General features: G+C 61.4%; 45 protein-coding genes and 2 pseudogenes (2 of these 47 cut by a window edge). 35 read left to right on the plus strand and 12 right to left on the minus strand.

Annotated elements, in window-relative coordinates; all coding sequences use genetic code 11:
* Window positions 1-914 carry the final stretch of a bifunctional acetate--CoA ligase family protein/GNAT family N-acetyltransferase gene (locus tag AC57B6_RS22370; RefSeq protein ID WP_281664048.1) on the plus strand. 1,444 nt of this gene lie to the left of the window's left edge, so 914 of the gene's 2,358 nt are visible here — the last part of the coding sequence; the start codon falls outside the window, past its left edge; it ends in the stop codon at window positions 912-914.
* 43 nt (window positions 915-957) lie between these two features.
* Here the strand turns inward: AC57B6_RS22370 and AC57B6_RS22375 are convergent, their stop codons facing one another.
* A complete protein-coding gene (locus tag AC57B6_RS22375) occupies window positions 958-1,503 on the minus strand; it encodes a hypothetical protein (protein ID WP_025496037.1) in 546 nt (181 codons plus the stop codon).
* Between the two features lie 102 nt (window positions 1,504-1,605).
* Window positions 1,606-2,394 carry an IclR family transcriptional regulator gene (locus AC57B6_RS22380; RefSeq protein ID WP_046572041.1) on the minus strand — a complete coding sequence of 263 codons (789 nt, stop codon included), beginning with the start codon at window positions 2,392-2,394 and terminating at the stop codon, window positions 1,606-1,608.
* A 315-nt stretch (window positions 2,395-2,709) separates the two neighbouring features.
* On the opposite strand from AC57B6_RS22380, the gene AC57B6_RS22385 reads away from it, so the two are divergent.
* The 9 genes from AC57B6_RS22385 to AC57B6_RS22425 all read left to right on the plus strand — a co-directional run bounded on the left by AC57B6_RS22385 (window position 2,710) and on the right by AC57B6_RS22425 (window position 11,804).
* Window positions 2,710-3,759 carry a sugar ABC transporter substrate-binding protein gene (locus tag AC57B6_RS22385; protein WP_028196056.1) on the plus strand — a complete coding sequence of 350 codons (1,050 nt, stop codon included), beginning with the start codon at window positions 2,710-2,712 and terminating at the stop codon, window positions 3,757-3,759.
* Window positions 3,756-5,276 carry a sugar ABC transporter ATP-binding protein gene (locus tag AC57B6_RS22390; protein ID WP_496422132.1) on the plus strand — a complete coding sequence of 507 codons (1,521 nt, stop codon included), beginning with the start codon at window positions 3,756-3,758 and terminating at the stop codon, window positions 5,274-5,276. The genes AC57B6_RS22385 and AC57B6_RS22390 overlap by 4 nt, the downstream gene beginning before the upstream one ends.
* The gene (locus AC57B6_RS22395) at window positions 5,266-6,318 is read left to right on the plus strand and encodes an ABC transporter permease (protein ID WP_144194185.1); all 1,053 of its coding nucleotides are present in this window, start codon (window positions 5,266-5,268) and stop codon (window positions 6,316-6,318) included. Before AC57B6_RS22390 ends, AC57B6_RS22395 begins: the two co-directional genes overlap by 11 nt.
* A gap of 25 nt (window positions 6,319-6,343) precedes the next feature.
* Window positions 6,344-6,706 carry a UxaA family hydrolase gene (locus AC57B6_RS22400; protein WP_198793731.1) on the plus strand — a complete coding sequence of 121 codons (363 nt, stop codon included), beginning with the start codon at window positions 6,344-6,346 and terminating at the stop codon, window positions 6,704-6,706.
* 42 nt (window positions 6,707-6,748) lie between these two features.
* Window positions 6,749-8,062 (plus strand): UxaA family hydrolase, encoded by a 1,314-nt coding sequence (locus AC57B6_RS22405; protein ID WP_496422133.1) that lies wholly within the window; start codon window positions 6,749-6,751, stop codon window positions 8,060-8,062.
* 120 nt (window positions 8,063-8,182) lie between these two features.
* Entirely contained in the window at window positions 8,183-9,223 is a 1,041-nt protein-coding gene (locus AC57B6_RS22410) for an aldo/keto reductase (RefSeq protein WP_496422134.1), read from the plus strand.
* A gap of 7 nt (window positions 9,224-9,230) precedes the next feature.
* A complete protein-coding gene (locus AC57B6_RS22415) occupies window positions 9,231-10,061 on the plus strand; it encodes an amidohydrolase family protein (protein WP_144194187.1) in 831 nt (276 codons plus the stop codon).
* Window positions 10,062-10,128: 67 nt separating this feature from the next.
* Window positions 10,129-10,872, plus strand: a complete 744-nt coding sequence (locus AC57B6_RS22420) for an SDR family oxidoreductase (protein WP_028196061.1) — start codon at window positions 10,129-10,131, stop codon at window positions 10,870-10,872.
* An 83-nt stretch (window positions 10,873-10,955) separates the two neighbouring features.
* On the plus strand, window positions 10,956-11,804 hold the full coding sequence (locus tag AC57B6_RS22425; RefSeq protein WP_028196062.1) for an ureidoglycolate lyase: 849 nt from the start codon (window positions 10,956-10,958) through the stop codon (window positions 11,802-11,804).
* Window positions 11,805-11,921: 117 nt separating this feature from the next.
* On the opposite strand, the gene AC57B6_RS22430 is transcribed toward AC57B6_RS22425, so the two are convergent.
* On the minus strand, window positions 11,922-12,356 hold the full coding sequence (locus AC57B6_RS22430) for a PaaI family thioesterase (protein ID WP_028196063.1): 435 nt from the start codon (window positions 12,354-12,356) through the stop codon (window positions 11,922-11,924).
* Between the two features lie 267 nt (window positions 12,357-12,623).
* Between AC57B6_RS22430 and AC57B6_RS22435 the strand changes: the two genes are divergently transcribed.
* Window positions 12,624-14,246 carry a methyl-accepting chemotaxis protein gene (locus AC57B6_RS22435; RefSeq protein WP_183797055.1) on the plus strand — a complete coding sequence of 541 codons (1,623 nt, stop codon included), beginning with the start codon at window positions 12,624-12,626 and terminating at the stop codon, window positions 14,244-14,246.
* 133 nt (window positions 14,247-14,379) lie between these two features.
* On the opposite strand, the gene AC57B6_RS22440 is transcribed toward AC57B6_RS22435, so the two are convergent.
* Complete coding sequence (locus tag AC57B6_RS22440) at window positions 14,380-14,583, minus strand: cold-shock protein (RefSeq protein WP_007178724.1); 204 nt, start codon at window positions 14,581-14,583, stop codon at window positions 14,380-14,382.
* Window positions 14,584-14,801: 218 nt separating this feature from the next.
* Between AC57B6_RS22440 and AC57B6_RS22445 the strand changes: the two genes are divergently transcribed.
* The gene (locus AC57B6_RS22445; RefSeq protein WP_028196065.1) at window positions 14,802-15,077 is read left to right on the plus strand and encodes a hypothetical protein; all 276 of its coding nucleotides are present in this window, start codon (window positions 14,802-14,804) and stop codon (window positions 15,075-15,077) included.
* A 53-nt stretch (window positions 15,078-15,130) separates the two neighbouring features.
* On the opposite strand, the gene AC57B6_RS22450 is transcribed toward AC57B6_RS22445, so the two are convergent.
* On the minus strand, window positions 15,131-16,237 hold the full coding sequence (locus AC57B6_RS22450) for an AGE family epimerase/isomerase (protein ID WP_496422197.1): 1,107 nt from the start codon (window positions 16,235-16,237) through the stop codon (window positions 15,131-15,133).
* A 161-nt stretch (window positions 16,238-16,398) separates the two neighbouring features.
* On the opposite strand from AC57B6_RS22450, the gene AC57B6_RS22455 reads away from it, so the two are divergent.
* The 12 genes from AC57B6_RS22455 (at window position 16,399) to AC57B6_RS22510 (ending at window position 39,307) form a co-directional block, all read left to right on the plus strand.
* Window positions 16,399-17,082, plus strand: a complete 684-nt coding sequence (locus tag AC57B6_RS22455; RefSeq protein WP_406869021.1) for an MgtC/SapB family protein — start codon at window positions 16,399-16,401, stop codon at window positions 17,080-17,082.
* 132 nt (window positions 17,083-17,214) lie between these two features.
* Entirely contained in the window at window positions 17,215-18,630 is a 1,416-nt protein-coding gene (locus AC57B6_RS22460) for a hypothetical protein (RefSeq protein ID WP_496422135.1), read from the plus strand.
* 323 nt (window positions 18,631-18,953) lie between these two features.
* Window positions 18,954-19,112 (plus strand): hypothetical protein, encoded by a 159-nt coding sequence (locus AC57B6_RS22465; protein WP_167346801.1) that lies wholly within the window; start codon window positions 18,954-18,956, stop codon window positions 19,110-19,112.
* Window positions 19,113-19,543: 431 nt separating this feature from the next.
* Window positions 19,544-19,846 (plus strand): hypothetical protein, encoded by a 303-nt coding sequence (locus AC57B6_RS22470; RefSeq protein ID WP_028196068.1) that lies wholly within the window; start codon window positions 19,544-19,546, stop codon window positions 19,844-19,846.
* Between the two features lie 187 nt (window positions 19,847-20,033).
* The gene (locus AC57B6_RS22475) at window positions 20,034-20,909 is read left to right on the plus strand and encodes a 3-hydroxyacyl-CoA dehydrogenase family protein (RefSeq protein WP_496422198.1); all 876 of its coding nucleotides are present in this window, start codon (window positions 20,034-20,036) and stop codon (window positions 20,907-20,909) included.
* Window positions 20,910-21,177: 268 nt separating this feature from the next.
* Complete coding sequence (locus AC57B6_RS22480) at window positions 21,178-23,367, plus strand: two-partner secretion domain-containing protein (protein WP_496422199.1); 2,190 nt, start codon at window positions 21,178-21,180, stop codon at window positions 23,365-23,367.
* An 8-nt stretch (window positions 23,368-23,375) separates the two neighbouring features.
* On the plus strand, window positions 23,376-25,217 hold the full coding sequence (locus AC57B6_RS22485) for a ShlB/FhaC/HecB family hemolysin secretion/activation protein (RefSeq protein ID WP_496422136.1): 1,842 nt from the start codon (window positions 23,376-23,378) through the stop codon (window positions 25,215-25,217).
* A 10-nt stretch (window positions 25,218-25,227) separates the two neighbouring features.
* The gene (locus AC57B6_RS22490; RefSeq protein WP_178370537.1) at window positions 25,228-26,136 is read left to right on the plus strand and encodes a peptidylprolyl isomerase; all 909 of its coding nucleotides are present in this window, start codon (window positions 25,228-25,230) and stop codon (window positions 26,134-26,136) included.
* A gap of 130 nt (window positions 26,137-26,266) precedes the next feature.
* A complete protein-coding gene (locus AC57B6_RS22495) occupies window positions 26,267-37,798 on the plus strand; it encodes a two-partner secretion domain-containing protein (RefSeq protein WP_496422137.1) in 11,532 nt (3,843 codons plus the stop codon).
* 15 nt (window positions 37,799-37,813) lie between these two features.
* The gene (locus AC57B6_RS22500; protein ID WP_028196073.1) at window positions 37,814-38,401 is read left to right on the plus strand and encodes a hypothetical protein; all 588 of its coding nucleotides are present in this window, start codon (window positions 37,814-37,816) and stop codon (window positions 38,399-38,401) included.
* A gap of 226 nt (window positions 38,402-38,627) precedes the next feature.
* Entirely contained in the window at window positions 38,628-38,915 is a 288-nt protein-coding gene (locus AC57B6_RS22505) for a hypothetical protein (protein ID WP_106352237.1), read from the plus strand.
* Window positions 38,916-38,926: 11 nt separating this feature from the next.
* Window positions 38,927-39,307 carry a hypothetical protein gene (locus tag AC57B6_RS22510; RefSeq protein WP_106352236.1) on the plus strand — a complete coding sequence of 127 codons (381 nt, stop codon included), beginning with the start codon at window positions 38,927-38,929 and terminating at the stop codon, window positions 39,305-39,307.
* A gap of 962 nt (window positions 39,308-40,269) precedes the next feature.
* Here AC57B6_RS22510 and AC57B6_RS22515 read toward each other — a convergent pair.
* Window positions 40,270-40,425 carry a hypothetical protein gene (locus AC57B6_RS22515; protein WP_244207437.1) on the minus strand — a complete coding sequence of 52 codons (156 nt, stop codon included), beginning with the start codon at window positions 40,423-40,425 and terminating at the stop codon, window positions 40,270-40,272.
* A gap of 32 nt (window positions 40,426-40,457) precedes the next feature.
* Here AC57B6_RS22515 and AC57B6_RS22520 point away from each other — a divergent pair.
* The 7 genes and pseudogenes from AC57B6_RS22520 to AC57B6_RS22550 form a co-directional block, all read left to right on the plus strand.
* Window positions 40,458-40,700: pseudogene (locus tag AC57B6_RS22520) on the plus strand (IS5/IS1182 family transposase); the annotation flags it as partial.
* A 1,322-nt stretch (window positions 40,701-42,022) separates the two neighbouring features.
* Window positions 42,023-42,454 carry a hypothetical protein gene (locus AC57B6_RS22525; RefSeq protein ID WP_144196321.1) on the plus strand — a complete coding sequence of 144 codons (432 nt, stop codon included), beginning with the start codon at window positions 42,023-42,025 and terminating at the stop codon, window positions 42,452-42,454.
* Window positions 42,455-42,504: 50 nt separating this feature from the next.
* Window positions 42,505-43,038 carry a hypothetical protein gene (locus AC57B6_RS22530; RefSeq protein WP_144196319.1) on the plus strand — a complete coding sequence of 178 codons (534 nt, stop codon included), beginning with the start codon at window positions 42,505-42,507 and terminating at the stop codon, window positions 43,036-43,038.
* 547 nt (window positions 43,039-43,585) lie between these two features.
* Entirely contained in the window at window positions 43,586-44,101 is a 516-nt protein-coding gene (locus AC57B6_RS22535) for a hypothetical protein (protein ID WP_030102237.1), read from the plus strand.
* Between the two features lie 111 nt (window positions 44,102-44,212).
* Entirely contained in the window at window positions 44,213-44,560 is a 348-nt protein-coding gene (locus tag AC57B6_RS22540; RefSeq protein WP_244207436.1) for a hypothetical protein, read from the plus strand.
* Between the two features lie 385 nt (window positions 44,561-44,945).
* Complete coding sequence (locus AC57B6_RS22545; RefSeq protein WP_046572031.1) at window positions 44,946-45,257, plus strand: VENN motif pre-toxin domain-containing protein; 312 nt, start codon at window positions 44,946-44,948, stop codon at window positions 45,255-45,257.
* 166 nt (window positions 45,258-45,423) lie between these two features.
* Entirely contained in the window at window positions 45,424-46,233 is an 810-nt protein-coding gene (locus AC57B6_RS22550; protein ID WP_496422138.1) for an Imm49 family immunity protein, read from the plus strand.
* A gap of 305 nt (window positions 46,234-46,538) precedes the next feature.
* Here the strand turns inward: AC57B6_RS22550 and AC57B6_RS22555 are convergent.
* Window positions 46,539-47,037, minus strand: a pseudogene (locus AC57B6_RS22555) (type II toxin-antitoxin system HipA family toxin); the annotation flags it as partial.
* A gap of 2 nt (window positions 47,038-47,039) precedes the next feature.
* Window positions 47,040-47,435 (minus strand): helix-turn-helix transcriptional regulator, encoded by a 396-nt coding sequence (locus AC57B6_RS22560; protein WP_063607684.1) that lies wholly within the window; start codon window positions 47,433-47,435, stop codon window positions 47,040-47,042.
* A 262-nt stretch (window positions 47,436-47,697) separates the two neighbouring features.
* Between AC57B6_RS22560 and AC57B6_RS22565 the strand changes: the two genes are divergently transcribed.
* Entirely contained in the window at window positions 47,698-48,309 is a 612-nt protein-coding gene (locus tag AC57B6_RS22565; RefSeq protein WP_028196083.1) for a flavin reductase family protein, read from the plus strand.
* A 182-nt stretch (window positions 48,310-48,491) separates the two neighbouring features.
* Entirely contained in the window at window positions 48,492-48,926 is a 435-nt protein-coding gene (locus tag AC57B6_RS22570; protein WP_406869018.1) for a cupin domain-containing protein, read from the plus strand.
* 1 nt (window position 48,927) lies between these two features.
* Here the strand turns inward: AC57B6_RS22570 and AC57B6_RS22575 are convergent, their stop codons facing one another.
* Window positions 48,928-50,385, minus strand: a complete 1,458-nt coding sequence (locus AC57B6_RS22575) for a polyhydroxyalkanoate depolymerase (RefSeq protein WP_496422139.1) — start codon at window positions 50,383-50,385, stop codon at window positions 48,928-48,930.
* 218 nt (window positions 50,386-50,603) lie between these two features.
* Between AC57B6_RS22575 and AC57B6_RS22580 the strand changes: the two genes are divergently transcribed.
* A complete protein-coding gene (locus AC57B6_RS22580) occupies window positions 50,604-51,257 on the plus strand; it encodes a glutathione S-transferase family protein (RefSeq protein WP_496422140.1) in 654 nt (217 codons plus the stop codon).
* 82 nt (window positions 51,258-51,339) lie between these two features.
* Here AC57B6_RS22580 and AC57B6_RS22585 read toward each other — a convergent pair whose 3' ends face one another.
* The 3 genes from AC57B6_RS22585 to AC57B6_RS22595 all read right to left on the minus strand — a co-directional run bounded on the left by AC57B6_RS22585 (window position 51,340) and on the right by AC57B6_RS22595 (window position 56,808).
* Complete coding sequence (locus tag AC57B6_RS22585) at window positions 51,340-53,322, minus strand: methyl-accepting chemotaxis protein (RefSeq protein ID WP_178370533.1); 1,983 nt, start codon at window positions 53,320-53,322, stop codon at window positions 51,340-51,342.
* Between the two features lie 140 nt (window positions 53,323-53,462).
* Window positions 53,463-56,018, minus strand: coding sequence for a heavy metal translocating P-type ATPase (locus AC57B6_RS22590; protein ID WP_496422141.1), 2,556 nt, complete (start codon window positions 56,016-56,018; stop codon window positions 53,463-53,465).
* A gap of 121 nt (window positions 56,019-56,139) precedes the next feature.
* The gene (locus AC57B6_RS22595) at window positions 56,140-56,808 is read right to left on the minus strand and encodes an FMN-binding negative transcriptional regulator (RefSeq protein ID WP_496422142.1); all 669 of its coding nucleotides are present in this window, start codon (window positions 56,806-56,808) and stop codon (window positions 56,140-56,142) included.
* A gap of 296 nt (window positions 56,809-57,104) precedes the next feature.
* On the opposite strand from AC57B6_RS22595, the gene AC57B6_RS22600 reads away from it, so the two are divergent.
* On the plus strand, window positions 57,105-57,671 hold the 5' portion of the coding sequence (locus tag AC57B6_RS22600; RefSeq protein WP_216750946.1) for a DUF1254 domain-containing protein. It continues 852 nt past the right edge of the window; only the first 567 of its 1,419 coding nucleotides appear in the window; its start codon is at window positions 57,105-57,107; the stop codon falls past the right edge of the window.

Consider the following 57,671-nt stretch of genomic DNA (forward strand, 5'->3'; position numbering starts at 1 on the left):
GTTTTGGACTGCGGGTCGAGGCGCAGGCCGCCAAACCGGTCGTCGACATCGCCGTCGAGCTTCATGACGACGACAACTTCGGCCCGGTCTTCCGCTTCACCGCGCCATCGGTGGATGGTGTGTCGGAGCCGATGAGCGTCTACGGTCTGCCACCGTTCAATCCGATGCTGGCGCGCGATATGGTCACGCACTCCCGCTACGCGCGCCTGATCGATCCCGAGCCGGCACTGAGCGCCTTGACGGCGCTTTCGCAAGCGGTCTGCGACGTCAAGGAGATCGTCGGCCTCTCGCTGACGCTGCGGGTCTTCAAGGACTACGTGGTGGTCGTCGAGCCGACCCTGAGTCTCGCGCCGAAGCGCAGCCGGCTCGCGATCGTGCCCTATCCGCGCCGCTTCGAAGAGACGCTCGATTGGCAAGGCATGCGGGTAACGGTGCGGCCGATCCGCCCGGAAGACGAAGCGGCGCATCGCGATTTCGTGGAAGCGATGACGCCCGAAGATTTACGCCTGCGGTTTTTCGGAGCTGTGGGCAGTTTCGACCATTCGCAACTCGCCCGCATGACGCAGATCGACTACGACCGCGAAATGGCGCTGATTGCCACAGTGACGAACGAAGACGGTTCGACGCGCACGCTCGGCGTCGTACGTGCCGTCGCCGATCCCGACAACGAGACAGCGGAATTCGCCGTTGCGGTGCGCTCCGACCAAAAGGGGCGGCACCTCGGGCAATTGCTGATGGATCGGATCATCAAATACGCGCGGGCGCGCGGCACGCATTGGCTGGTCGGCGAGGCGTTGCGGGAGAATACGCCGATGATCGCGCTGGCCAGAGCGTGTGGCTTCACCATCACGCCGACAGAGGATCCGGGCGTGGTCGGCTTCAGGATGGCGCTGGATGAACCCGCGCAGGGCTGAACGGCGGCTCGGTGCCGCGTTCAGCCCCCGCGGGTAACGAACTTCAAGCCGGCAGCTTCGCCGCGGCTTCGTCCACCTGCGTGCGGGTTACCGACAACTCTTCGAGCAACGCGTCGGCGTAAACCGCGCCGGTTTCGCGTTCCAGACGCGCGATCGTCGCCGCGCAACGGTTCGTGTCCTTCAGCGTCGCGATGAACGACTTCACCGACTCGCCCGCCTTGAAGGCGTCGAACAGCGGAATGCGAATGTCGTCCGGCAGCGGACGCGCGGTCCATTGATAAGGCTTGCCGTTGTAAGTGAACGACGGCGGCAGCACGCGCTCTTTCTTTGCAGCCGGAATCAGGCCGAAAGTACGCGCGGCTTCGCCGATCTGTTCGGCCGAAAACAGCTCGTCCGGGCTGATGTCGAATTGCTGGATGAAAGTCTCGATGCTTTGCATCGCCGCGGCACGATCGTCGCGGCGCTTTTGCGCGTGAGCGACGATGTCGCGCAGTTCGTCGGCTTCTTCAGGCGTGATCGTGAAGCTCGACTGCTTCTGCTGAAGTTCGGAAAAACGCTGGAATTCGGAATCGGTCAGAAGTTTCGCCATTGCTTGATCGAGGGCGCGCATGAGGGGACCCATGCGGCGTCATTTTTGAGAGGGTCGCCATTCTAAACCATGTGCGCAAGCGGACGATTTTGCGGCGGCTCGCTAGAGTGCTTCTTCCCGAAACATCGATAACGCCTGCACGGTCTCGCGCAGCAAGGCCGTGGCCGCTTCCAGTGTGGGTGCGACGTATTCGTCGATGCGTCGCAAGTACGGGCAGGTCAGCGCCGCGATGGCCTGGCCAGACGGCCCCTGGACCGGAAATGTGACGTCGGTCACGCCGAACGTCTGCTGGCTATCCTTCTGCGAAAAACCCGCCGCGCGAATCCGCTCGCAGGCCTGTTCCAGCGCATCGCGATCGATCGTGACTTCGCCCTTCACCTTGGTGTGCTCGGCCAGCATCTGCGCGCGCTGCTCGATGCTTTGAAACGCGAGCATCACGCGGCCCGAGCCTGTGTCGATCAGGCCGACCCGCGAACCGAGCCGCACCGACATGCCCCACGTGCCCGGTCCGTCCACCTGTGCGATCACCAGCAGATTGCCGCGGTCGTAGACCGCCAGATGACAGGATTGCTCGGCAGCATCGGCAAAGCGCTGCATCAGCGGCAGCGCTTCGGAAATCAGCCGGTTCATCGGCGGATGACGATGCGCGAGCGCATACAGCTTCAGGCTCAACGAATAACGGTCGCCGCCTGCCGAGCGCACCACGTATTGCCGCGCGACCAACCGCTCGAGCATCCGGTAAATCTCGCTCGCGTTGCGTCCCAGCAGCTTGGTGATTTCGGCGCGCGTCAGTCCCTCTTTCTGCTCGGCGAGCAGTTCGAGAATGTCGAGACCCTTGTCCAGCGCGGGGGCGCGGTAACGCTCGGCATCGTCTTTATCTTCTGCGTCCATGGTGGGCGAGGTTCCGTGAGGTGCTCTCATTATCTGGCGCGTGAGTGTAAGTGCGTGGCGAATCTGAAGCGAGATGGCGACGGTCCAGGGAAAACACGGACGCTTGGTGCAGTGCACATCGCTTGACTTCGAAAAGTCCGTATATGAATAATACGTTCATTGGTGAATTTTCATCAATACCGATAAGACGATAAGAAAGCGCAGGACGCAGTGCCCGTCATCCGCATGACCGGGTCACTCAGTTCAACAACGCATTTACCTTGCATGGGCCGGAGTAAGCGTCAAGGCAACTCCGGACCGACACAGGAGACAACCATGTCGTTCGCAAAGGGGTCGTTTACGGCTCGCCGCTGGTTTCGCAGTTCGCTATTTGCCGCCGCCGCGGCAGTGTGTGTCGGCGGCGTTGCCGTCAGCAGTGCCGCGCAAGCTGCCGAAACCGGCAAGGTCGGTCTCGGTCTGCCGCTTCTCACGTCGCCGTTCTGGCAGTCGTACAACAACTATCTGCCCAAGTACGCGAAAGACATGGGCATCGATATCCTCGCGCCGGTCAATTCGAACGGCGATCCCGCTCAGCAGATCACCGACATGAACAACCTGCTGAACCTCGGTGCAAAGGGCATCGTGGTCGGTCCGCTGGATTCGGCGGCGATCAGCCGCGCGCTCGATGCAGCGGCGGCGAAGAACGTCCCGGTGGTCGCCGTCGACGTCGCGCCGACGCAAGGCAAGGTCGCGATGGTGGTGCGGGCCGACAATCACGCTTACGGTGAAAAGGCGTGCAAGTACATCGGCGAGCATGTGAAGTCGGGCAAGGTGGTGCAGATCATGGGCGACCTGGCCTCGGTGAACGGGCGTGACCGGTCCGAAGCGTTCCGCTCGTGTCTGAAGGGCTTTCCGGGCTTGACGCTGCTGGAGATTCCGGCAGCCTGGAAGGGCGATGTGGCGGCCACCGCACTCGACAGCCTGCTCACCGCGAATCCTGACGTGAAGGCGATCTACATGCAGGCGGGTGGCGTCTATCTGTCGCCGACTCTGCAAACCCTGCGCCGCAAGCAGATGCTGTTTCCGGCCGGTAATGCGAAGCACGTCGTGATCGTCAGTAACGACGGCATTCCTCAGGAGTTCGACGCAATCCGCCGCGGCGATATCGACGCAACCATTTCGCAACCTGCCGATTCCTACGCGAAATACGGTCTCTTCTATATCAAGGCGGCGTTGGCTGGTCAGACCTTCAAGCCGGGCCCGACGGATCACGGCAGCAACATCATCCAGTTGGCGCCGGGCGTTCTCGAAGATCAGCTGCCTGCGCCGCTCGTCACGAAGTCGAATGTCGACGACAAAGCCTTGTGGGGCAATACCGTTAAATGAGCGAGCCGACGCCCTCCGTGCCGGTGGTCGAAGCGTTTGACGTCACTAAACGCTTCGGCTCCACGGCTGCGCTGAAAGACGTGAGCATCCGCGTGATGCCAGGCGAGTCGCATGCGCTCGTCGGGCGTAACGGGGCCGGCAAATCGACGCTGGTGTCGATCCTTACCGGCCTGCGCAAGCCCGACACCGGCGAGGTGCGTTTTAGCGGCGCGGCCGCGCCGTCCATCGCGGATCGCGATGCGTGGCGCGAGCGGGTCGCCTGCGTTTATCAGCATTCGACGATCATCCGCGATTTGAGCGTTGCGGAGAATCTGTTCATCAACCGGCAGCCGTTGCGCGGCGGCGTGATCGATTGGCACGCGATGCGCCGCGACGCGCGCGAGTTGCTCGATCACTGGAAGATCGATGTGCGCGAAGACGCGCGTGCCGGCGATCTGAGCGTGGAAGCGCGGCAACTGGTGGAAATCGCGCGGGCGTTGTCGTATGGGGCGCGCTTCATCATCCTCGATGAGCCTACCGCGCAACTCGACGGCGACGAGATCAAGCGACTGTTTCGCCGCATCAGCGAATTGCAGCGCGAAGGCGTGACGTTCCTGTTCATCTCGCACCATTTGCAAGAGGTCTACGAAATCTGCCAGGCGGTGACGGTGCTGCGCGATGCGCGGCATATCGTCAGCGCGCCGGTTTCCGCGTTGCCGCGCGAGCAGTTGATCGAAGCGATGACCGGTGAGCGTGGCGGCCTCGCTGTCGCCGACGCGGCAGCGCGTGCTGCGCTGCCTGCGGACACGGCCGTTGCGTTGGAAGTGAAGGATCTGGCCGGTGCCGACTACGAAGGCGTGTCGTTCACGGTGAAACGCGGCGAAGTAGTCGGGCTGACCGGCGCAACGAGCAGCGGCCGCACGAGCGTGGCCGAAGCGATTGCGGGTTTGCGCGCGGCGAAACACGGCTCGATCAGCGTCGATGGCGCCACGTTGCCGCCCGGCGACGTGCCCGCGGCACTGGCGCACGGCATCGGCTGCGTGCCGAAGGATCGCCATCACGAAGGCCTGGTGCTGACGCAATCGGTGGCCGAAAACGCATCGATGACGATCACCCGCCTGCTTGGCAAACTCGGCATTGCGCCCCCGGCGAAGAAAAATGCTTTCGGTCAGAAGATGATCGATGCGCTCGGCATCGTCGCGCAAGGCCCCGAGCATGTGGTGTCCGGACTCTCGGGCGGCAATCAGCAGAAGGTGGTGATGGCGCGCGCGCTGGCCACCGATCCCAATGTACTCGTACTCATCGACCCAACAGCAGGCGTCGATGTGAAATCGAAAGAAGCGTTGCTGTCAGTCGTGGATCGCGTGCGCGAAGACGGTAAAGCCGTGCTGGTCGTGTCGGGCGAACTCGACGATCTGCGCACCTGTGACCGCGTGCTGGTCATGTTCCGGGGCCGTGTCGCGGCCGAGTTTCCCGCGGGTTGGCAGGATCACGACCTTATCGCATCCGTTGAAGGAGTCAGTCTCCATGAAGAATAGTGTGCCCAGCCCTGCCTTCGGCACCGCGCAAGGTCCGGCGCAGCAGCCCGTCGCCCAGGCGACGCGCGGCAAACGCGCTCGCAGTGAACTCGCCCGGCTGCGCGAACTGGCGTTGCTGCCCGCGCTGGCGTTGCTGCTCGTAATCGGTGCGTTCGTCAGCCCAAGTTTCTTGACGAAGGCGAATCTGATCAGCGTGTTGGGTGCGTCCGCGGCCTTGGCCTTGGTCGTGCTCGCCGAATCGCTGATCGTGTTGACCGGCAAGTTCGATCTGTCGCTCGAATCGACGGTGGGCATTGCGCCCGCCGTCGGCGCAATGCTGGTGATGCCGGTGGCGTCCGCGGGCTTTGGAACGGAGTGGCCAGCTGCCGCCGGCCTGTTGGCCATCCTGGTGGTCGGCGCGATAATTGGCTTCGTCAACGGCTTCCTGGTGGTGCGTTTGCGGCTGAATGCATTCATCGTCACGCTGGCGATGCTGATTGTGTTGCGCGGCATGCTGGTCGGTGCGACCAAGGGCGGCACGTTGTTCGATATGCCGCCGTCGTTCTTCTCACTTGCCACCACGATTGTGCTTGGCCTGCCGTTGTCCGTATGGCTTGCGGCGGCCGCATTCGCGATAGCCGCATTCGTGCTGCGCTATCACCGGGTGGGCCGCGCGCTCTACGCGATTGGCGGCAATCCGGAAGCGGCGCGCGCGGCGGGGATTCGCGTCGAGCGCATTACGTGGGGCGTATTCGTGCTTGGCAGCATGCTGGCTTCGGTGGGCGGTTTGATCGTCACGGGCTATGTCGGCGCGATCAATGCGAATCAGGGCAACGGCATGATTTTCACGGTGTTCGCTGCAGCGGTGATCGGTGGCATTTCGCTCGACGGCGGCAAGGGCACGATGTTCGGCGCGCTCACCGGCGTGCTGCTGCTCGGCGTCGTGCAGAACCTGCTCACGCTTGCCCAGGTGCCGTCGTTCTGGATTCAGGCGATCTACGGCGCGATCATCCTCGGCTCGCTGATGGTCGCGCGGCTCGCCAGCGGCGAAGGCCAGAATTAATGCGTACGCATCACGGAGAACTCACTTGACCAGCCGCCCGTTGGAAACACCGCAAGTGTCCCAGACCTCGCAAACTTCGCAAACCGACCCACGCCTGATCCTGCTCAGTCCGGCGGATAACTGCCTGATCGCGGCGGCGCGTCTCGATGCGGGCACGCAGGTCGAGATCGAAGGCGAGCGCGTGACGCTGACCAAAACGATCGACCTGGGCCACAAAGTCGCGCGCCGCAATCTCGCCAAAGACGACAAGGTATTGCGTTACGGCGCGGTAATTGGACACGTGACCGAGGCGGTGGCGCGCGGTGCGCATCTGCATACGCACAACCTCGAAAGCGATTATCTGCCCACTTATACGCATGACGCGGGTCACGAGTTCGTTCATCACTGATTTGAGCACTATGAAGTGGCCTCGTGCCGCGCTGGAATGATCATGACTGACACTTCCGTAGCATCCGCCGCCTTGCAAGGGCCCGCGCTGCAAGGCTATCTGCGCAGCGATGGCCGTAAAGGCATCCGCAATGTCGTCGCAGTGGCGTACCTGGTCGAGTGCGCGCATCATGTCGCGCGCGAGATCGTCACGCAATTTCGCGAACCGCTCGATGCATTCGACGATCCCTCGGCCGGGCGCGAGCCGCCGGTGCATCTGATCGGCTTTCCTGGCTGCTACCCGAACGGGTACGCCGAAAAGATGCTCGAGCGCCTCACCACGCATCCGAACGTAGGCGCGGTGCTGTTCGTATCGCTCGGGTGCGAGAGCATGAACAAGCACTACCTCGTCGACGTCGTGCGCGCAAGCGGCCGTCCTGTCGAAGTCCTGACGATTCAGGAAAAAGGCGGCACGCGCAGCACGATTCAATACGGCGTCGACTGGATTCGCGGCGCGCGCAAGCAACTTGCCGCGCAGCAGAAGGTACCGATGGCGCTGAACGAACTGGTGGTCGGCACGATCTGCGGCGGCTCGGACGGCACCAGCGGCATCACCGCGAATCCGGCCGTGGGCCGCGCGTTCGATCATCTGATCGACGCCGGCGCGACTTGCATTTTCGAGGAAACCGGCGAGCTGGTGGGCTGCGAGTTCCATATGAAAACGCGTGCTGCACGGCCAGACCTCGGAGACGAAATTGTCGCGTGCGTAGCGAAGGCGGCGCGCTACTACTCGATTCTCGGACATGGCAGCTTTGCGGTCGGCAATGCGGACGGCGGCCTCACCACGCAAGAAGAAAAATCGCTGGGCGCGTATGCAAAAAGCGGCGCGTCGCCGATCGTCGGCATCATCAAACCCGGCGATATTCCGCCGACCGGCGGCCTCTATCTTCTCGACGTCGTGCCCGACGGCGAGCCGCGCTTCGGCTTTCCGAACATCAGCGACAACGCGGAAATCGGCGAGCTGATCGCGTGCGGTGCGCATGTGATTCTGTTTACGACAGGACGCGGGTCGGTGGTTGGCTCGGCGATTTCGCCGGTCATCAAGGTCTGCGCGAATCCCGCGACGTACCGCAATCTCGCCGGCGATATGGACGTTGATGCAGGCCGCATTCTCGAAGGCCGCGGCACGCTCGATGAAGTCGGCCTCGAAGTGTTCGAGCAAACGGTGGCGGTGTCGCTCGGCGCGGCGTCGAAATCGGAAATGCTCGGACATCAGGAATTCATCCTGACGTACAAGACTTTCGAACCGGTCGGGCCGGCTTGCCTGCCGTTGAGCGCTGCGCCGCTGCATCAGGTCGTTGCGATCGCGCGGCATTGAGCGGATTCGACTATTGGCATCGCCTATCGACGTCAGGCCGCGATCGATTCGGCGGCCATCAAGGCGGTGGGCAAAGACCGTCCGCACGTGTTAAAACATCACAAACAGGAGACGCGGTCCATGACGGCAACGATCGGTTCGAAGATCGAACAGCGGCGCGGCATCGGCCGCCGTGCATTACGAGTGAGCGGATTGGGACTCGGCACGGCGCCCTTGGGCGGCCTTTATCGCGATCTGTCCGATGAAGAAGCACACGCAACCATTGCCGCCGCGTGGGACGCCGGCGTGCGGTTTTTCGACACCGCCCCGCACTACGGCCACACAAAAGCCGAGCACCGTTTAGGTGACGCGCTGCGCGGCTATCCGCGCAGCGAATACGTGCTCTCCACCAAAGTCGGGCGCCGCTTCGTGCCGCGCACCACACCCTACGACGGCAGCGAGGGCTGGCAAGACCCGCTGCCGTTCCAGGCCATCTACGACTACACGCACGACGGCATTCTGCGTTCGTTCGAAGACAGCCAGCAGCGCCTCGGCATTGTCGATATCGACATTCTGCTGGTGCACGATATCGGCGTTGTCACGCATGGCGACAAGAACCCTCATTACTGGCGGCAACTGACCGAAGGCGGCGGCTTTCGCGCGCTCGACGATTTGCGCGCCTCGGGCGCGGTCAAAGCGGTTGGGCTCGGCGTCAACGAAGGCGCGGCCATCCTCGATGCGATGTCGGAATTCGACATCGATTGCGCATTGCTCGCGGGCCGTTATACGCTGCTCGAACAGGCCACGCTCGACGACCTTTTGCCGGAATGTGAGAAGCGCGGCGTCAGCATCCTGTTAGGCGGCGCGTTTAATTCGGGCATTCTGGCGCGTGGTGTCAGCGGCGACCTGAAATTCAATTACGGCGATGCGCCGAGCGAAATCATCGAGCGCGTCGCGCGGCTCGAAACCGTGTGCCGCGTGCATGGCGTGCCGCTCGCTGCCGCGGCCTTGCAGTTTCCGTATGCGCATCCGGCGGTCGCGACTGTATTGACCGGCGCGCGCAGTGCCGATGAATTACGTGAGAACGTCGCGTCGTTCGAGTTGCCGATCCCCGCGGAGTTGTGGTCCGCGTTGCGCGACAAGGGCTTGCTCGACAGCCGCGCGCCCGCGCCAGAGGATTGATTTGACAATGCCTATCGACGCGCACCAGCACTATTGGGACCCCGCTCGCGGCGACTACGAGTGGCTCACGCCGGAACTGAAGATCCTGTACCGGCCGTTCGGTCCTGCCGATCTCAAGCCGCTGCGCGAAACTGCGGGCATCGAACGGACGGTGGTAGTGCAGGCGGCGCCGACGATCGACGAAACACGTTACCTGCTGGACATCGCGCGCAACGAAGCTTCGATTGCGGGCGTGGTCGGCTGGGTGCCCTTGCTGTTGCCCAACGCGCCGACTGTGATCGAAGCGCTGTCGCATGAGCCGAAGTTCAAGGGTGTGCGGCCGATGCTGCAGGATTTACCTGACGACTCGTGGATCGCGAACCCGGACCTGGCGCCCGCCATCGACGCGCTGATCGCGCATGACCTCGCGTTCGACGCGTTGATTTACGCGCGCCACGTCGAGTATTTCGAAACTTTCGCGGCGCGTTTTCCCGCGCTGCGCATCGTCGTGGATCACGGTGCCAAGCCGCCGATCCGCTACGGCCGCGCCGGCTGGCCGACTTGGGCCGAGGCGATTACCCGGCTCGCTCAACTGCCGCACGTGCATTGCAAACTCTCGGGTCTTGTCACGGAAGCGTCGCCTGGCTGGACCGAAGAAACGCTGCATCCGTACGTCGACCATCTGCTGAAATCCTTCGGTCCCGCACGTTTGATGTGGGGCAGCGACTGGCCGGTGCTCGATCTGAACGGCGACTATCTGACCTGGCACTCGGTGGCGAACACCTTGCTCGCGTCCTTGAGCGACGCGGAGCGTGAAGCGGTTTTTGGCGGCAACGCCGCTGCGTTTTATCGACTTTGATGTGACACGCGTCGTGACGAAAGCAAGTCACGAAGACAACATAAAGCCCATTGAACTGGAGTCGTAGATGACACAAAGACTGGCCGGCAAGACGGCCCTGATCACCGCGGCAGGACAAGGCATTGGTCTGGCCACCGCGGAACTGTTCGCGCGCGAAGGCGCGCGCGTGATCGCCACCGATATCCGCATCGACGGACTCGCCGGCAAACCGGTCGAAGCGCGCAAGCTCGACGTGCGCGATGGCGCGGCGATCAAGGCGCTGGCAGCCGAACTCGGCGCGATCGACGTGCTGTTCAACTGTGCGGGCTTCGTGCACGCCGGCTCGATCCTCGAATGCAGCGAGGAAGATTGGGACTTTGCCTTCGACCTGAACGCGAAGGCGATGTACCGCATGATCCGCGCGTTTTTGCCCGCCATGCTGGAGAAGGGCGGCGGCTCGATCATCAATATGTCGTCGGCGGCGTCGAGTGTGAAGGGTGTGCCGAACCGCTTCGCTTACAGCGCGTCGAAAGCCGCGGTGATCGGGTTGACCAAGTCGGTCGCTGCGGACTTCATTACGCGTGGTGTACGCTGTAACGCGATCTGCCCGGGCACGGTTGCTTCGCCGTCGCTCGAACAGCGGATCGTCGAGCAGGCCAAGGCGCAAAACGCGACACTCGAAGCCGTGCAGGCGGCTTTTGTCGCGCGTCAGCCGATGGGCCGAATCGGCAAGCCGGAAGAGATCGCCGCGCTGGCGCTGTATCTCGCGTCAGACGAATCGTCGTTTACCACCGGTCATGCGCATGTGATCGACGGCGGCTGGTCGAATTGACTCGGCGCACACGGGCGGCGATGGGCGCCCGCTGACCCACGAACCGAAACACGAACTGAATATCACTGAAAGGAAGTGCCAGGATGAAACTGCTTCGCTATGGGCCGAAAGGCCAGGAAAAGCCGGGCCTGCTCGACGCCCAAGGCAAGATTCGCGATCTGTCGAAGGTGGTGGGCGACATCGACGGCGCCGCGCTGACCGACGAGGGCCTCGCCAAACTGCGCGCGCTCGATCCGGCTTCGCTGCCGGTTGTGGAAGGCAACCCGCGCATGGGCCCGTGCGTCGGCAAGATCGGTAAGTTCATCTGTATCGGGCTGAACTATGCGGACCACGCGGCCGAATCGAACCTGCCGGTGCCGTCGGAACCGGTGATTTTCAACAAGTGGACGAGCGCGATCTGCGGCCCGAACGACGACGTCGAAATTCCGCGCGGCTCGAAGAAGACCGACTGGGAAGTCGAGCTCGGCGTGGTGATTGGCAAGCCGGCGAAATATGTCGACGAAGCCAACGCGCTTGATTATGTCGCCGGCTACTGCGTGATCAACGACGTGTCGGAACGCGAATGGCAGATTGAACGCGGCGGCACATGGGACAAGGGCAAGGGCTTCGACACCTTCGGCCCGATCGGTCCGTGGGTCGTGACGCGCGATGAAGTGGCCGATCCGCAGAACCTGAGCTTGTGGCTCGAAGTAGACGGCCACCGCTATCAGAACGGCAGCACGAAGACGATGGTGTTCGGCGTGGCGAAGCTGGTGTCGTATGTGTCGCAGTGCATGAGCCTGCAACCCGGTGACGTGATTTCGACCGGCACGCCGCCGGGCGTCGGCATGGGCGTGAAACCGAATCCGGTGTTCCTGAAGCCGGGCCAGACGATCCGTCTCGGTATCGAAGGTCTCGGCGAGCAGACGCAAAAGACTTACGCGGCCGAGTGATTTGGCTGTCTGTCGAAAAGCGTTGTTGATGCGGAAAATGAAAGACCGTTCCCGCGCGAGGCGGGAACGGTCTTTTGCTTCTTTGGCGCCTCTCTTTGACCCGCTTCTTTCGCTCGTTCAGCTCGCCTGCTCGTGCTCGCCGTTCTCGCTGATGCGATTGATCGTGCCCTGCGCGACAGCGACGAGCTTCTCGCGGCCACCATCCATCACATACACATTGCACTGGCAGGTGGCCTGCAGCCGGCCCGCGTAGACCACCCTCGCCCGCGCGATCAGCGTGCCGTTCACCACCGGCCGCAGATAGTTGATCTTGTACTCGCCGGTCACGACCTTCGGACCTAGCGACAGCGCCCCGGCGAACGTCAGCGCATTGTCCGCGAGATAACTGATGACGCCGCCATGCACGAAGCCATGCTGTTGCCGCAACTCGTCGCGGATGGGCAGGCAGAGCGTCAGTTCGTTGCTGTCCGTGTGCATCAGCTCCGCGCCTAGCAGCATGCTGAACGGCTGGGCATGCAGTGCGCCGCGTGCCCGGTCGAGGATGTCGGTCATCGTGATTCCTTCGGGCGTGGCCCGTAGTGGCATCTGCACCGGCGTGCGTTGTGCAGTCCCTACCCACTCTAGGAAGCGCCGATGCACCGCGTCAAGGTGAATCCGAAATATCCGCGCGGCATTGTTGCGCAAAATGACGGGAATTGCGGAGTTGGCCGAGGAAAAGGGGATGTAAGACGATCTTTCGCGAAATTGATCTTCAGCAAAGTTCAGGCTTGCCGTTAACCCTGACGTAGTTCCCGCCATTCTTTGCTTTAGGTGTTCACGATGTTCAGCAAGATCAAGGTCGCATCCGGCCTGTTGTGTGTTCTGGCCGCGTTCTGCGTTTTTCAGCTCGTCACGGTGGGGCTGGGGTTCTGGTCGCTCACGCGCACGCATGACGACGTGGGCGATCTGTCGAACATTGCGTTGAAGCAGGTGGATGCGGTCAATGAAACCACCCAGCACCTGATGGATGCGCGCATCAACCTGTCGCGCGCCGGTACGCGCATGGTGCGCGGGGGCGCCGAGCCGACCGATATCGTCCAGCATGCCCGTGAACAGCTGAGCGCCGCCGAACAGTCCTTCAACGCGTTCATGAGCGCGCAGAAGACCAGCGACGAAAACACGGCACGTGCCACCGCACTGGCCGAGAAATACAAGAAGCTGCACGACGCGCTGACGGAGTTGGCGCAATTCCTCGATTCGAACAATATTCAGGCGTTTCTGGACCAGCCGACGCAGGGCTTCCAGGACGCCTATCTCGGCGAGTCGCGTAATTTCGTGCAATTCGGCACGACGGCGAGCCGGGCGTCGATCGATTCGATCGACAGCCGCATGGCGATGTTCCGTGCCGTCAGCATCGCGATTCTGGTGCTCCTGGTGGCAGGCACGGTCGGCGTGTACGCCGCGCTCCGCAAGGGCGTGGTAGCGCCGCTGGAAGAAGCCGGCCGTCACTTCGACCGGATCGCGCAAGGGCGTCTCAACCAGCCGATCGCTTCGCGCGGCACCAATGAGATCGGCCGCCTGTTCTCAGGCCTCGCGAAAATGCAGGCCAGCGTCGCGCGCACTGTGCAAACCGTGCGCGAATCCGCCGACTCGATCCACCTCGGCGCCGATGAAATCGCCACCGGCAACGCCGATCTGTCGGCTCGCACGGAAAATCAGGCGGCCTCGCTCGAAGAAACCGCGTCGAGCATGGAGGAATTGACCGCCACGGTGCGCCAGAATGCCGATCACGCCCGCGAAGCCAATGCGCTTGCCGAAACCGCGCTCGAGGCGACCTCACGCGGCAGCGAAGTGGTCAACGAGGTGGTCGAGAAGATGCGCGGCATCGCGCAAAGCTCGGACAAGATCGCCGAGATCATTTCGGTGATCGACGGCATTGCGTTTCAGACCAATATCCTCGCGCTAAATGCGGCCGTTGAAGCGGCCCGTGCGGGCGAGCAGGGCCGAGGCTTTGCCGTGGTGGCGGGCGAGGTGCGTGGGCTGGCTCAGCGCAGCGCGCAGTCGGCGAAGGAAATCAAGACCCTGATCAGCGAATCGGTTGCGGAGATTCAAGGCGGTTCGGCGCTGGTCGAGCATGCCGGCGAAGCGATGAGCAACGTTTCAGCATCGATTTCGCGCGTCACGCAGATGATGGCGGAAATCAGCGCGTCGTCGCTCGAGCAGAGCACGGGTATCGAGCAGGTCAACCAGGCGGTGGTGCAGATGGACGAGATGACGCAGCAGAACGCGGCGCTTGTCGAAGAAGCAGCCGCGGCGGCAGCTTCACTGCATCAACAGACACAGCAATTGAAAGAAGCGGTCTCTGTGTTCGAAATTTCGGAAACTGTGTTGCGGACGCAACAAATCGACGACTTGCACGGGCAAACAGTGGCGTTTGGGCTGTCGGGAATGCGGGCAATCTGAATCGTACAGACGCTGTACAGGCTGGGCAGCGGTGCCCCAAAAGAGGGCATCTGCCATAGAAAATGGCCCGCCAAAGCGGGCCATTTTGCATTAGACGCGAACGCCTAAGGGTGCTTCAAGTACCGGAAGGTACTTAGGCCGGCTGGATGTTCGCAGCCTGCTTGCCCTTCGGGCCTTGCTTGACTTCGAACGTCACTTTCTGGTTTTCCTGCAGGGACTTGAAGCCGCTGCCTTGAACTTCCGAAAAGTGCGCGAAGAGATCTTCACCGCCGTCGTCCGGCGTGATGAAGCCAAAGCCCTTTGCATCGTTAAACCACTTCACAGTACCTGTTGCCATTTTTGATCCAATAAATGTTGTGTGTTGCATTCGCGACCGCTATTTCTCAACGTGAGATCGAGCGCGAAGTGAGAGTTGTATCACGTCTTTATGATGGACGCCAATCAACCAGTATTCGGGTATTCCCCCGATCAGGCCTTTTTGAGGCCTGGAAAGCATTTGCAGGAATGCCTCGGCCGGTAGGGTAAACTGCTTGTATTACTTTTCCAGGAAAAACATTGACACATTATTTGCAAGAAGAACTTACCTCGTTCTGGAGTCGTTTGACACCTTATCTCGCGATATTGGAGTCGAAATTACCTCAGGAAGGCGCCCTGGATCCGGTCGGCCGCATCACGATCGACACCGAAAATCACCAGGCTTTCGCCCTTCACACCACCGATAAAAAGCCGCACGGCGACACATCGGATACCCCCACCGGACAAAGCGCGACCTACACGCGATTTAAAACTGCCGACGCCGATTGGGGCCCCTGGCAACGCGAAGCCTATTGATCGACCGGCCAGTCGGCTTTTAACGCCGACGGCAGGCAGAGGACGGCCGGTGTTTAGGCCGGCAATGCGCCATAAGCGGTCGTAAGGTGATAGGGCGTTGTCGACGGCATATCGGCCCGGGCCACTTCACCGGCGGCCGTTTTGCATTCGAACCAGCCTTGCGGACGCAGGAAGCGTTGCCGGAAGAGTTCGATTTGCCGCGGCAGCGCGGCGAGCACGGCGGCGTCGCCATGGCTTGCGAGGGCACGCAAATACTCCGTCTGGGCCCAGATCCGCTGGGTGGCGTCCTTGATCTCCCCGGTTTCGTCGAGCGAGGCGGACACACCGCCCGTTTGCGGGTCCACGCCATACTGCTGCGCGAAGCTGAACGCGCGCGTCAGAGATTCGTCGAGACCGGAGCCTTCGAACAAGGCGCCCGCCTGCTTGACCAGCCAGAACCATTCGAACTGGTGCCCCGGCTCCAGACGGTTGTCTTCGGAGCCAATCGGCAACTCGGCAATGCAGCCGGTCGGCGCATGGACGAAGTGACGGGCGACCGCGCCGGCCAGACGGCGCAACGGGGCGTCGAAGGCGCTGTCGCGCGTGGCGTGGCGGGCGGCCAGCCAGGCTTCGGTCAGATGCATCAGCGGATTCTGGATCGGCGTGCCGGTCACGCCGGCGAAATCCGCCGTGAGGGCGGCGTTCAACAGGTCGTCATCCGCCGCGAAATGCGACTGAATCAGTGCCGACGTGCGATGCACGACGTCCAGTGCGTCCCGGTTGCCTGAATGGCCGGCATATTCCGCGCAGGCGAATACGATGAACGCATGGGTGTACAGGTCTTTGGTGCTGTCGAGCGGGGCACCCTGCGCATCCACGCTATAGAACCATCCGCCATGGCGCGTGTCCTGAAAGGTGTGGACCAGCGAGTCGAATAGCACCTCGGCATGAGCCGCATCGCCCGCTTGCGAGAACACGAACAACTGCCGCGCACACGCCATCGCCCGGTAGCGTTGCGCGGGCAACGGTTCGGGACCCTCGGCGCTGACTGCTTCGTACGGCAGCTTCAGTGCGGTATTGAAACCAGGCCCGCGCCACAGTGGCAGCACCACACGAGTGAAGTGATCACGCAGTGTGGCGGCGAGGGCGATTGTGGAAGCGGGATGGGTCATGCTTTGCATAGTTCGGTTGGTCAATTGCGGTCATTCGAGGCGCCTGCGGACCCGGCTTGTCGCTTTCTGAGCACGTGCGTGCGGGCAAGCATAAAGCAAAAACCGCCGCTGCTGACACTCCGCCACAGGCGCGCAATACGCGTCAAATAGTCTTGAATAAGGAGAAAACAATGGGGAACCTTGAACTCATTTCCCGTCTGGTATTGGCCGCCGCACTCGGCAGTGTGATCGGCTTCGAGCGCGAGCGGCTCTCATGGGCAGCGGGATTGCGCACGCATATGCTGGTCTGCGTGGGTTCGACACTCATCATGATCGTCTCGGCCTACGGCTTTACCGAGGTGCTGTCGGCTGATCACATTGTGCTCGATCCGTCGCGAATGGCCGCTCAGGTGGTCTCGGGCATAGGCTTTCTCGGCGCGGGGTCGATCTTGCTGCGCGGCGAGATCGTGCGCGGGCTGACGACGGCGGCAAGCCTCTGGTCGGTCGCGGCAATCGGGCTGGCGGTCGGCGGGGGATTGTATACGGCGTCGATTGCCGCGACCATCATCATTCTGATCATCCTTGCCGGGATCAAGCCGCTCGAGCGCCGCTTCATCACGGTGAAGCAAAGGCGCCAGTTGAGGATGCTCGTTGAGCGCGGCGCCTTGACCTTCCATTCGCTGCACGACGAACTCGGCGCCGCGAGCCCACGCGTCAAGCAATTCGTGATGCAGCAAAGCGACGATGCACCGGAATGCGACGAAGTGACAATCACGTTGCATCGCGTGTCGAATACGGAATATGAAGCGATCTGCGCACGCTTGCGTCAGTTGCATGGTGTCAGGCAGTTCCGGCAGGACGAGACGTCGTCTTAAAAACGGAAAAACGTCGGCGAATGGCTTCGGCTGGGGCGGGCGGCCATGCGACAATGCGGTCTCGAAAAATTCCAATGGTATTGACGAGCGGTGCCCGGCGCCCGCTTTCCGGCGACGACCGCTTTTTTCTCTATGGCAGATTCCGCAGCATCCACGCAGTCCCGGCCTCAGCGCGCCGCTTCGAAGAAGCGGCGTCAGGCCACCGTCTCGACCGAAACCGAAAACAAACTCGCGCGCGCCGCGCGCTCGGCCCAACGTCTCGCGCAACTGAGCGATGCCTCGCGCGACGATAGCACGCTCGATCTGTTCCCCGACGATCCCACCCGCGCCACGCTGGAAGCGATGAACATCGACGTCCGGCAAGGCACGCTGCACGGCTTCGAATTACCCGATGTGGTGCTGGCCGCTGTTGGAGCGATCGATGCCGACGGCTTGTCGCTGGAGGCAAAGGCCGCGCGTCGCGCGCCGCGCACCACGAAATCCGAAGAACCGGCGCCGGTGTATGCGCAATTGAGCGGCCTCGAGCCGGAGGCGGTCGAGGCGCCGACATTGCCGGTTGGCGGAGTGGCTTTCGACGAGGCCAAGGCGGCCACCGAGGCTTCAGCCGAAGAGAAGCCGGCAACATCGGCACGCGACGCAGCCGCGCCGCTCACATCGGCGATGGCAGCGGCTACTGTGGCGCGCAGTGTGACCGCGCTGCGCCAGGCGGCTGAATCGGGCGCCACGACGGGTGATGCAACGACTGCATCGACCTCGGGCGCAGCGAAACCGGCCATGCCGCCGCAGCGCTTCGCCGCGACTTTTACCAAGGCGACGACGGCCTCGCGGGAAGCCGCCGGCGCCGACGCCGCGAATGCCGGGCCTGCGAAAGCTGGAGTGGAGCGCGCGCCGTCTTCGACGGAAGCCGAGGCCGGAGCAGCGCGGGCGTTCTCTTCGCCTGAAACTGGCGCCGGCGTGGTGGCTGCTGGATCGAAGCTGGGTACAACGCCCACGTCCACGCCGGGTGATGCTTCCGCATCGGCGCCTGCGCCTGCGGCAGCCGCAAGCGCTGCTTTTGCTGCACCCTCTTTCCGGGAAGCCCAGCGCGCCGAAGCTGCCGCTGCGGCGCTGCGTGCCGCGCCTGAACTCGACCGCGCACGGGCGACGGCATTCGCGGATACCGTCGACGCCTTATATGGCGTGATTGCCGATCAGCGCCTCGCCGCCACCGACCATTCACGCCGCATGAAATGGATGCTGTCGATCGTGGTGGGCGCGTTGCTGATGACGGTCGCGATCGGCATCACGCAGACTGTGCTTCTGATGCGCCTGACGCGTGAAACCACGGCCCAGCAGCACCGCCTCGAACAGATGATGCAGAACCAGCAGGCCGCCATGGCCAGCATGCTCGATACTCACCTGGCGATGGCCACCGCAGCGGCGGCCACTGCCGCATCTGGCGCAGCCGCACCCGCGGCGCTCCAGCCAGCCGCAGCCGCGCCGACTCATGGCAAACGCAGCGCGCGAGCACAGCACGCGCACAAGCCGAAAGCAGCCAACTCCCACTGACTTTTCGCGACCGCCGCGCCGGCAAAGCTGGCTGCGGCGGACGCCGTCAATGCCGCTCTGTTCGGCCCCCGTAAAGCATGACAAGCTCGGAACCCGCACGCAGCGGGCGCCAGCGGGGGATTGCGTTTCAGTAGGCGGACGGTTTGATCTGAAATGTGAAAAAGGGGACGTTGTCATGATGCGACGCACCATGCACAAAAACCCTGTGGCAACACATCGCACCCAAGAAATTGCTGCATTGCACTAGCTTTTGCCTAGGGAAAACCCTATAATGTTTCTTAAGGGAAAACCCTAGCAAATGCAGTAACCAACCGGGAGTCGCCATGAGCTACATTTTTGCACTGTTCCAAAAGGTCAGCGACCTCTTTGCGTCGCCCCATCTGCCGCTGGATTCGGACTACTCGTATGCAGCGCGTAGCCGCGAAGCAGAGCGCATGCGCAAAGCGCAAGCCACGTTGTTCGGCATTAAGCTGAGCGACTAAGAAGAAAGCTGTACGGCCTGAGCGCGGACCACCGCGTCCGGGCGCGCACCTCGAGTGCGCCCGCTTTATTGAAGCCACCGCCCGCGAAATGCGTGCCGTGGCTTTTGTTTTTGAATGTCCCCATCCCACTCCGCACTTTTCCGAATATTTCCTGGCCGAAATGAGTGTAACGGTGGCTGACACGACGCCGCGCTGCCATTTGATTGATCTATCGCGCATCCGCTTCAGACGAGCGCCGAGCGCCCAAAAGGCCCGTCTTCATCCGTCCCTTTCTACGAAACGTGTGCTTACAAGTGCTCACGTTTTCATGCGGTTTGCACCGTTAAAGTTGATTTCAAGCGTACGGCGTCCGGTCCGAACCCAAAATCGCGGTTCGATGCAGGCCGAACACGGACGCCGGCTTGATATAAAACTTTGCATGGGAGGTCACGATGAAAACCTTTAACAAGACGTCGCGTTCGATTGTTGCAACCTTGCTGGCAGGCGGCGCGTTGCTCGCGGCCGGCAGCGCTTTTGCTCAGGAACGAGTGGTTGTCGAGAATGGTCCGGGACCGGCGGTGTACGGTCAGCCGCACATGATGCCGGTGGGCGTGTCGATCAACATCGGCTGGCATGGCGATCGTTACTACGACGGCCACCGCTACTGGGCTCACGACGACTGGATGCGTCATCATCCGCACGACTACGATCCGCATCATCACGACGACCGTCGCCCGCCGCCCCCGCGTTACTAATGCGCGCATGACGGCGCCGCGTGACGCGGCGTGAAGTCCACAAAGCCGGTCCTTCCTCGCGGAAGACCGGCTTTGTCGCGTTCGGGCTTGAAATACGGCGCGCTGCGCTATGCTTGAAAGCTTTCATCGATGGCAGCAGGAGAGCGGCGTGGATAAGGCAGTCATAGGCGTAGTGGGCACGGGATTGATGGGCGTCGGTATTGCGACGCAAAGCGCGCTGCATGGGCATCGGACGATTGTTCACGACGTCGACCCGGCGCGCCTCGCTAGCGTGGCGCCCAAGGCGGAGGCGGTGCTTGACGAAGCGATCGACTGCGGACGCATCGACCATGGTGCCAAACACGCGGCGCTCGCGCGCATCGAGACGCATGCGCAACTCGACGTTATGGCGTCGGCGCAATTCGTGATTGAGGCGATTCCCGAAGTGTTGGAGTTGAAGCATCGCCTGTATGCATCGTTAACCGGGCTGATGGCAGACGACGCGATTCTTGCAAGCAACACCAGCGGCTTTCCGCCCGATCAACTGGTTGCTCCGTTGCGCGCGAAAGAGCGTTTTCTGATCGCGCATTTCTGGAATCCGCCGCACATGATCCCGCTTGTCGAAGTCGTGCCGGGCACCGCGACCGCGCCGGAAGTCACCGAACGTACCGCTGCTTTGATGAGCGCGATCGGTATGGAGCCGGTGGTGCTGGCGAAGGCGATTCCGGGTTTTGTCGGCAACCGGTTGCAGTTCGCCGTGCTGCGCGAGGCGCTGAACATCGTGCGCTCGGGGGCAGCGACGCCTGACGTGGTCGATCGGGTCATGAAGGCGTCGCTTGGGCGCCGGTGGGGGATTGTCGGGCCGTTTGAGGGCGCGGACATGGGCGGTCTCGATACCTTCCTCGATATCTCCACGCATTTGATGCCGGAACTCGCTAAGGACGAAGACGTCCTCGATCTGCTACGTGCACAGGTGAACGCGGGGCGGGTGGGCGTACGCAGCGGTGCTGGTTTCTATGAATGGGACGACGCGCATCTGGCGCGCGTCAAGGCAGGCCGCAAGCAGGTGATTAGTCGCGGTTAATGACGTTTCACGCACGCAGCGTGAATCGGATTATGCAGCCGGAATAATCAGGCATTTGAAATGAATAATATCGAATTAAAATAATTTCAAATGCCTTTCTTATATAATGAAAATGTAATATTAGGGTAATAAAAAATTCCCGAATAACTCTAAAGAACTCTCGATCGTCGCCGTTATTGACCATACGAAAGACGCGGTTCCCTGAAACCGCGCGAGAAAGACCAACCGATCAAGAGAGTCCGCAACGAAAAGTTGCGTGAAAACAAGAATGTTCCGGAGTGCACGGGGTAGGAATGCGGGCCGCGGGAAGCCGCGTCCGCATCATCAAACAATCAGGCTGATCGTTGTATTGCTGGCCGCCGCGCCTTTAGGCGCGAGTGCGGCGGGCATTGCTATTGACGGCGGAACTGCGACAACAGTTTCAACCGCAGCGAATGGCCACCAGACGGTCAATATCGCGCCGACAGTAGCCGGGGTTTCAAATAACACCTATAGCAGTTTCAACGTAGACGCAGCCGGCGCGTCACTAAATAACGTCGGTATTAATGCCCGAACGATTGTCAATCAGGTAACAAGTACCAATCCCAGCATTATTAGCGGGCGAATTGACGTGCTCGGCTCGCGTGCGAACGTGATATTGGCCAATCCGAACGGCATTACGGTTAATGGCGGTTCATTCGTCAATACGGGCCGTGTCGCATTGACCACCGGGCACGTCAGTTTCAAGGATACCGTTCCGGTAGCGGGAATTCCGGAACGCGACATCGTGCTCGACACCAGCACGGGGACGATCGTCGTCGGGCCGCAAGGATTGGCGAGCGCGTTGATCGGCCTCGATCTGATCGCGAAGAATGTGCAGATCAACGGGCCGCTCACCAACGGCTTCACGTCGCAGACCGCCTACGTGCGCGCGGTGGCCGGCAACAGTAATGTCACGCTGAACACGGCGGTTTCGCCGAACGACAACAGCAACGACTGGCTCACGCTGAGCCCATCCACCAGCGCGGCCACGGCTAATTCATTCGCTATCGACATCACCGCCGCCGGCAGCCTGACGAGCGGCCGTGTGCAACTGATCGTCACCGATAAAGGCCCGGGCGTGCGCAGCGCTGGGCCGATGAACGCATCGCTCGGCGATTTCACGTTGTCGTCGAACGGCTCCGTGCAGTTCGCCAATACGACGCTGACGGCGCAGAACAATCTCGATCTGCAAGTGCAGGACAGCGTGACGTTATCGGATACGAAGCTGAAGGCGAACAGTGGTTCGGCGACGTTGAGCGCGAGCGGCGCAGTCAGCCTGACGGGAAGCAGCCTGCTTGCCAATGCCGGTATCGACATGAGCGGTGGGGGCATCGCGCTGGCGCAGGACGCCGCGGCGCAATCCGTGATCGCTTCGACCACCAGCGGCGTGGTGCTGACCAGCACCGGCGATATCGCCAACATAGGTTCGCTGATACAAGGCCAGCAGAAGAACACGCTCGATTCGGCGTCGCTCGGCGCGGTCACGCTGAACGCCACCGGCAACATACTGAATCAGTCGACACCGACAGGCCTGCTTGGCGTGGTGTACGGTGCGGCGGGCGATGTGTCCGTGACGGCCGGTGGCTCCCTGACGAATCAGAACGCACGCATCCTGTCGAATCAGAATCTGACGATCACTGCGGGCGGCGATGTCGACAACGTCGTCGATCATTCGAGCGGTGTGAATGGCGGCGCGCCGGTCAGCTATTCAGACCGTAGCTGGCGCCTGATTTTCGTCGAACATCGTGACGACGGTTTCAATGTGGACTACGGCGCGCTCGCCGATCCGGACAAACTCTCCTACCTGAGCGCCAACGTCGGCAACGTGACGATTGCCGCGCAGAACGTTCATAACATCGGCGGCACGATTCTCGCGCAAATCGACCCGAAAAACCCGACCGTCGGCGGTTCGATTTCGATCACCGCGCGCGACCAGTTATTGACGCAGGCCATCTTTACCGGCCAGGCGTCGTTTCATCGAACGTGTTTCTTTTTCTGCAGTTCGAGTTCGTCGAGCAACGTGCAGGGTTACGGCGGCGTGATCCAGGCGAACAATGACATCACGCTGAAGGCCGGCACGCAGATCACCAACACGGGCGGCCTCGTGTCGGCGGAAGGCACGCTCAAACTCGACGCGCCAAGGACCCTCGCACAAGCTGTACTCGGCTACACCGCGATCAACCGTACGCACGATCTCAAAGCGTGGTTCGGCAACGCGTGGTCGGCGATTTTCGCGGCCGACACGGGCGGCTTGTTCATTGGCGGCAGCGGGCAGGTCGAGCTGACTGGCGAGGCGGATATTGAAGGTGGCGCGTTCAACGCGCCTGGCGGCATCAAAGCCGCGGGCGGCGTGAACACGATTAGCGCGCCGTATCGCGCGCCGGTCACGATCGGCAATCACAACCACCTCGGCCTCGTGTCGTGGTTCGGCCTATGAGGTCGGCCATGGAGCATGCCATCAGCCGGACCACGCAGCGCCGCGCGCCCCGGCTCGCACGCTGCACGCTGGCGATACTCGCCGGCGCCGCGGCGGTGCGCGGGTTCGCGCAAACGCCGCCGGGCTTGCCGAATGCGGGGGCGCCAGGCGGCGTGCCCTTCGGTGCACCCGTGCGCGCCGAACAGGACCCGGCGCAACGTCTCCTGCAAGAGCAACGCGATCGCCAGCGGCGCGACGAAATCCAGCAGCCGCCTCCACAGATCGAAGTGCCGCAGCCGACAGTGGTCAATCTCCCCGAAGGTGCGGATGTCGAGACCCTGCCGGATGTCGCGCCGCTCTTCAGAATTGACCACATTGAGTTCACCGGCGACAAGGTCCTTGGCGCGAGTGCGCTCAATGAGATCGCCGCCCCGTTCATCGGCAGGCAGCTCGGCCGCAACCGTATCAACCTGCTGCTGCGCCGCGTGACCGAAGCGTTCATCGCACGCGGCTACATCACGACGCGTGCATATCTCGGCGCGCAGAATCTCGCCTCGGGTACGCTGAAAATCAGCATCGTCGACGGCAAGGTATCGGCCTTCACGCTGAACGGCAAACCGCTGCGTCCGCGCGATCCTGAAGAGCCGTGGTACACGACGCACGGCGGCGGCCTGCTGACCGACGCGGGCACCGCGTGGGCCTTCGGCGACAGCACGGGTGACGTGCTGCGCTTGCCTGACCTCGAACAGGGCGTGGACCAGATCAACCGGCTTCGTCGCAATCAGGCTGAAATCCAGATCATGCCGGGCGAGACACCGGGCGACTCGGTGGTGGCAATCACCAACCACTACGGCGACCGTGTTTTCTACGACCTCGGCATCGACAACTACGGCAGCTCGCAAACCGGCACGCTGCGCTATCGCGCTGGCGTCGAAGCGGACAACCTGATCGGTTTGCAGGAGTCGTTGTCGTTCAACTACGTCGGCACGCAGGACAGCAACGCGGTGGTGTTTTCCGCAGCGGCGCCGTATGGCTATCAGACCTTCAGCTACACGACTTCGCTGTCCGAATACCAGCAGACCATCAGCGACGTCGCGCTACTGCAAGGACGCACTTTCAGTCAGATCCTCGGCTGGAACGATGTGCTGACGCGCTCTCGCACCGGTCGCACAAGCGTTGACATCACGCTGACCAAAATGCGCACGGAACGCAACCTGAACGGCATCGACCTGGCGCCGCAGGACCTCACGGTGTTGCGCGTCGGCCTGAATGGTTTGCGCCGTTTCGTTGCGCAAGATCAGGCCGCGGCCGCGACGTGGGACGTCGGCGTGTCGCAAGGCTTACCGTGGCTCTCCGCTAGTCATGACGCCCCCGATATCGACGAAGTCGATGCGCACAGCCAGTTCACGAAAGTCGACGCCACTGCCACGCTGCAGATCGCACTCGGCACGCTGGCCGGCACGCAATGGACCTATCGCGGCACGTTGCGCGGCCAGTACAGCCATGTCGCGATGTTCGGCAACGAGCAGATCTTCCTCGGCGGCATGGATTCCGTGCGTGGCTTTACCGAAGGCGGGATTGCCGGCGACAGCGGCTTCTATCTGCGCAACGAGGCCGCGTGGCAGAACGTGCCGGTCTGGCACGACGCGCATCTCGAACCCTACGTCTTTCTCGACGGCGGCAAATCGCATCTGGTCGCGCAAGGCGGCTGGCCGACGCTCATGGGCACCGGCATCGGCGCACGCGCGCAATGGCGCTACAAAACACAAACCGTCACTAGCGAGGTGCTGCTTGGTCAGGCCTTGCTGCAACCCGCCGCACTGGGGAAAAAAGCCACCGTGCTGCTTGCCACACTCAACTGGTCACTCTGAAGAGGTTCACATGAAACATCGTCCGATCGCCGCCACGATTCGCAACGCCACATTGATCGCCACGCTCGGTCTTGCCGCCGGTTTTCTGCCCGCAGCGCACGCGGCCAACAAGCCGACCGCAAAACCTTCAGCCGACAAGGCAGCGGATGCCGTCGGCGGTCCGCTGCCCGCCAACGGCGTGGCGCGTGTCAACAACGTTGTGATTACGCAGGACCAGCTCGACCAGGCCGTGCGTGCGCTGAACGTGCCGGATACACCTGCATTGCGCGCATCGGTGAAGAACCAGTTGATCGCGCGTGAACTGTTCCGCCAGGCTGCCGAGAAGCAGCATTACGAATCGCGTCCGCAAGTCGTGGCCGCCGTCGAACAGGCCAGGACGGCCGCGATGACCGCCGCGTATCTGCGCGATCAGGTGAAGCCCACCCCAGTCACCGATGCCGACGTGAAGGCGAAATACGACGCGATCGTCGCGACCCTCGGTGAGAACGAATACAAGCCGAGCGCAATCGCCGTGAAAGATGCCGACACCGCTCAAACGGTGCTCACGCAACTGAAGAAGGGCACCGACTTCGCGCAACTCGCGAAGCAGTACAGCCAGGGCCCGGGCGCGGCGCAAGGCGGCGCGATGAACTGGATTTCGTTCAAGACGCCGATCCAGCCGGGTAACACACAGAACTGGCCGCAGCCGCTCGCCGAAGCGCTCGTCAAGTTGCCGCAAGGCGGCGTGTCGAGCACGCCGGTGCAGATCGGCGACGCGTACTGGATTCTGCGTGTCGACGAAAAGCGTCCGACGCAGATTCCGCAATACGACCAGATCAAGGACGCGCTGCGCAAGCAGCTTGAACAGGTCGCGCTGGAGAAGGCCACCGCACAGGTCGTGGTCGATCTGATGAAGAACGCGCGGATTCAGCAGCAGTAAAGAGCCTCGTTTTCGCCGAGGCGCAGCGGACGGGATGAAGCCGCTGCAACGCCGTTTCGGGTCGGTCGTCCGGAACGGCGCGGAAGAAGTGCCGGAAGTACAAGAAGAACCAAAAAAAGACGAGAGCACCATGAACGCGTCCACACGCAACGCTTTACGACAACTCGAGCAAAACCGTCAGGCACATGACGAGCGGCACGATCGCGGCATGCAGTCCGCGCGGCAGCGCTGGTCGCTGTCTATGCCTGCTCGTCCGTACCGCATGTGGCAGCGCGCGGTGTCGGCGCTGGTCGCGTTGATGCTGTTCGCCGGACCGCTCTCGATCACGTTCGAGCAAAGCCGCGACGCCGCGGGGGTTCTGGCTGCCGGCAGCCATCGTCTGGACGACGAGGCATGGCAACGCATCATTGACCTGAGCGCCGTGCGTATCCGCTTTGCGATGCAAATGGCGCAGGCCGCGCCGATTGTCGATCCGACAGCGCCGATCACGTTTCAACCGAAGATCACGCAGACCACCGGCGCAGGCGGCGGCGTGCCAGTCGTGAACATCACCGCGCCGAACGCAGCAGGGATTTCTCTCAACAAGTATCAGAGTTTCAACATCGATCCGGTCGGGCTGATCCTGAATAACAGCCTCATGGCCGGTACGTCGCTCACCGGCGGCGATCTGCAGGCGAATCCGAATCTCGTGGGCCGTACGGCGAGCGTGATCGTCAATCAGGTGACGTCAACGGGCGCCGCGTATGCAAGCTTGCTCAACGGGCCGCTCGAAGTGTTCGGTGCGCCCGCCACCGTCATCATCGCGAACCCCAACGGCATCACGACCAACGGTACGGGATTCACGAATACGATCGGCGTCACTTTGTCGACCGGTACGCCCCAATTTCTGAGTGATCTCAAGGGCACGGTTACCGACTTCGACAACGCGCAAGCGGTCGGTTATAGCGTGACCGGTGGCCATATCCAGATCGAAGGCAACGCGGGCGTGAATGGCCCCGGCGCCGGCATTGAAGGCACGGTCGGCACGATCGACCTGATCGGCGAAACCATCGGCATCAACGCGCCGTTGTACGCCGGCTCGCGGATCAACGCGATTGCCGGGCGACAGTTCGTGCTGCCGTCGGCGGTGAGCAATAGCGGCACCACGTATGCGATGTCCGCGAACGGTGCGGATAACTCCGCCAACGCGATCAATAGCGCCAACGGCCACGCCAATAACGGTCTCGCCATCGACGCCACCGCGTTCGGCGCGATGACCGCCGGCCAGATCCAGGTGATCGGCACGGCAGCCGGCATGGGCGTGCGCACCGATGCGCAAATGGCGGCGAATACCGGCGATCTGCTGCTGTCGTCGAATGGCGATCTGACGGTGAACGGCTCGGCCGCGCAACAACAAGCCACGCTGCAGGCGAGCGGCAATCTGTCGATGACCGGCGCCCACGTCGGCATCAGCGGCTACACGATCAATGCGAACGGCGACGTCACATCGACTGGCACGATTCAGACCGGCGGCAAGCTCGCCGTCACGGCGGGCGGCAACGTCAACGTGGCGAATGCGCAATCGAACGGCGACACGGCGGTCACGGGTGGCGCGAATGTCACACTTGGCGACGTGCAAACCGGCGGCGCGCTCGCCGTGACGGCGCAAGGCAACGATGGAACAGGCGACATCAACCTGAACGGCACCTCCGTGATGAGTGGCGCGACGAGCTTGCAAGCCGCGCGCGACATCAACGTGAACGGGCAGACCAACGGCAGTACGTTGCAAGCGATCGCGCAGCGCAACGTCAACGTGAACGGCGCGCTGCTGACGTCGAGCGATCTCGGCCTGAACGCGACGCAAGGCAACGTGACGAACAACGGAACTGTCAGGAGCGGCAGTAGCCTCGCGCTGACGTCCGGTCAGAACACGAACGTGGTTGGGCAGGCCACCGCGCAGAAAGCCGTCACGGTGACGACAGGCCAGGACTTATCGGTGAGCGGATCGCTTGCAAGCGGCACCACGCTCGCAGCCGATGTCGCGCGAGATATCTCGGTAGCGGGTTCGCTGCTCGTTGGCACCGATGCGCAAGTGAGCGCGGGGCGCAACCTCGACGTTCCGGGTGTGGTCATCGTGCAGCAGGATGGTGTGTTCAATGCTCAGAATAATCTCACCGGCAGTGGGTCGGTGGCGTTCGGCCAGAACGGCACGTTGACGACGGGACAGGACGTCGCCTTCACCGGCAAGCTGCTCGCCAATGGTCTGCAAGTGACGGCGGGCAATAACGCGAGCCTCGCCGATGTGCAGGCGGGTGGTGCATTCAACGTTGCGGCGAACGGCATCACCAGCAATCCCGCCGGTGGCGGTGACGTAACGTTCAACGGCAACGCGGCTTCGGTTGGAGCGGCGAACGTGCAGGCGGCACGCGATGTGATCGTCAACGGCACGCTGGCGGGTGGCTCGCAGGTCACGCTGACGGCGCAGCGCAACGTTGCCGTGGCCGCGGCGGGCACCATGCAGGCGGTCGGCGATCTGTCGGTCGCAGCGGTGAATGGCAGTGTGAATTCGAGCGGCACGTTGAACGGCGCGGCGAACCTCGTGGTCAATGGCGCGCAGGATGTCGCGTTGACGGGCGCGACGAGCGTAACCGGCGATACCACGCTGACGGCTGGACGTGACCTGACCATCGGCGGCACGCTGGCTGGACAGGGGGCGGCGACGCTCAGCGCGGGACATGACGTGATCGCGGGCGGCAGCAGTGGCTTCGTCAAGGATGTGAACGTCACCGCGGCGAACGATTTGTCGGTGAGCGGTGCGTTGCAAGGCGCCGGCGTCTCGCTGACTGCAGGTCATTCGGTCGCGCTGAACAACGTGCAGGCAAACTCGGCGCTTCAGGTTGCGGCGAACGGCGGCACGCTGGCGGTCAACGGCCTGGTTGCATCGTTGTCGACGGCGTCGCTGACTTCGAGCGGTGACACGTCGATCAATGGCGCGTTGCAGAGTGCGAACGCATCGAGCGTGACGAGCGGCGGTAACACGTCGATCGCGGGCAGCGTCGCATCGAATGGCAACGTCACGCTGACGAATGCGGCGGGCTCGCTGACGAGCACGGGCAACATTCAGTCCGGCGACAATCTGCTGATCAATGCGGCGCAATCTGTCGACCTCGGTACGCAGGGTACCTCCGCGCTTGGCGATCTGACCGTCAACGCCGGCCAGAATCTGACGATGAACGGCTCGGTGGTTGCGCAAGGAAACGGGACGTTGACGGCTGGCGGTGCAATTGCAGGCGCGGCGACCAGCGCGTTCGGCCTCGCGGCGAACGTCAGTTCCGGTGGCGACACGAATCTGACCGGTTCGCTGCGCGGCGGGACGGTGCAGACGAATGCGGGCGGCTCAGCGACGTTGCATGATGTGCAGGCGGCGTCGAGCCTCGCGCTTGCGGCGGCTCAGGATCTGAACATCACCGGTGCGGTCACCGGCGGCGCGGAGGTGGCGCTGAACGCCGGTCAGAACATCGGCATCAGCGGATCGATTCAATCGGCTAACGACACCACGCTGATCGCGCAGAACGGCAATGTCGGTTCGACGGGCACGATCGCGAGCAATGGCGCGTTCAACGCGCAGGCTGGCACCGACATCAACCTCGGCGGTACGACCACGGCTGCCCTCGATACGACGCTCAACGCAGCGCGCGACGTTAATGTGACTGGCATGCTTGCCGGGCAGGGGCAAGGCATTGTCACGGCGGGTCGTGACATAGGCGGCGCGGGTACGATGACTTTCACGCAGGCGGCCACGCTGAATGCGGGCCGTGACGTGGCGCAAGGCGGGTTGATCCAGGGCCAGGCGGTTCAGGTGGCCGCGGCGGGGAACATCGGTGTGAACAACGTCGAATCCGCCAGCACCGTCACGTTAAACGCGAACGGCACGAATACGGCTAATGGCCCCGGCAATCTCACGGTCAACGGTTCCGTTGCCGCAGCGGGTGCTGTGATGGCGATGGCGCAGAACGATGTGACCGTAGCGGCGACGGGCAAGATCGCGAGCGGCACGACGGTCGGCATTAATGCACAACACGATATCAACGTTGCAGGCGCGGTCGAGTCGGTCGGCGATGCGGTGCTCAATGCGCAGCAAGGCAGTTTGAACGCGACGGGCGGTATCAACAGCGGCGGCAAACTGACCATCACGACGGGTCTCGACCTGTCGCTCGGCGCGAGCACGAGTGCGATTGGCGATGCAACGTTGAGTGCGGGCCGCGATGCGCTGTTGAACGGTTTGCTGATTGGCCAGGCGAACGGCTTTGTGACGGCGGGCCGCGATATCGGCGGTGCCGGCACGCAGGCGTTCACGCAGGCGGCGAACTACACGGCGCAACGCGACATCGCGCTGACCGGGAGCATGCAGGCGAACGTTATCAGTGCGCTCGGTGGCAACAGCGCCACGCTGCACGACGTCAATTCGGCTACGACCTTGACGCTTACTGCTAACGGCAATGCAGGCGGCGGCGATGCGGCAATCACGGGTACGGCAACGGCGCCCGGTCTGGTCACGTTAAGCGGGGCGCGCGACGTGCTGGTCAGCGGTTCGTTGACGACCGGCGATTCGTTGACGCTTGCTGCACAACGCAACGTGACGGTGAGCGGTACGGTACAAACCACTGCGGGCGATCTCACTGCTACGGCGGCAACCGGCAGCATTGCGCTAACCGGCACCACGACCACGTCTGGCGCGCTGAATCTCACGTCCGCGCTCGATACGCAGCTCGGTGGCACGATCAACGCGGCGAGAGACGTGACCGTGCAGGCGGGCCGCGACATCATGCTGACCGGTGCGCTCGCGGGTCAATTTGGCGGCACGTTGACGGCATCGCACGATATCAACGGCGCGGGCACGGCGGCGTTTGCTCAGGCGGCGACGCTGAATGCTTCGCACGACCTCGCATTGACCGGTGCGCTGCAAGGCGCGAGCGTCACGGTGACGGGTGGCAACAACGCGGGCCTGGGCAGCGTGCAGGCGGTGACCGGCAATCTTGCCGTGACCGCGAATGGTAACGCTGGCGGCGGTGACGTGACGCTCGGCGACACGGCTACGGCGCTCGGCACGCTGGTGCTGCAGGCGGCACGCGATGTCGGCGTGGGCGGTGCGATTAACGCAGGCGGCACGACGACGATCGATGCCGCGCGCAATATCACGCTCGCCGACGTTAACTCGGCAGGCGATCTGACGCTGACGGCGACCAGCGGTAACGCGAGTGCGGCGAATGTCACGACGCAAGGCAATCTGAATGCGAACGTGGGGCAGGCGCTCACGTTCTCCGGCGCGACGACGGTGGGCGGCAATGCGCAACTCACGTCGGGCGGCGACATGACGCTGACGGGCGGCATCGGCGCGCAGAACGTGGGTAGTTTGACGGCGGGCGGTTCGATTAACGCGGGTTCTGTAGCTTTTGGCCAGCAGGCGACGTTGAACGCGGGCGGCAGCATCGGCGTGACCGGTGGTGTCTTAACGAACGGCGCATTGAATGCGACGGCGGGCAATGACCTCTCGATGGGTTCCGCGCAAGCCGGCGGCGCGATTGCGTTGCAGGCGCAAGGACACAACGGTGCAGGCGACGTGAATGTGGGCGGCACGCTCGCGTCCGGCTCGGCGGTCAGCGTGACGGCTGCGCGCGATGCGACGGTCGTCGGTAACGCTTCGGCGACTGACAAGCTCACCGTGACGGCGGGTCGCAACTTGACGACAAGCGGTACTGTCGGCGCGAATTCCGATGTCACGCTGACTGCGACGGGCGGCAATCTCAATGTCGGCGGCGCGGTGACCAGTCAGGGAAATTTGAAGGCCACTTCGGGCGGCACGCTGGCGCTGAATGGCGAACTCGTCAACGGCGACACGACGCTGACCGCCGGCGGCACCGCGACGTTGACCGGCTCGTTCCTCGGACTCGGCCTTGCGACGATCAACGCGGGCGGTTCGGTGAACGGTGGCGGCGCGCTGACGTTCGGTAAGGACATCACGATCGGCGCGGGTGCAGGCATCACGCTGGGCGGGATTCAGGGTGCGGGGCTGTTTACCGCGACGTCGGTCGGCGATATGTCGCTCGGCGCGACGACGGCGGTGGGTAATGTCACGGCCACGTCTACGGGTGGCAGTGTGAGTTTTGGTGGTGACCTGCAGTCCGGTGGCAACGTGGCGATTCAGGCTGCGCGAGATGCGAAGGTGACGGGCGCGGTGTCGTCGATGGGCACGGTGAATGTCACGGGGACGCAGGGCAACGTGACCGTGGCCGGCGTGTCGTCGAACGGCGATACGACGATGAGTGCCGGGCAGAAGCTCACGTTGAGCGGCAGCAGCACGGTGGCGGGGCAGTTTAAGTTGAGCGGCGGCAACGTCACGTTGAGTGGCTCGCAAGGTGGGTCGAAGAACGTTTCGGTGACCGCGCAGGGGACGCTCGATGCGAGTCAGGCGTCGATGGTGTCCACGGGGAATATGCAGTTCAGCGGTACGAATGTGACGCTGGGGACGGCGATTGTCGGCGGGGCGTTGACGGCGGCGGCCTCGAATCAGCTCTCGCTGGTTGGGTCGGCGGTGGATGTGGTTGGGGCCGCGACGCTGACTTCTGGGAATGGGTTCTATAACGCGAGCCAGGTGCTTTCAGGTGGGGCGCTGTATGTGTCCGCGCCGAATGTGACCAATGCGGCGAATGCATCGCTGGCGTCGACGAATACCACGACGGTCAACGCCACGAACTTCACCAACGCGGGTCTGGTGAACGGTTCGACAACCAATGTGACGGTGGCGGGCGGGCTGAACAACAGCGGCGGATCGTTGATGGCGGTGAACAGCCTGAACATCAACACCGGATCGCTGAACAATCAGAACGGGCTTATTTTTGCGGGCAATCCCAATGCGCCCGGTGGACCGACGACCGGCGACGTCTCATTGACGATCAATGGCGGCAACGGCTCCTTTTATAACCCGGGCGGTCAGTTGCTCGCGCAACGCAATATGGGCATCACTGCCACGAATATGGCGTTCGACCCGTCGCAGGGGACGATTAGCCAGGGCGGTCAGCTTTCGATTACCGCGGGGTCGATCAGCAACACTGGCACGTGGAATTACGGTGGCCAGAGTGTGACGCTGACTGGGCTGAACGGCATCAATAACTACGGCACGATGACGGGGACTGCGCCGCTGACGCTTGCGACCAATGGCACGTTCACGAACTTCGGGCAGGTCACCGGCAATGACGTGACGTTCAACGGCACCTTGAACAACGTGGCCGGCGCTGTAATGCATGCGGATGACACGCTGACGCTCAACGGCAACGCGACAAATCGTGGCACCGTGGAAGCGGGCAACCTGCTTTCGATCAACGGCGGTAACTACGACAACCAGGGTGCGACGACCCAGTCCAACGGCAACATGCAGTTCTCGCTGGGCGGCACGCTGCAGAATACGACGGGCACGATCTCGGCCGCGGGCAACATCACCATCAATGCGGGCACGGTCGTCAACAATGGTGTTCAGGGCGGTTTGACATCGTCTACGCAAGTGGTTTCGGCGGCCGATGACCCGTCACTGTATGGCTCGATAGTGGTCGGCACGCAGACGGTTTATGGGTTCACGGGCGGAAACGGCGGGTCGTATTACGACGCAACTTATACCTACAACGCGACCTTGTCCGACCTAGGCCCCGACCTGGCGAATGGCGTGCTCGACGTGGCGCACAACGCCGCCTTGACCGGCATGTATGGCGCACAACTCACAGAGCCGACGCAGGTCGGCAGCAATTTGCAGCAAGCCGGCGTTTCATATCAGACGATCGCTCTGCCGGGTATCGATCGCACTGTCACGGCGCCAGGCGCCGGCACGCCGGGCACCATCATGGCGGGGGGCAACATCACCCTGACCGCAGGCTCGCTGTCGAACGCCGACGGCATCATTTCTGCGGGCGGGAACGTCAACTTCAACCTGCAATCGCTGAATAACGGTTCGCTTGGAAACGTGACGGCCACGGTTGTGGACACGGTCGACCAAGCCCAGCTCACCGCCTTCATGGCTCAACTGAAAGCGCTTGGGACAGTCGGCCTTTATAACGCGCCGATCCCTTATGAACTCGGTGGATACGTGGGCGGTGAAACCACGGCTACGTTCAATTCAAACGCGCCGGTCCCTGCGAGCATCACAACCACGACCACTACGTTTGGTCAGCAAGGGCTGATCGTCGCTGGCCAGGACGTGAACCTGTCGGGCGGCAATCTCGTTAATAGCGGCAACATCTATGCGGGCCGCAACTTCAATGCGAGTGGAGCCCAGTCGTTCAGCAACCAGGGCGAGCGCATTACGTCGACGAGCAGTTCGCCAGGCTGCGCGACGGGCGTGTCGGCCAGCGAGTGCGCCGCTGGAATGGGTTATCGGGGAGATAATCCGACGACAACGAGTTTCAGCTACGCGCAGCAGAGCGCGACGATTTACGCCGGCAACGACCTCGTGATTGCCGCCGGCCAGGTCAGCAATACGTATGGCAACCTGCTCGCGGGTCACGACATCGTGATCGGCGGTGTCGGTACGACCGCGAGTTCGACAACTCCCGCGCAAGGACTGACCAACAGGTCAGGCAACATCGTGGCGGGCAATAACATCACGCTCAACGTGTCGGGCGCTATAACGAACACGCTGCCACCGCCGGTGCCTGTGCATCAGGATTACGGTTCGAAGGAACAGTATTCAGGTTGTATGACGGCGGGTGGCTACAGGGAGAGCTACTGCGAGGGTTATGTCGACCAGCAGTCAGGCAGTTCCTCGGTGATCAGCGCGGGCAATAACCTGCAGATCAATGCGGGCAGCCTAACCAACATCGGCAGTCTGATTACTGCCGGAACTGCGGCGACTATCGCGGTGGCGGGGCCGGTGGTGAATGAGGCACAGACGCTCAATGCTTACTGGCACTCGCACTGGGTGCAGCAAACCGGCATGTTCAGTTCGGACAAGCGTCACGACGTCTGGGCTTGCGGATCGCCGGCCGAATGCACGGCGCTCTACGGCAGTGCTTATACGAGCACGGGCGGTACGATCGATCCGCCACAACCGGTCGGCAACATCGCGGCCACGATTCAGGCGCCGAATCTGACGATTACGTCCGGCGGACAGATTCAGAATGTCGGCAATGTGATTGGCACGTCGGTGACGCTGACCGGCCAGAAGCTGATCAATGGCATCACGACGGCCAACACCTATACGCCGCGTGTTAATGGGCCGTCACAGGTTATTTCGCTCAGCCCGGTGAATATGCCAGGCATCAGCATCACGCTGCAGCATCAGGTGGGCGGCGCAATCCCGACTGCGGTGGCGGGAACGGCTTCGTATGTCGATAGTTCGCTCGGCACGTCGACGCTTGGCAACCTGGGTCCGCAGAATTTGCTCAATGCGCTTCCGTCCAATCTTCAGCCGAGTTCCACGCTGTTCTATTACAACCCGCAGGAAGAAGACCTGATGCTGCAGCAGGCAGCATTGCAGCAAACCGGCAAGGCCAGCTTTATAGACGGGCTGACGTACGACAGCAAGACCGGCACATCCGTGACGGAACAGGAGAAGCAGTACCTGTACCAGAACGCACTCGACTATGCGACGACGAACAATCTGCAACTTGGCGATGCGCTGACGCAGACGCAGATCAACGCGCTCGACAAGCCGATGCTCTGGTACGTCGAGCAGACTGTGCCGGACCCGACGTGTACGGCGACGGGGCCAGCGCTGAATACGTGTCCGACCATCACGGCACTGATGCCGCAGGTCTATCTGCCGAGCAATACGAGTGCGATGTCGGCTGGCGGCAATATCTCAGGCCAGAACGTCACGCTCAATTTCGACAAGGGTAGCGGCGGCAGCATTCTGAATACCGGAAGCATTACTGCTTCGGACACGCTGACGGTCAATACCGACACATTGACCAACCAGGCGAACCAGGTCGACGTCGGGCAGATCTGGGCCAAGGTCAAGGGCGGTTACGTCGATACCACGGGTACGACGGTTCAGCCGGGCGGCTTCATGAGCGCGGCGAACATGGATCTCAACGTGCAGACGTTGGATCAGATCGGCGGTGCACTGCAGAAGCTCAACGCGGACGGCACGGTCGATCAGGCTGGTACGCAGCAGGTGCTGGCTGCGCTTCAGCAACAGCTCGGTACGAACTTCACGCAGACAGCGGTTAGCGACAACCTGCACACGGACTTTGTGAAGGACGGTGGCGGGCTACCGACGTTCATGGTGGCGGCTATTGCGATTGCGGCGTCGATTGTGACGGCGGGGGCAGCAGCGGCCGCAATGGGCGTCGAATTGGCGGCCATGTCACTTCCGATGGCGATGACGGTGGGCGCGCTTAGCGCAATGGCAGGAAGTGCCGCTGGGCAACTTGCATCTGGCCAGGGGTTCAATTTCGGGCAAATGCTTGAAGCCGGGGCGACGGGAGCGTTGACTGCTGGTGCATTCTCTGCGCTCGGTGCTGGAACGCAGGGCCTTCAACAGATCGGTAGCAATATTGCGAACGGCACTGCATCTGCGACCGAAGTCGGGCAGGCGTTGGGGACAATTGCTGAGCGAGGGTTGGTGACAGCTGGTATCGACACTGCTGTGTATGGAGGCAGCTTCGGTCGGGCCTTTGAGAACAGCGTAATTGCGGATGCAGGCGTCGTGGGTGCAAGCGCGATCGGCACCGAATTCAATGGTCAAAATGGCAATCCAGACCCCTCCAGTCCGTTGTATGTCGCGAGCCATGCAGCTTTGGGATGCGCCCTGTCGTCGGCAAGCGGGACTGGATGTGTCGGCGGTGCAATTGGCGGGGCGGCTAGTGCGATCGTTGCCCCGGATGTGATCAAGGCGATTGATCCGACCGGTGTTGACCTGACAACGGGACAGACAGCGCTGGTGACGGCAATCTCGACGCTGGTTGGTGGGGGCATAGCGTCGGCGGCGGGGCTGAATGTTCAAGGAGCCGTGAGCGCAGCACAGAACGAGGCACTGAACAACTCGACTCAGGACCCGCAAGCAGCGGCAAAAAGTGGAGGGCTGACCAAAGCCCTCATTGCCGCAGCATATACGCTCATGCCGTGGTTGCCGGGTAATCCAGCGGGGCAGGCAGTTACCTCGGTGGTCCTTTCGAATGCGAAAGACCTGGTCGGACAAATTCCGTCGCCCAATGGGCCTAATCCGCCCTCAACGGGTGCAGCACCCGTGACGGTCTGTGATCCGCCGTTCTGCTATGTGTCCGTGTCCCCGGGATGGGCCGGCGGCCCGTCCAGTCCGCTTCTTTCGAAAGGCGGCGATAATGGTGAGGGTGAACTGGAGGGCAGTACTGGAAGCTCTGCCACCGGTCAGGCACCTGCCACAAACAGCACGGCTGCGGGTCCGTTCTCGACGTACGATACGTCTATTACGAACGCAGGAAGCGAGTATCTGAACGTAAAGACCAACGTTACCGCAGACCAGTTTGAGTCAAATTTGATCTCGAACGGGTATAGCGTTACTAACCAAGGTACCAACAAGAATGGTTCCTTCACCGTCCTGAATAACGGTACCTCGACGTATACCATTTATACGCGCACGACAACGGGGCAAGCCGGAGGGCAATACTTCGGGCCGGGCGGTGTGTCGGCAAAGTTCTCTCTTAATCCGAAGTAGCCGGGAGATATTGATATGAAGAAGATAAGTGCTGGTGCCCGATTGGCAGCATTTGAAAACGTAACGGAATCGGTAAGCTTTGATACTTTGCTACCTTCCTTGGTGTTCACCGGAGCATGGGGAAAGTTCCTCTTTTGTGAGTCTGATCGCATCTTTGGTGCACACTTTGTCGGTGCTGTGACGGAGTTGATGCGCTTGGAAGGCGGCACGGTAGCGTGCCTTGTTAACCTCGATCTAACTTCTGTTTTGGAGTTCGAGCGTGTCGCAGCAATTTACGTAGATCGAGCCATGACCACCGAACAATACATCGACGCTCTACAGTCAGGTGGTCCGGAGAGTGGTTGGCTTTACAGGGTAGATAGGTATGCCTGTGCCTCCGACGCGGGCTCATGGTGCATTTACTGCGAGAAGAGTAACGATGTCGCGGTAATCGCGTTACGTGATAGTTCAGATGTCGACCGGTTCCGTGGCGCGCTTGCGCAGCTATGGGCTAAACCCATAGAGGAATTGGTTGACGGAGGCACCTCTCCGCTCTTTCCGTTTGATAAGTTGGTGCCGGATTGGCGAAAGGGGCTAATCGACGCCTATGGAAATGGCCCATAGCGCGATGGTTTGCGACGGGTAGTGCACGGCGTAGTGTCGCTCGCTCGCGCTTGTGATTTGTTGCCACAAACACGTCTGGCGACGCCGCGCGGCTCTAGAGGGCAGTACTGGAAGCTCTGCCACCGGTCAAGCACCTGCCACAAACAGTACACCGGACGCACCCGTTTACAATACTCAAGGTGCGGCGAGAGCGACGGCGAACAGCGGCAACTGGTCAAGCGGCTCGTTGAGCGAAACCGTACAGAACATTGTGGGATCAAATCCACAAGTGACGTACACGGAATCTGGGAAAACGATCTATACGAATCCGACCACAGGCATGTCTGTGGTGTACGACAACGCTGGAAATTACTATCGCGTGCAGAATGCTGCCGGTCAGTATCTTGATCAGAGCGGCAATGTGAGCCCGAACAACGTTCCACTGATTGGTCCGAATAAGACGACGCAAACAGGCGTTCCGTCGGGTGTGCGGAATGGCTTAACGCACTTCAACAATACCGATCCGGTCAAGTAAGGGGTTATGCCATGCGGATGCAGGAATCTCTGGTGTCGATGGACGAAGGGGCGGCGCAGCTACGCTTGTCAGGCCCACTATCGGAGTGGTTGTTCTCGTCGAAATTCTGGTCTGACTTCAACGCCAAACACGGCACTATGTTCGATCAGTTTGAAGAGGACGAGGCTGACGTGACGGTAGTGAATGCAGTTGTTGAGGCTTTAGACGGGAGAATTCGTGCTTTGCGGGAACTGGATGCATGTAATGTTGAATTCGTATATCGTTGGGCATCCGAACACAAGCCCCTGACAACGAGTGTACCGAGAGAGTTGTTGCTGTCAGAGCTCGCACGGTTTCGCGACTTCCTTGTTGACGCGGTAGCGAAGAATCGCTGTGTGACCTTCTCACTTTGAGCATTCTGCGCACGGACAGCGAAGGATAGGCACTCGGGTTATTGCCCGGACAGCAGCAGTGAGACGAACCCGGCCAAGCGCCGGGTTCGTGCTTTATGGCGTCGGCGAGCATCGCGGCGCTGTCGTCCGGTTTGTGCAATTCATGGTGGTCGTGTGTGCGGTAACGGAGGGCTAGAAAAGCCTCTTTGCGACTTCCCTGCGGAAGTCCTCGTTGCAGTGCATTTGCTTCGAAGTCTGCATCGCACTCTGTATCCACTCGGTGGCTGAATCCCGCATTGTGTCCTGCTGCGTGACGGGCGGCGGTGCCGTGGAAATACCCGAATTGCCGGGCGGTGCCGAGCCGTCGCCGGCCAGGGTAATTGCGGATTGTTCGTTACGGTTCAACATCAAAACCTCCCCTGTTTAAGCTTCACACATGACGCATGCTGCCGTGCGAGATCAAAACCATCGGTAAGCCAATGATTGTGCGCCGGAAAATGCGTCAGACAAAGGTTTTTTGCGATGTGGGCCATGCGACCTCGAATTAGCCGAAACCCCCTGCGGGTAAAGGAGTCTGGCGTGTCTGCCATTGTCTGACACGGGTGCGAAAAAGGCCCGGTGAGGTGCGGGGCTCGCGATGAATGCTATCGTGTTCGCCATGGCAACCGGGGCAGTGGAAATGGGCGAGAAGCGGAGGCACGCCGGGTACGTTTACAAATCGCACCGCGATTCGAAACGTAGCCCTATGGTGCGCTTGCAGAGCCGAACGAACTGTGTCATCACGAAAGACTCTTACAGAGCTGGGTTGATTCGGATCTCGCACTTGTCCCCGTCCAAGCGCTCGGGCGAGAGCGGAACGCCAAAAATAGCCGTCGGTGTCTGTCGTTCAGGTTTCTACAAAAAAAAAAGAGGCTCTGTGAGTTCCAGAGCCTCACGCGCTGACAAGGCGTCGGCGTCGTTTTCACATCGCCATGTGGCGTTGGTCAGCGATCCTCCCGCCAGCCGTTGTCCGTCTTGACCATCGAGAGTTTGCCGGTAAAGTTCTCCTCGATGCTGTCCGCGTACTGCTCGACGGCTTCGTTACCGTTAAACAAGTTATCGAGCAGTGACGAGTTGACGTTGGGGCAGGTTTGCCGCATGGCACGCTCCATCGCAGCCTTTGCAGTCCGCGGTGCGCCTGTACGAGAAGATCGCCCTCCTGCGCCAGCAGATGCGTGAACTCAAGCAGATCCGCGAGCAATTGAAGAGGCAACCGGACAAACAGCTATCCCTTACAGATCCCGATTCCCGTTCCATGAACAGCGGCGGCAAAAGAGCCGGAACAGTAGGCTACAACGTACAGGCCGCCGTGGACATGAAGCACCACCTGATCGTCGAACACGAGGTGACCAATGTCGGAGGCGATCATGGACAGCAGTACGGCGTGTCACTGCCCGAGCGACATCCCGCCCGGAGTAAGGCGCAAGGCCGACTGTGCTCGATCTTACTGAGAGGCGCATATTCCCTGCGCGTCCATTTAAATGGAGGTCGCCACGGGCTCCCGCTACCGCCTCTGAGGGTCCGCTTCCGGGAAGTGTGACTTACCGGGACGGACCGGCTACGGAAGTTCGGCCACGACGTGCGTGCGACGATCGCCTGCGTTGGCCAGAGGACCGGGTTCGGCCAGGAAGCGCCAGTCGCTAGAAGCATCGGGCAGACATTCCGGTGGCCATCGCGTTCCGAAAGCGGCCATTTGACCGGTCCGCTCAAATTTTACACTCAACCCGTGTACGAGTCGGCTGTCCACGTCGCGTTGATTACACGTCGCCCCGCATCTGGGCCGCATTCGTACCACTCATGTCCGGCACATACAGGCCGGCGCGGGCCAACTGCGAGGCTTTGCGCGGGGTGCATCCTCTTACGGGATGGGTGTAATCTTGCGGATTTCGTTATTGTCATAATCCGAAAACAGCCGGGCATTCAGGTAGCTAACTGTGTGACGAAGCGTCCCGCTCGCCTCTGCGCAAAACAGCTGCAGTCTTCTTGGCTAACCAGTATCGCCATTCTTTCGTCCTTGCCCATATCACTCGGCGATCGTATTCGTGTACAAGTTGAGTAGATCTGGTTGCTATGCAGGATGTCACCAGTCCCGACCGACGATTCTTTCGAAGATATCGTCGGCTTCTCGACGCAATCTTGCCGCGTTGCTTCCCATGGCAGTGGCGAACTGAAGTTGTACTTCAAGATACTGTCTTGCATCAACGTCTATCGGTGCTCTTTCCTTCTGCCAGGCAACCGTTATGGGTTATTCGACGCCTGCCCTAGTTCAAATGGCTGTGAGTATGCTGCGGCGCGTGCGGTGCTGCCCGGGTTTTGTGCGGATTCTTGCTGGGCCGCCGACGCGGCAGATTTGGATGCTGTCTAACGCCGGCCAGCATCGACGAACCAGGCTCCTTAAGCTACCACTTCGTTGGCGTCAGCAGACCGTCGTGAAATCTCGACAGCGGGAATACAGTCAACATCCGTACGTCAGTGGAATGTCATGCTCGATTCAAGTCCGTCGCGATTTGTGCCGTTATTGCCAGTGTCGAATGAGCGAGACTCCATCCAATAGTGGGAAATGTAACGTTGAAAAAAACCATATGCGCGGTCGCGCTGCTCGCGTTTGCAGGATGCGCGTCCCGACCACCGATAGCATTCGAGCCACCGGCGCCAGCAGATTGCTGCGGCTCCTGGCGACAGGTCCATTTCGAACAAATGAACTCGACCCAGGTGAGCGGCATTTCAATCAGTACCGGACGCAGTCCTACATTCGATTTTCCCGAAGGGCGCTCAACATTTGTCGCTTACAAGTTGCCTGATGTCAAGGTTAAGTCGATGACGGTTGAAACGTACGTGAGTTCGGGTTGGCTACCGATGGCCACGGTGTTTCGTCCGAGGGCCTTGTTCCTCGACGCGGGGTTACAAGAGGCAGGAACCAGTAAGCTTGAACCAATGAAACGGGCAGCAAAGTACCTGCAAGGGGAGTATTACCAAGCAACAGCAGATGTTCCAGCGAACGCAACCTACGTTGTCATTTTCGGCGCATCTTCCGCAAATACTGACCGACTCGTGGCGTATTCCGAGAATGGCTCAATGTACGGACTTCCCAACGCCTACGAAGGCAAGATTTCCATCCTGTTGAAATGAACCTACAAAAAACGTCTGCCGTTTTCCGGCTCGTCTTGTCGAACATTATCGTGGCATCGCTGCTGACGGCCTGTGTACCACATTTGCTGACGACTGATATCAACCTCCAGCCGGGCGACACTACCGCGCGACTCAGAATCCGCTTCGCGGGAGACGGAGCGTTAAGCGTCGTCCAGTTTGCTCCTTCAAAGTGTTATGCGTACTCAGACCGGGCAGTCAGGTCGCTTACAACTATCAACAAAGGCGAGCACACTTTGATTGACCTCAGTCTCATTTCCACGTCGAAATTGGGCATGCCGAATGACCTGGACGGTGTTCCAAAGAACTCGTACGAGGAGATTCTGGTGAAGGCTGGAACGCCTCTCGATTTTGGGGTTAGCTGGTTTGGCGGCGACCAATTCGTGACCTACCGTGGAAACGGAATCGGAGAGTTCGTGCCTGAGACAGGCAAAGACTATGAACTAAAGGTCGTGGTTGCCCCCAGGATGCCAATGCACCTTCTGGTCGAGGAACTGCAAGTATCCGACGGCAACATCGTGCGGGTGCCGGTGACGATGAACAAGGTACACCTGTGTGGCACCTGAGCAGCGGGATATCCGCACGGTGACGTCGAGCGAACAGGCGGCAGGCAGTTTGCGCCGAAGCGCCGAAAGCTGTCAGTGTCAGCCATGCCGACAGTGCTATCGCGACGCGTGAGTGTTGCATTGGTCTTTTGTTCTACTGGTGATTATTGATCTGACTGCCTGGCGCTTTTCACGGCCCCCGTTTTGTCGCGGCCTCTGCGTCAGACGACGGACATTTAGGTGCGTAATGCGTTCGCACTGGTTCGTCCAGTCCACTGTGGTCGTTCCACGTCCCATGTGGCGATCGTCCTGGCTAATTCGGCCAGGACGAGACATTCGACACCACCACCTGAATTGGTGACGATTCACGCACCTCAAGCGATCGAGATTATAAAAGCGGGGCAAATTTGCCGACGATGCTTGATCTTGCCAACGTTGATGACATCGATTACGGCTCATGCGAAGGACAGACGAGCCGGTCTTACGCGTTCCGGACCGGTGATGCGTGCCTCGGTGAACTTAATCTTGGATTACCTGTCAGCAACGATCTTCAATCTACAATCGCTGCATGGCCATTTTCGCGATGAACTTGCAACCCTTTTCCGGAACACAAATTTTGGTTAAAAATCGATGGATCGGAGTGGTATTCGCGCTTTGCAGCGCTAATGCCTGGGCGCAATTTGACGGCGCGAACAAAAATGATATTTTGACCGTCTCGGGGCCTTTGCAGATCGTCAAGCTTGCGCGCCCTGCGCCGGACGGCGCGAACTTCAGAGCGACTTTGAACGGTTCGCCGTTCGACCAGCTTTACGGTCTCCGCTTCATTTACTATACCGATTCGCCTGCGGAAGGCAAACCCGCCTCGCGCGTCGTCATTGAAGACTTTATTAATAGTTTTTCAGACGCACCGTCGGTCATCCTGTACGACTTCCAAAAGAAGCCAGCTACCGCGTTGCCCATCAGTGACAGGCTCGATGTCGACGACGTTCGCTGGACCAATAATTCCGTTGAGCTGAGTGCAAACGGCCAGTGGTTTGCATTCTCAGGTCACAAGTTGACCCGCATTCACCCCGTAGGCCAATGACAACGACGCCCGAAGATTTTCGATTCTCGTTTTTTCCGCGTGGTTGGCTATTAGATACGGTCTCCAGCCGATACTCAGGGCGCTAACGAGTGAAACTAAAGACGACCATACATGAAAATAGCGATCAAGCACATGATGCGCGCCGTCGGGGGCTGCCTTTTGGTTCTTACAGCGGCGTGGCTTTTCATATCGACCGATATACCTCGCGCGCCAAGCGTGCCGCCCGGGAGCCGTGAGTGGATCGCCTACGTTAGTGACCGTTATTTCGACATTTCGGATGGGGAAGGACACGGCCCCGATCCGGGGAGCGAGGAATGGCTGCACAGCGTGGAGAGGCAAGCGAAACTTCAAGACCACAACGATCTTCCATTTATCGAAGGCTGCAAGTTGGTCCAACAGCAGCTCGTGCGGCATGTTTTCATCCTCAACCGGCCACTGGGCTGGATTTTCATGCTGTGAAAGAGACTGATGGGGATGGGTTAAGCCCCGCGAGGAAAAGACTGGAGCCTTTCAGTCTCGCGCTTGTCGGCAGGACACTCTCCGCTCGTACGCGACTCGCCGCGCGGGAGAGTGCTGCTTTGCCAGTCATTCTGCGTGGGCCGTAGGCACGCGTGCAATCGGCGCCTCGACGTTTCTTCCAATTCACTTTTCTGCCGGGGCTTAGGCGAGCCGTAACTTCGCCGGTTCGAACGGAGCAGCTATGACTGTCCGCTAACGAGAATCCCAGAGGTCCGCTCCGGGTCCGCGTGCTGTTGATCGCGACCGTGCGAGATTCGGGCGGTCTATGGCGTCTTGCATGAGGTAGAGATCGTTAACGGTTACCGCCCTCCTAGCCGGTGATGCATTGGGCATTCAGACAAACGCGGGCCGCGCTAATCCTGGCAATCAGTCGATCGTGACGGCGGCGTCAATGCTCGTGACCGGCCTGATTGCCGGTGCGACGGGCGAAAATGTCCAAGGTGCGGCCGCTGCGGCGCAGAACGAGGCTCTAAACAACTATCTGTCGAAGAAGCAGGAGGCCGACAAAGCGGCCGCGGACCAGAATTGCGGGTCGAATTGTGACCAGGTCGATGCGGCGTTCAAGAGCCTGTCGGATGCAAATAACGCTGCTCTCGCATCGTGTCTCGCTAAAGGAAGCTGTCGAAGGACTGGGTGACGTCGGTACTGGGTAATCTTGACCCTGCATCGCCAGCGTATCAGGCGGTTCTCAAGGCGCAAGCCAACGGGACGTTGACAACTGCTGTTGCTGGAGTGAATCGGACAACTGGGCAGGTTATCGCGGTCCCTGTCAAAATTAGCCAATAGTAGGAAACGAGTGAATCATGGGAAAAACTGACAACACGAAGGATCTGCAGGCAGGCATTGCGCACGTGCAGGCTCACCAGCAGGTACTGTCTGACAACCTGGAATTGTTTTTGAAGCACGTTCAGAACGGGACAGGCGACGTATATTCGTGTTTGCTTAGCTTGCGTAGTCATGCTGCCGCATGTTCGCTGGTGGCGTGGTCCGTTAATCGGGATCTAGGTCTGTTCAAGCAGTGGTCCTATGTGGAAGGAAAGCTTTCGCGGATACTTTTTCAGCAGCAGCCGCGCAATTGGTATCCCGCTTATTTGTTGTTGGGCCCGTTGCTGTCCGATCATGAGCCATTGATTAATTGGTTCGCGCACTATGAGCTTCCTTTCGATGAGAGTCGAGCCGACGATATTTCAACCGCTGACTTTCACGGATATCAGGCGCTCTTAGCGATACGGGGCGATTGGGATTTACTGGAGGAGCGGTGTTTGCGAATTCTCAACAATCCAGTCACCGCGCAGAAAAAGTATGAGATCGATCATCGCTTTTATCTTGCCCTCGCACGTGGCGATCTGGGCGGCATGGAGTCCGCGCTGGAGGAGCTGACTTCGCCAAAGATAGCACGCGTTCGCAACGTGGAGCAGGCGTTTGGTTTCACTAAAAAGCTAATAGGAACGCGCGCGGTAATCTACGCAAAAATCGCGTGGCGACACGGATACAGGGTGCAGCTTTCGTCTCCGTTTGTACCCGTCGAATGGTTGCCGGTGGCTCCGTTGGCGTCTTACGAGGATCCCTATGATTTTATGAAGAACTTCGACATTAATATGCCGGTGGGCTAGTCTCGACCGGCCGCAACAGTGATAGTCAGCTACGATGGCGGGACCGCATCGTCTGCGTTAAACCAATTTCTGAGTGACCTTGCAGGTGCACAAGGTCGTTAGAGGGTCCATGTTGGATTTCCCAACCGACGTGCCTAATCTGTTTGAAAAAGTACAGGCACAGGATTGGGAACGCTTGCTTGTCGATCGAGGTAGCGGCATCGGTAGACCAACCTGGCAAACGACAAGCGACGCCGTCGGCCTAGTACTTCAGATGTGAGGGCCTTCCGGTGACCTGACACATGTCTTCCTGCGGAAGGCGCACGATCGTTCTCGATTGAGGTCCGCATGTCCGCCTGCATGTTCCCAACCAGACCGAGCGGGAGCTTGAAGATATGCGTGGTCGGCGTGCTGCCAGTCGGGTAGATCCACTGTTCGTCGTGGCGAAGCAGCGCCGTTTTTTCCTGAGCCCCGGCAATCGATAACCTTAAATCCGCGCCGCTGTCGCATTGGCCGAGCGGCGCCGCTGAGGTGGCATTGCGCAGAAGCAACGCGATCTGCGGCTCGGATAACGGCTTTCCGGAGATGTTGTAGAGGTCGGTGGGTTGCTCGTCAGGCGGCAGTAGTTGGATCGCGCCGACGCAGTCACGGCCAAGCGCTACCAGCAGGTCGAATGCGTTCGTGCTGCCCGTGCGATGCCGTTGCGTCTCCGAGCCACTCGTCGAAATAACTCAGGCGGTCGCCGTCCCGTGCTTTTTCCCAGTAGCCGACGGGCAAGCCGTTCATCCAGATGTTGAGCCGTTGTGTCTGAGAGCGGCGTGCCATGGTTACCAGTTTTCCCGTTTCTTTCCGGTCTTGGTTGCCCCGAGGGGATGCTGCGAACTCGACGCTTTCCGGGTTCGGCCCGAGTGGTTGGCGACCGACTGAGATTTCGTTTTCCTGGCGGCGGGGACGTGTTGTTGAAGCTCCGGCGTCTCGCCCTGCGCTGGTTCGCCGTCAGGCACCGACGACGTCTGACTCATACGCAACTCCACGTTCAGCAAACGCATGACCTTAAAAAGCCGTTGGACGCTTGCCGATGCCGGATTGGCTTCCAGTTGCGCGTAGCTTTGCTGCGTGATGCCCAGCAGTTCGGCCACGGCGGCCTGTGTGAGTCCAGCAGACTTGCGGAAGCCTAGGAGAATGGGACGGAGCTGACTTAGCGTCTTGATAGCGTAATCCATTGGATTTTCTTCAGGCTTGTACAGTCTCTGAGCTGTATCACGAAAATACAGACAATAAGCTGTAATTTAAACATACAGGCTGTGGTTTGTATTTGTAATTTAAAATTCAAAGCCTGTTAAGACGGAGCGTAAAGTCACTCGATGAACACGAGTTCACGGAAGCGCGAATAGCCTTGGTCCGCTTCACGCCCGCTCCCAGCAGCCCCAACGAGTCTGCGGTATAAATACCTCCCGCCTCACCCGCAAACCCCCAACACAAAACATGTCCCACTACTTCTACAACCCCGCCACCGGCCACGGCCTTCCGCACGACCCGTTCAAGGCCATCGTCGCTCCGCGCCTGATCGGCTGGATTTCCTCCCGCGCCACCGACGGCACGTTGAACCTCGCGCCCTACAGTTTTTTCGGCGCATTCGCCAGCTCCCCGCCGATCATCGGCTTCTGCAGCGAAGGCCGGAAAGACAGCATCGCCAACATCGAGGCCACTGGCGAATTCGTCTGGAATCTGTCCAGCAAGCCGCTCGCCGAGCAGATGAACCGCTCCTCCGCGCCGGTCCCGTCCCACGTCGACGAATTCGAACTCGCGGGCCTTACACCTGCACCGGGTCGCAACGTAGCCGTGCCGCACGTCGCCGAATCGCCGGCCGCGCTCGAATGCAAGTTGCTGCAAGTGGTCCGTCTGCATACCCTCGACGGCAAGCCGATGGACAACTACCTGTCGCTAGGCCAGGTAGTCGGCGTCCACATCAACGAGGCCTACCTGAAAGATGGCCTGTTCGACACCCACGCCGCGCAGCCGATCATGCGCGCCGGCTACCGCGCCGACTACGCCGATATAGGCGAAATGTTTCAGATGTTCCGCCCAACCGCATAAGCACCCAAATCGGCACCCAAAGCGTTTGAATCACCTCGCGCCGCGCCATGCGGCGCGGCGCCCATCTGATCACCTCCGCGAAACACAAAGCCAACGCCCCGCAAACTGGCCCGCTTGATGCTTGCAACCGACGCTCCAACGCGTCGTTTTCAACTGCCGGCTCACTCAAGAGGAGCGCGATCATGTCCACCGAATTCGCCACGCAGTTTAGCCATATCCGTCCGCAAGACACGTCCTACGTGGATCAGGGCTTACGCGATTTTTTTCTGTACCGGGATTTAGGCATCGCGCAGGCAACCGGCGGCAAGGTGCTCGCGCAACTCGTCAAGGCGAATCACGCACCAGAGCAAGGCACCGGTTGGCACCGCCATGAAGCCGATTTCCACATTGTGATCATGTTGAAGGGCTGGGCGCGCTTCATGTACGGCGACAAGGAGACGCTCGTCGCCGCCGGCGATTGCGTGCATCAGGCGCCGGGCATCGTCCACTATCTGTTCGATTACTCGGAGGATATGGAGTACATCGAAATCGTGTCGCCGGCCGATTTCAAGTCGATTGAAGTCGAAGGCCCGTGCGAAGTGCCGGCGGTGAAGCCGTGGAGGAGCGCCGTGACTTGACTCACGATTGCGTCGCGGGTGGCCGCCGGCGCGGTGCCCGTGACGCCTGCTGAGTCTTGGCGGCAGAGCCGGAGCCAACCCCGTTCGACGTGGCGGTCACCGCCGGCGCCGAATCCACCTCGACATCAACCACTGCAGCAGCGGCCGGGGCTGACGCGATCGCTTCCGAAGCGGCAGCCGCCGACACCGGTTGAATCGTCCGCGCCCGCGAACTCACCACCACGGCACGCGGTTCATTGTCGTAGATCACTGCCCGGACACGCGGATAAATCTGCCGTTCCCACCGATGTCCATTGAACACGCCATAGTGCCCCACGCCGGTCTGCACATGATGCGTCTTCAGATACGGCCGCAACTTGTCGCACATGTCCTGCGCAGCGAGCGTCTGCCCAACCGCGCAGATATCGTCTTTTTCGCCCTCGACGGTCAGCAGCGCAGTACGGCGAATCTTTGAAGGCTCCACGAGCCGGCCTTTCACCTCGAGTTCGTGCAACGGCAACGCATGTCGCTGAAAAACAGTGTCGACCGTTTCCAGATAGAAATCGGCCGTCAGGTCCATCGTGGCGAAGTATTCTTCGTAGAAAGTGTGGATCGTGTCGGCCTTCGCGGGATCGCCTTTGGCGCGCTCGTAGTACATGGTCTCGAATGAGTCGAGATGGCGGCCGAGGTTCATCGACATAAACGCGGTCAATTGCACGAAACCGGGGTACACGCGACGATGTGCGCCCGCAAAACCAAACGGCACCGCGCTGATCAGGTTCTGCTCGAACCACTCAATCGGTTTGCTTTTAGCCAGTTCGTTGACGCGCGTCGGATTGATGCGAGTGTCGAGCGGACCCGCCATCAGCGTCATGCTGGCGGGCTGCGCGGGGTTGTCGTCGGCGGCCATGAGGGCGACTGCGGCCAACGCGGCGACGGTCGGCTGACACACCGCCAGCAGATGCGCGCCCGGCCCGATCGTCTCGGTGAAGTCGATTACATGCTGCACGAATTCGTCGAAGCCGAAGCGGCCCTGGCTTAGCGGTACGTCGCGCGGGTTGTGCCAATCGGTGATATAGACGTCGTGCTCGGCCAGCATCGTGCGCACGGTGCCGCGCAGCAGCGTCGCGAAGTGGCCGGACATGGGCGCGATCACCAGCACGCGCGGCTGCGGATGAGAAAGAGAGGCATCCTTCCGGAAATGCAACAGCGAACAGAACGGCGTGTGCGCCGCCACTTCCTCGACGATTCGCACGGATTTGCCTTCCGTCATCACGCTGTCGATATCGAACGGCGGCCTCACAGGCGTAAGTCCGGCGAGCGTCAGCAACTCGCAGGCCGCGCGTATCGAGCGTCCATGCGACGTGTCGCCAAATGCAGGCCACGCATCGAGCGAATGATTCATCAGTGCCGCGGCGTGCCGCATTGGCAGCATCATGTCAGCGAAAGCCTGATATGTGGAATATGCGAACAGGTTCATAACCTTCGCACGAATGCAGAAAAGGGAGGAACCCGAACAGAGGCAAGTCATGTGCCAATTACGCGGCCGCGTGACGCAGCCGTCGCTGCACGTTGGCATAGCATTTGCGCGGGTTGTTGCAACGGGCCGAATTTGCCGCGCTTTGGTGCGTCCGCGCACGACAACGTGCACGCGCATTGTCAGACGTCGGCGGAACGCCTCATCTGGAGGAGAAACGTATGGCGAATACCACGCTCACCATCAGCAGCAAGAACTATTCGTCATGGTCGCTGCGGGGCTGGCTGCTGACAAAGTTCAGCGGCTTGCCTTTCGAAGAGATCGTGATGCCGATCGACGATCCCGCCGCGCGTGCCGAATTGCTGCTGTTGTCGCCGTCGATTCTGGTGCCGTGTCTCTTTCACGACGGCATCAATATCTGGGACACCCTGGCGATCGCCGAATATCTGAACGAGTTGAAACCGGAAGCGGCGTTACTGCCGAAAGACATCCGCGCGCGGGCGCATTGCCGCTCGATTTGCGGTGAGATGCATTCGGGCTTCGCTTCGCTGCGTTCGGCTTTGCCGATGAACCTGAAAGCGCATTTTCCGGGCTTCAAGGTCTGGGCGCGGGCGCAATCGGATATCGACCGCATCGTGACGATCTGGAGCGAGTGCCTGCAACAGTACGGCGGCCCGTTTCTGTTCGGCGAGCGTAGCGCGGCGGACGCGATGTACGCGCCGGTGGTGACGCGCTTCGTGACCTACGACGTCAAGCTGGACCCTGGGATCGTCGATTATGGGCAGCGCATCATGGCGCTGCCTGAAATGCAGCAGTGGATCGCGGATGCGCAGCAGGAAGTGGAAGAGATCGACGAACTGGATGTGGAGTTCTGATAACGACGCGCGACGCTGAAAACCGCCGCCGCAGGCCCATATTGGCGCGGCCTGATGCCCCGCGCCAATGCAAAGGCAAACCTCAATCCCGCCCTGCTTCTAGCTTGAACACGCTAACTACCTGCGCAAGCCGCGCAGCCTGATCGCGCAACTCGGCCGCGGCGAGTTCCGCCTCGCCGACAATCGTCGCGTTCTGCTGCGTCGCTTCACCGATCTGCGTGACAGCGAGATTGACCTGCTCGATGCCGCCCGATTGCTCGCGTGACGCCACGCTGATTTCCGCCATGATCGCGCGCACCTGGCCGACCTGTTGAACGATGCCCTGCATGGTCGAACTGGCTTCTTCGGCGATGCGGAAACCGCTTTGCACGGTCGCCGTGGAGGCGGCGATCAGCCCCTCGATCTCCTTGACCGAAGCCGCGCTGCGCTGGGCGAGCGCGCGCACTTCCGAGGCCACCACCGCGAAGCCCTTGCCGTGCTCGCCGGCACGCGCGGCTTCAACGGCGGCGTTCAACGCGAGAATATTGGTCTGGAACGCAATGCCTTCAATCACGCTGGTGATCTCGGCGATCTTCTGCGACGAGCGGCTGATCTCGCCCATCGTCGAGACCACGCGTTCAACGGCGCGGCCGCCTTCGAGCGCGGCGTCCGCGGCATGCGTGACGAGCGTGTTGGCTTGCGCGGCGTGATCGGCGTTCTGCTGCACGGTCGAAGTGATCTGTTCCATGCTGGCGGCCGTTTCTTCGAGGCTGCTTGCCTGGGTCGCAATCCGCGCGGCGATGTTGCCACTGCCGGTGGCGATCTTTTCGGTGCCCTCCGACATGTCCGTCGACGCATTGCGCACTTGCGAAACAATGCGCGCGAGGCCTTCGCCGATGCCGTCGATCGACTGCATCAGGCGGCCGATTTCGTCGGCGCGTGCCTTCGTACCGTTGGCGCCCTTGGCCACGCGCACGCTCAGATCGCCCGAGGCGAAGCGCTCAGACGCCTTGGCGGCTTCATCGAGCGGACGGCTCACGAGGCGGCGCACGGCGATCAGGAACACGATCGCGAACACGCCGACCAGCACGAAACCGATCAGCAGGAATCGATTGCGCGTGGCGCTCACCTCCGCCATCACCTCGTCGCGCGGCGCAACGCCGCCCACCAGCCATTGCCACTGCGGTACCGTGATAAACGACACGAATTTGTCGCGCGCGTTGTGCTCGCCGAGCGTGGCGTCGGCGGAGCTGAATTCGAGCTGGCCTTCCTTCATGTCGAGCATTTGCTGATACGGAGCGTTCGCGTTGTCCGCGTTCTGGCCAGCGGCGGCCGGATGCACGATCAGCTTGCCGCGATCCGCGCCCGTCGAGGCGTTGACCACGAAGTAATAGCCGCTGTCGCCGATTTTCAGTTTGCGGATACCGTCTTCGACCGACTGGATTTCCTTGTCCACGTTCACGCCGACGAACAGCGCACCGATCACGCGGCCGCTTGCGTCCGTGACCGGTCGATATTGGGTAATCCAGCGTTTGCCAAAGAGCGTGGCAAGTCCCGTATACGATTTGTTCGCGAGAATCGGCGCGTATGCGGGCCCCTTGCGGTCGAGTAGCGTGCCGATCGCGCGCGAGCCGTCCTGTTTCTTCAGCGAAGTCGTCACGCGGACGAAATCGTCGCCGCTGCGGGCGAACACGGTGGCCACCGCGCCGCTGCGTTCGAGAAACTGGTCGGGAATCGAGAAGTCCATGTTCAGGACTTTGTCGCCGGCCTTGATGGTCGGCGTGGCGACGCCATTGACGTCGATTTTCTGGCTTTCGTCGAGCGTGTAGCCGGTGGGTAGGAAACTCGCGAATAGTGACGTCGAGCGATCGACTTCGGCAGACAGCGCTTCGTCGAACAGCGTGATCATGGCCGCAATCGAGCGGTCTTTATCGGCAATGCGCTGCAGGACCTGATCGCTGACCTGCTGGCCGGCGCTGCGCGTGAGCGCCCACGTAAAGGCGGCGAAAATCAGTGCCACCAGCGCGCACGACAGTACCGCGAGCCGGGCGCCGACGCTGGCGCGGCGCAAAGAGAGAAATTCCATGGGTATTCGGCGTAAAGGAAGACATGTGGTGTGCAAGCCATGTGAATACATGGTTTACACCTATGTCAGGATTACGGCCGAATCGCGCACATCTTTAGCGATTTCGAAGGCTTTTCGTAATGTATCGTCGTATATTGCCGTTACCGTGCCGACGCGCCGCGCCAGGTGCGCAGCAGTAGCGCATTGGTGACGACGCTGACGCTCGAAAACGCCATCGCTGCACCGGCTAACATCGGATTGAGCAGGCCGAAGGCGGCCAGCGGAATACCGATCAGGTTGTAGACGAACGCCCAGAACAGGTTCTGCTGGATCTTCCGCCAGGTACGCCGCGAAATGTCGAAGGCGTCGGCTACCAGCGCCGGATCGCCGCGCATCAGCGTGATGCCGGCCGCCTGCATGGCGACGTCGGTGCCAGTCGCCATGGCGATACCGATGTCGGCGGCGGCGAGCGCGGGGGCGTCGTTGATGCCGTCGCCCACCATCGCGACAATGCCGGCGCTGCGGATCTTCAGGTCGCGGATCACGCGGGCTTTGTCGTCGGGCAGCACTTCGGCATGGAATTCGGCGATGCCGAGCGCCTGGGCGACGCTTGCCGCACTGCCGTGGTTATCGCCGGTGACGAGCACGCTTTTGATACCCATTTGGGCAAGCCGTTCGACCGCCGCGCGCGCGCTCGGTTTGACGGTGTCGCCGAAGGCGATCAGCGCGAGCGCGGCGGGTGCCTGCGGCGCTCGCCGCATCAGCCAGGAGACGGTGTTGCCGGCAGCTTCGAGTTGTTTTGCGCGCTCGGCGAATGGCGCCGGTAACACGATGCCGAGTTCGTTGAGCCAACGCGTGCTGCCGAGCGCAAGCGTACGGCCGTCGACGTCGGCTTCCACGCCGCGCCCCGGCACCGCGCGTGCGGCGCTGGCCGTGAATGCCGCAACCGGCGTAATTGACGCAATTGACGCAATTGACGCAGCTCGCGACTGCGTTGCGGCCTGCACCACGGCCCGCGCCAACGGGTGATCGCTATGCCGCTGCACGGCTGCGGCCAACGCGAGCGCCTCGTCGCGCCCGATACCGTCGAGCGCTTCGAACGCTGTCACCGACGGCTGCCCGAGCGTCAGCGTACCGGTTTTATCGAACGCGACGATATTCACCCGATGCGCGGTTTCCAGCGCCTCGGCGTCCTTGATCAGCACGCCGCGCCGCGCGGCGACGCCGGTGCCGGCCATGATGGCCGCGGGCGTTGCCAATCCGAGCGCACACGGGCAGGCGATCACCAGCACGGCGACCGCGTTCAGTATCGCGGTTTCACCGCCCGCACCGGCAATCAGCCAGCCCACCAGTGTGAGCGCCGCAATCGCCAGAATCGCCGGCACGAAGATTTCGCTGACACGATCGACCAGACGCTGTATCGGCGCCTTCTCGGCCTGCGCGCTTTCCACGAGGCGAATGATTCGGGCAAGCGTCGTTTCCGCGCCGATCGCGGTGGTCGTCACCGCAATCGCGCCTTCGCCGTTGATCGAACCGGCGGTCACCGGATCGCTGGCCTGCTTCGGCACCGGCAAGCTTTCGCCGGTAATCAGCGATTCGTCGATATGGGTGCGGCCTTCGAGCACCGCGCCGTCGACCGGCACGCGTTCGCCCGGACGCACGATCACCACCGTGCCGACCCGAACTTGCGCGAGCGGCACTTCGCGTTCGTCCGCGCCGACGCGAATGCGTGCCCGGTCGGGGCGCAGCGCGTTAAGCGCGCGGATCGCGTCCGTGGTCTGGCGCTTGGCGCGCGCCTCGAGCCATTTGCCGAAGCGCACGAGCGTAATCACCACCGCCGACGCTTCGAAATACAGATGGGTCATGTCGCCGCCATGGGTCGCCAGTTCGTAGACGCTGATCCCATAAGCCGCCGACGTGCCGAGTGCCACCAGCAAGTCCATGTTCCCGGCGCCGGCCCGCACCGCCCGGTAAGCCGCGCGATAGAAGCGCGCGCCGAATACGAATTGCACGATCGAGGCGAGACTGAACTGCAGCCAGGGGGACAGCATCGTGTGCAAGCCGAACCATTCTCCGACCATCGGCAGCACGAGCGGCAGCGTCAGCACGGCGGAGACGACAACGGCCGCCAGTTCGCGGCGGGTCTGATCGCGTTTGCTTTGCGCGACGGAGGCGAGCGCGGGCGTGTCGGTGACGGACGGCGCTGCGTCCGGCGGCGCCATTAGCGTCGCCTCGTAGCCCGCTTTTCTGACTGCGGCGATGAGCGCGTCGGTGTCGGCGCCCGCGCCCGTCTGGTCTGGATTGACGCTCGCCGTTTCGGTCGCCAGATTCACCGACACGCTCGCGACGCCCGGCACCTTGGCGAGCGCCTTCTCCACACGCATCGCGCATGAGGCGCAGGTCATCCCGCCGATTGCCAGTTCCGTGGCCTGCGAGCCCGGCGCTGACGCGGTGTTCGGTGGTGCCAACGGCGTGGCTTCGTAGCCCGCTTTGCGCACGGCGCCGGCGAGCGTTTCGGGGTCGACTGCGGCGTCGCTGTCGATGCTGGCCTTTTCAGTGGCGAGATTCACCGACGCGCGGGTGACGCCCGGCACTTTGGCGAGCGCCTTCTCCACGCGCATCGCGCACGAGGCGCAGGTCATCCCGCCGATGTCGAGTTCGGTGGTTCTGGCGGGCGTAGCGTCCGCGGGACGCTGGGGTGTGGCAAGTTCTGTCATGGCAGGAAAGGCTCGTCGCAGCATTGGGCCGCATCATGAACCCAGTATTGACCTTCCCATGATGGGAAGGTCAAGGATGTTTTTGTCGCACGACGGTAGACCAGGCCGGTGAGCAAAAAGCTCAGAATGGCGGCGGAGCGTCCAGCATCGCCTGCCCAACGGCTTTCTGTTCGTCGCTCGTGCGCGCCAGCAGCGTTTCGGCCGCGCCGCGCCGATCAGCCGCTTCCTTGTTCTGACCGAGTTTCCATTTGCCGACCAGTCGCGTGACCTCGATCTCGAGACCCACAATCGCACCCAGCATCTGTGCAATATAGTCGGCCGGCGCGTCGCCCATCTTCCAGGGTACCGGTTCGCCGGCTTCCATCTTGCGGGTGAGCCGCGCGACCAGGCCGCGCAAGAACGCTTCGTCGTCGCGCACCTCAATCCGGCCGTGCGCGTGCACCACCATATAGTTGTAAGTCGGCACTTGGCGATGCGTCTCGTGCTTGCTCGGATACCAGGTCGGCGAGATGTAGGCGGCGGGGCCCTGGAAAATGACGAGGGCTTCCGGGTTGGCGGCGACTTCCTGCCAGACCGGATTGGCCCGGGCGACGTGAGCGCGGAGGATGCCGTGGGTTTGGGTGACGCCGTCAACCCCTCCGGGAACTGGTTTTGCGTCGAACTCGAATGGCAAATGGTTCGCATCGAGCCCATTCGGTCCGTGAGTAACCAGCGCGCCGAACGGCTGCCCGGCGATCAGGCTGTGGAGAACCTCCGGGCGGTTCTCTTCGAAATGGGCGGGCATATACATAAAACGCTCCGGGGAACAAAGGACAGCGAGTGGCCGGGATGGGCGGCCAACCGGCAGGCAGGAACCGGCGTGGGAGTGACAAAACCGTTCACGCACCGCAAATGGTGTCCGCGCGCGCATTACAACGCGCTATTGCTGCCTTTGCGCTTGCCTGGCGAACAAGGATACGATACAACCCGATGTTGTCGGCAACACAAGCTGCGGACTCGCTGCGCCTGGCTTTGGGAGGCCACGCAAACAGGTTTCGCCGCGAACCGACGCCTCCCTTAGGACCGCACGTTCTGCCACCTGAACGAATGATAAAAAATCGCCAAGAACTGTTTTCGCTTCACTGGACCTGCGCATCGCTCGCAGGCCTCGCATTTCTGGCTGGTTGTGCGTCGACTCCGTCCACGACGCAGAAAACCACCGGCTGGATCAAGGACGAAGTTGCCGATTCGTATGTGTTCGGCTATCCGCTGGTGCTGATGGGCGTCGCGCGCGACGCGGCGGTTGGCACCGACCCGGGCCAGGCACCGATCAATACCTTGCGCCACGCCCAGGCCTTGCCGCCGATCGGCGCAGCCAATCCATTGCAGCCGAGCCTCGATACGCTCGATTCGACCGGCTGGCTGGACGTCGGCAGCGAACCGGTGATCGTGGCGCTGCCCGACTCGCACGGCCGTTACGTCGATGCCCGCGTGCTCGACATGTGGACCAATGTGGTGTGGTCGACCAGCTCACAATTTGCCACCCGCGCTGCGGGCATCAAGGCGCAAACGATTGCTTTCGTCGGCCCGGGCTGGCAGGGCGATCTGCCCAAGGGTGTTACGCGCGTCGACGTGCCGACCCGCAACGCATGGGTGAGCGTGCGTATCCAGTCG

The sequence above is a fragment of the Paraburkholderia sp. BGA-UO-ETr-F12 genome (genome assembly GCF_059567945.1).

What these genes read in the sequence shown, in the direction of transcription:
- AC57B6_RS22515 (WP_244207437.1), bottom strand. Translation starts at nt 40,425, where the DNA reads ATGCGGCAAACCTGCCCCAACGTCAACTCGTCACTGCTCGATAACTTG.
- AC57B6_RS22560 (WP_063607684.1), bottom strand. Translation starts at nt 47,435, where the DNA reads ATGGATTACGCTATCAAGACGCTAAGTCAGCTCCGTCCCATTCTCCTA.
- AC57B6_RS22450 (WP_496422197.1), bottom strand. Translation starts at nt 16,237, where the DNA reads ATGCAAAGCATGACCCATCCCGCTTCCACAATCGCCCTCGCCGCCACA.
- AC57B6_RS22490 (WP_178370537.1), top strand. Translation starts at nt 25,228, where the DNA reads ATGAAACATCGTCCGATCGCCGCCACGATTCGCAACGCCACATTGATC.
- AC57B6_RS22455 (WP_406869021.1), top strand. Translation starts at nt 16,399, where the DNA reads ATGGGGAACCTTGAACTCATTTCCCGTCTGGTATTGGCCGCCGCACTC.
- AC57B6_RS22465 (WP_167346801.1), top strand. Translation starts at nt 18,954, where the DNA reads ATGAGCTACATTTTTGCACTGTTCCAAAAGGTCAGCGACCTCTTTGCG.
- AC57B6_RS22410 (WP_496422134.1), top strand. Translation starts at nt 8,183, where the DNA reads ATGACGGCAACGATCGGTTCGAAGATCGAACAGCGGCGCGGCATCGGC.
- AC57B6_RS22570 (WP_406869018.1), top strand. Translation starts at nt 48,492, where the DNA reads ATGTCCACCGAATTCGCCACGCAGTTTAGCCATATCCGTCCGCAAGAC.
- AC57B6_RS22375 (WP_025496037.1), bottom strand. Translation starts at nt 1,503, where the DNA reads ATGGCGAAACTTCTGACCGATTCCGAATTCCAGCGTTTTTCCGAACTT.
- AC57B6_RS22550 (WP_496422138.1), top strand. Translation starts at nt 45,424, where the DNA reads ATGGGAAAAACTGACAACACGAAGGATCTGCAGGCAGGCATTGCGCAC.
- AC57B6_RS22390 (WP_496422132.1), top strand. Translation starts at nt 3,756, where the DNA reads ATGAGCGAGCCGACGCCCTCCGTGCCGGTGGTCGAAGCGTTTGACGTC.
- AC57B6_RS22595 (WP_496422142.1), bottom strand. Translation starts at nt 56,808, where the DNA reads ATGTATATGCCCGCCCATTTCGAAGAGAACCGCCCGGAGGTTCTCCAC.
- AC57B6_RS22425 (WP_028196062.1), top strand. Translation starts at nt 10,956, where the DNA reads ATGAAACTGCTTCGCTATGGGCCGAAAGGCCAGGAAAAGCCGGGCCTG.
- AC57B6_RS22535 (WP_030102237.1), top strand. Translation starts at nt 43,586, where the DNA reads ATGGCCATTTTCGCGATGAACTTGCAACCCTTTTCCGGAACACAAATT.
- AC57B6_RS22430 (WP_028196063.1), bottom strand. Translation starts at nt 12,356, where the DNA reads ATGACCGACATCCTCGACCGGGCACGCGGCGCACTGCATGCCCAGCCG.
- AC57B6_RS22435 (WP_183797055.1), top strand. Translation starts at nt 12,624, where the DNA reads ATGTTCAGCAAGATCAAGGTCGCATCCGGCCTGTTGTGTGTTCTGGCC.
- AC57B6_RS22405 (WP_496422133.1), top strand. Translation starts at nt 6,749, where the DNA reads ATGACTGACACTTCCGTAGCATCCGCCGCCTTGCAAGGGCCCGCGCTG.
- AC57B6_RS22580 (WP_496422140.1), top strand. Translation starts at nt 50,604, where the DNA reads ATGGCGAATACCACGCTCACCATCAGCAGCAAGAACTATTCGTCATGG.
- AC57B6_RS22470 (WP_028196068.1), top strand. Translation starts at nt 19,544, where the DNA reads ATGAAAACCTTTAACAAGACGTCGCGTTCGATTGTTGCAACCTTGCTG.
- AC57B6_RS22420 (WP_028196061.1), top strand. Translation starts at nt 10,129, where the DNA reads ATGACACAAAGACTGGCCGGCAAGACGGCCCTGATCACCGCGGCAGGA.
- AC57B6_RS22585 (WP_178370533.1), bottom strand. Translation starts at nt 53,322, where the DNA reads ATGGAATTTCTCTCTTTGCGCCGCGCCAGCGTCGGCGCCCGGCTCGCG.
- AC57B6_RS22540 (WP_244207436.1), top strand. Translation starts at nt 44,213, where the DNA reads ATGAAAATAGCGATCAAGCACATGATGCGCGCCGTCGGGGGCTGCCTT.
- AC57B6_RS22485 (WP_496422136.1), top strand. Translation starts at nt 23,376, where the DNA reads ATGGAGCATGCCATCAGCCGGACCACGCAGCGCCGCGCGCCCCGGCTC.
- AC57B6_RS22480 (WP_496422199.1), top strand. Translation starts at nt 21,178, where the DNA reads ATGTTCCGGAGTGCACGGGGTAGGAATGCGGGCCGCGGGAAGCCGCGT.
- AC57B6_RS22575 (WP_496422139.1), bottom strand. Translation starts at nt 50,385, where the DNA reads ATGAACCTGTTCGCATATTCCACATATCAGGCTTTCGCTGACATGATG.
- AC57B6_RS22460 (WP_496422135.1), top strand. Translation starts at nt 17,215, where the DNA reads ATGGCAGATTCCGCAGCATCCACGCAGTCCCGGCCTCAGCGCGCCGCT.
- AC57B6_RS22565 (WP_028196083.1), top strand. Translation starts at nt 47,698, where the DNA reads ATGTCCCACTACTTCTACAACCCCGCCACCGGCCACGGCCTTCCGCAC.
- AC57B6_RS22440 (WP_007178724.1), bottom strand. Translation starts at nt 14,583, where the DNA reads ATGGCAACAGGTACTGTGAAGTGGTTTAACGATGCAAAGGGCTTTGGC.
- AC57B6_RS22415 (WP_144194187.1), top strand. Translation starts at nt 9,231, where the DNA reads ATGCCTATCGACGCGCACCAGCACTATTGGGACCCCGCTCGCGGCGAC.
- AC57B6_RS22380 (WP_046572041.1), bottom strand. Translation starts at nt 2,394, where the DNA reads ATGGACGCAGAAGATAAAGACGATGCCGAGCGTTACCGCGCCCCCGCG.
- AC57B6_RS22525 (WP_144196321.1), top strand. Translation starts at nt 42,023, where the DNA reads ATGAACTCGACCCAGGTGAGCGGCATTTCAATCAGTACCGGACGCAGT.
- AC57B6_RS22385 (WP_028196056.1), top strand. Translation starts at nt 2,710, where the DNA reads ATGTCGTTCGCAAAGGGGTCGTTTACGGCTCGCCGCTGGTTTCGCAGT.
- AC57B6_RS22590 (WP_496422141.1), bottom strand. Translation starts at nt 56,018, where the DNA reads ATGACAGAACTTGCCACACCCCAGCGTCCCGCGGACGCTACGCCCGCC.
- AC57B6_RS22395 (WP_144194185.1), top strand. Translation starts at nt 5,266, where the DNA reads ATGAAGAATAGTGTGCCCAGCCCTGCCTTCGGCACCGCGCAAGGTCCG.
- AC57B6_RS22495 (WP_496422137.1), top strand. Translation starts at nt 26,267, where the DNA reads ATGAACGCGTCCACACGCAACGCTTTACGACAACTCGAGCAAAACCGT.
- AC57B6_RS22500 (WP_028196073.1), top strand. Translation starts at nt 37,814, where the DNA reads ATGAAGAAGATAAGTGCTGGTGCCCGATTGGCAGCATTTGAAAACGTA.
- AC57B6_RS22475 (WP_496422198.1), top strand. Translation starts at nt 20,034, where the DNA reads ATGGGCGTCGGTATTGCGACGCAAAGCGCGCTGCATGGGCATCGGACG.
- AC57B6_RS22510 (WP_106352236.1), top strand. Translation starts at nt 38,927, where the DNA reads ATGCGGATGCAGGAATCTCTGGTGTCGATGGACGAAGGGGCGGCGCAG.